The sequence below is a fragment of the Nocardioides sp. CF8 genome, assembly GCF_000389985.1.
Lineage (GTDB): Bacteria > Actinomycetota > Actinomycetes > Propionibacteriales > Nocardioidaceae > Nocardioides > Nocardioides allogilvus.
Window position 1 is genome coordinate 3142717 of the sequence record NZ_CM001852.1, and the last position, 56467, is coordinate 3199183.

At 70.9% G+C, this 56467-nt stretch carries 53 protein-coding genes and 1 tRNA gene (1 of these 54 cut by a window edge); 23 read left to right on the forward strand and 31 right to left on the reverse strand.

Features of this window, described 5'->3' with window-relative positions; all coding sequences use genetic code 11:
• On the forward strand, positions 1–595 hold a 595-nt coding region (locus tag CF8_RS22605; protein ID WP_198016855.1), incomplete at its 5' end, for a hypothetical protein.
• 16 nt (positions 596–611) lie between these two features.
• Here the strand turns inward: CF8_RS22605 and CF8_RS21110 are convergent.
• Entirely contained in the window at positions 612–1328 is a 717-nt protein-coding gene (locus CF8_RS21110; RefSeq protein WP_084622897.1) for a class I SAM-dependent DNA methyltransferase, read from the reverse strand.
• 165 nt (positions 1329–1493) lie between these two features.
• On the opposite strand from CF8_RS21110, the gene CF8_RS15365 reads away from it, so the two are divergent.
• Entirely contained in the window at positions 1494–2618 is a 1125-nt protein-coding gene (locus tag CF8_RS15365; RefSeq protein ID WP_010834026.1) for a glycosyltransferase family protein, read from the forward strand.
• 6 nt (positions 2619–2624) lie between these two features.
• Here the strand turns inward: CF8_RS15365 and pth are convergent, their stop codons facing one another.
• The 4 genes from pth to glmU form a co-directional block, all read right to left on the reverse strand.
• Positions 2625–3215 carry an aminoacyl-tRNA hydrolase gene (gene pth, locus CF8_RS15370; protein WP_036491190.1) on the reverse strand — a complete coding sequence of 197 codons (591 nt, stop codon included), beginning with the start codon at positions 3213–3215 and terminating at the stop codon, positions 2625–2627.
• A 92-nt stretch (positions 3216–3307) separates the two neighbouring features.
• Positions 3308–3979, reverse strand: coding sequence for a 50S ribosomal protein L25/general stress protein Ctc (locus tag CF8_RS15375; protein ID WP_010834028.1), 672 nt, complete (start codon positions 3977–3979; stop codon positions 3308–3310).
• A gap of 232 nt (positions 3980–4211) precedes the next feature.
• Positions 4212–5228 (reverse strand): ribose-phosphate diphosphokinase, encoded by a 1017-nt coding sequence (locus CF8_RS15380; RefSeq protein WP_010834029.1) that lies wholly within the window; start codon positions 5226–5228, stop codon positions 4212–4214.
• A 2-nt stretch (positions 5229–5230) separates the two neighbouring features.
• On the reverse strand, positions 5231–6709 hold the full coding sequence (glmU, locus tag CF8_RS15385) for a bifunctional UDP-N-acetylglucosamine diphosphorylase/glucosamine-1-phosphate N-acetyltransferase GlmU (RefSeq protein ID WP_010834030.1): 1479 nt from the start codon (positions 6707–6709) through the stop codon (positions 5231–5233).
• Between the two features lie 216 nt (positions 6710–6925).
• On the opposite strand from glmU, the gene CF8_RS15390 reads away from it, so the two are divergent.
• From CF8_RS15390 to CF8_RS15400, 3 genes are all read left to right on the forward strand, one after another.
• Positions 6926–7603: an esterase/lipase family protein gene (locus tag CF8_RS15390; RefSeq protein WP_010834031.1), complete on the forward strand. Its 678-nt coding sequence runs from the start codon at positions 6926–6928 to the stop codon at positions 7601–7603.
• A 68-nt stretch (positions 7604–7671) separates the two neighbouring features.
• Positions 7672–8940, forward strand: a complete 1269-nt coding sequence (locus CF8_RS15395) for a helix-turn-helix domain-containing protein (RefSeq protein ID WP_010834032.1) — start codon at positions 7672–7674, stop codon at positions 8938–8940.
• 78 nt (positions 8941–9018) lie between these two features.
• On the forward strand, positions 9019–11022 hold the full coding sequence (locus tag CF8_RS15400; protein ID WP_010834033.1) for a fatty acid desaturase: 2004 nt from the start codon (positions 9019–9021) through the stop codon (positions 11020–11022).
• Between the two features lie 16 nt (positions 11023–11038).
• Here CF8_RS15400 and CF8_RS15405 read toward each other — a convergent pair whose 3' ends face one another.
• From CF8_RS15405 to CF8_RS15415, 3 genes are all read right to left on the reverse strand, one after another.
• Complete coding sequence (locus tag CF8_RS15405; protein ID WP_232211523.1) at positions 11039–11725, reverse strand: potassium channel family protein; 687 nt, start codon at positions 11723–11725, stop codon at positions 11039–11041.
• A 22-nt stretch (positions 11726–11747) separates the two neighbouring features.
• Positions 11748–13115, reverse strand: a complete 1368-nt coding sequence (locus CF8_RS15410) for a TrkH family potassium uptake protein (RefSeq protein ID WP_010834035.1) — start codon at positions 13113–13115, stop codon at positions 11748–11750.
• Positions 13116–13203: 88 nt separating this feature from the next.
• Positions 13204–13282 (reverse strand) — tRNA-Gln (locus tag CF8_RS15415).
• Positions 13283–13379: 97 nt separating this feature from the next.
• Between CF8_RS15415 and CF8_RS15420 the strand changes: the two genes are divergently transcribed.
• From CF8_RS15420 to CF8_RS21115, 3 genes are read left to right on the forward strand one after another with little or no spacing between them, the layout of a single operon-like run.
• Positions 13380–14486 carry an ATP-dependent DNA ligase gene (locus tag CF8_RS15420; RefSeq protein ID WP_010834036.1) on the forward strand — a complete coding sequence of 369 codons (1107 nt, stop codon included), beginning with the start codon at positions 13380–13382 and terminating at the stop codon, positions 14484–14486.
• Entirely contained in the window at positions 14479–15039 is a 561-nt protein-coding gene (locus CF8_RS15425; protein ID WP_051204233.1) for a hypothetical protein, read from the forward strand. Before CF8_RS15420 ends, CF8_RS15425 begins: the two co-directional genes overlap by 8 nt.
• Before the next feature lie 17 nt (positions 15040–15056).
• Positions 15057–17714, forward strand: coding sequence for a stealth conserved region 3 domain-containing protein (locus tag CF8_RS21115; protein WP_010834038.1), 2658 nt, complete (start codon positions 15057–15059; stop codon positions 17712–17714).
• On the opposite strand, the gene CF8_RS15435 is transcribed toward CF8_RS21115, so the two are convergent.
• The 7 genes from CF8_RS15435 to CF8_RS15465 all read right to left on the reverse strand — a co-directional run bounded on the left by CF8_RS15435 (position 17683) and on the right by CF8_RS15465 (position 24144).
• Positions 17683–19191 carry a DUF4082 domain-containing protein gene (locus tag CF8_RS15435; protein WP_010834039.1) on the reverse strand — a complete coding sequence of 503 codons (1509 nt, stop codon included), beginning with the start codon at positions 19189–19191 and terminating at the stop codon, positions 17683–17685. The genes CF8_RS21115 and CF8_RS15435 overlap by 32 nt on opposite strands.
• A gap of 360 nt (positions 19192–19551) precedes the next feature.
• Complete coding sequence (locus CF8_RS15440; protein WP_010834040.1) at positions 19552–20568, reverse strand: sulfotransferase family protein; 1017 nt, start codon at positions 20566–20568, stop codon at positions 19552–19554.
• 10 nt (positions 20569–20578) lie between these two features.
• Entirely contained in the window at positions 20579–21118 is a 540-nt protein-coding gene (locus CF8_RS15445) for a mycothiol transferase (RefSeq protein ID WP_010834041.1), read from the reverse strand.
• A complete protein-coding gene (locus CF8_RS15450) occupies positions 21108–22190 on the reverse strand; it encodes a DNA polymerase domain-containing protein (RefSeq protein WP_010834042.1) in 1083 nt (360 codons plus the stop codon). The genes CF8_RS15445 and CF8_RS15450 overlap by 11 nt, the downstream gene beginning before the upstream one ends.
• Before the next feature lie 19 nt (positions 22191–22209).
• Positions 22210–22371: a hypothetical protein gene (locus CF8_RS15455; RefSeq protein ID WP_198016857.1), complete on the reverse strand. Its 162-nt coding sequence runs from the start codon at positions 22369–22371 to the stop codon at positions 22210–22212.
• Entirely contained in the window at positions 22368–22931 is a 564-nt protein-coding gene (locus tag CF8_RS15460; protein WP_198016858.1) for a hypothetical protein, read from the reverse strand. Before CF8_RS15460 ends, CF8_RS15455 begins: the two co-directional genes overlap by 4 nt.
• 202 nt (positions 22932–23133) lie before the next feature.
• On the reverse strand, positions 23134–24144 hold the full coding sequence (locus CF8_RS15465) for an NADP-dependent oxidoreductase (RefSeq protein WP_010834044.1): 1011 nt from the start codon (positions 24142–24144) through the stop codon (positions 23134–23136).
• Between the two features lie 49 nt (positions 24145–24193).
• On the opposite strand from CF8_RS15465, the gene msrB reads away from it, so the two are divergent.
• Positions 24194–24601 carry a peptide-methionine (R)-S-oxide reductase MsrB gene (gene msrB, locus CF8_RS15470; RefSeq protein WP_010834045.1) on the forward strand — a complete coding sequence of 136 codons (408 nt, stop codon included), beginning with the start codon at positions 24194–24196 and terminating at the stop codon, positions 24599–24601.
• On the opposite strand, the gene CF8_RS21120 is transcribed toward msrB, so the two are convergent.
• From CF8_RS21120 to hemG, 4 genes are all read right to left on the reverse strand, one after another.
• Positions 24570–25472 carry a hypothetical protein gene (locus CF8_RS21120; protein ID WP_010834046.1) on the reverse strand — a complete coding sequence of 301 codons (903 nt, stop codon included), beginning with the start codon at positions 25470–25472 and terminating at the stop codon, positions 24570–24572. The genes msrB and CF8_RS21120 overlap by 32 nt on opposite strands.
• Entirely contained in the window at positions 25472–26371 is a 900-nt protein-coding gene (locus CF8_RS21125; protein ID WP_051204234.1) for a hypothetical protein, read from the reverse strand. Before CF8_RS21125 ends, CF8_RS21120 begins: the two co-directional genes overlap by 1 nt.
• A gap of 89 nt (positions 26372–26460) precedes the next feature.
• Positions 26461–27159 (reverse strand): hydrogen peroxide-dependent heme synthase, encoded by a 699-nt coding sequence (gene hemQ / locus CF8_RS15485; RefSeq protein WP_010834048.1) that lies wholly within the window; start codon positions 27157–27159, stop codon positions 26461–26463.
• A 5-nt stretch (positions 27160–27164) separates the two neighbouring features.
• Positions 27165–28496 (reverse strand): protoporphyrinogen oxidase, encoded by a 1332-nt coding sequence (gene hemG / locus CF8_RS15490; protein WP_198016859.1) that lies wholly within the window; start codon positions 28494–28496, stop codon positions 27165–27167.
• A 180-nt stretch (positions 28497–28676) separates the two neighbouring features.
• Here hemG and CF8_RS21130 point away from each other — a divergent pair, with 180 nt between their 5' ends.
• Both CF8_RS21130 and CF8_RS15500 read left to right on the forward strand, forming a co-directional pair.
• Complete coding sequence (locus CF8_RS21130; protein ID WP_010834049.1) at positions 28677–29594, forward strand: DUF4349 domain-containing protein; 918 nt, start codon at positions 28677–28679, stop codon at positions 29592–29594.
• A 58-nt stretch (positions 29595–29652) separates the two neighbouring features.
• Positions 29653–30606, forward strand: coding sequence for an NYN domain-containing protein (locus CF8_RS15500; protein WP_010834050.1), 954 nt, complete (start codon positions 29653–29655; stop codon positions 30604–30606).
• Between the two features lie 5 nt (positions 30607–30611).
• Here CF8_RS15500 and CF8_RS15505 read toward each other — a convergent pair whose 3' ends face one another.
• Positions 30612–31211 (reverse strand): TetR/AcrR family transcriptional regulator, encoded by a 600-nt coding sequence (locus CF8_RS15505; protein ID WP_010834051.1) that lies wholly within the window; start codon positions 31209–31211, stop codon positions 30612–30614.
• A gap of 133 nt (positions 31212–31344) precedes the next feature.
• Between CF8_RS15505 and CF8_RS15510 the strand changes: the two genes are divergently transcribed.
• Positions 31345–32145: an ABC transporter ATP-binding protein gene (locus tag CF8_RS15510; RefSeq protein WP_036491204.1), complete on the forward strand. Its 801-nt coding sequence runs from the start codon at positions 31345–31347 to the stop codon at positions 32143–32145.
• Positions 32142–32900, forward strand: a complete 759-nt coding sequence (locus CF8_RS15515) for an ABC transporter permease (RefSeq protein ID WP_010834053.1) — start codon at positions 32142–32144, stop codon at positions 32898–32900. Before CF8_RS15510 ends, CF8_RS15515 begins: the two co-directional genes overlap by 4 nt.
• A gap of 3 nt (positions 32901–32903) precedes the next feature.
• On the opposite strand, the gene hemE is transcribed toward CF8_RS15515, so the two are convergent.
• Positions 32904–33959, reverse strand: a complete 1056-nt coding sequence (hemE, locus tag CF8_RS15520; RefSeq protein WP_051204236.1) for a uroporphyrinogen decarboxylase — start codon at positions 33957–33959, stop codon at positions 32904–32906.
• 71 nt (positions 33960–34030) lie between these two features.
• On the opposite strand from hemE, the gene CF8_RS15525 reads away from it, so the two are divergent.
• Positions 34031–34648 carry a DUF3000 domain-containing protein gene (locus CF8_RS15525; RefSeq protein ID WP_036491206.1) on the forward strand — a complete coding sequence of 206 codons (618 nt, stop codon included), beginning with the start codon at positions 34031–34033 and terminating at the stop codon, positions 34646–34648.
• 2 nt (positions 34649–34650) lie between these two features.
• Entirely contained in the window at positions 34651–35946 is a 1296-nt protein-coding gene (locus tag CF8_RS15530; protein WP_010834056.1) for an HRDC domain-containing protein, read from the forward strand.
• Positions 35947–35949: 3 nt separating this feature from the next.
• Here CF8_RS15530 and CF8_RS15535 read toward each other — a convergent pair whose 3' ends face one another.
• Positions 35950–37326, reverse strand: a complete 1377-nt coding sequence (locus CF8_RS15535) for an ABC transporter substrate-binding protein (protein WP_010834057.1) — start codon at positions 37324–37326, stop codon at positions 35950–35952.
• 56 nt (positions 37327–37382) lie between these two features.
• Positions 37383–37766, reverse strand: a complete 384-nt coding sequence (locus CF8_RS15540) for a type II toxin-antitoxin system PemK/MazF family toxin (RefSeq protein WP_198016860.1) — start codon at positions 37764–37766, stop codon at positions 37383–37385.
• Between the two features lie 36 nt (positions 37767–37802).
• On the opposite strand from CF8_RS15540, the gene CF8_RS15545 reads away from it, so the two are divergent.
• The gene (locus CF8_RS15545) at positions 37803–38405 is read left to right on the forward strand and encodes a hypothetical protein (RefSeq protein ID WP_010834059.1); all 603 of its coding nucleotides are present in this window, start codon (positions 37803–37805) and stop codon (positions 38403–38405) included.
• A 119-nt stretch (positions 38406–38524) separates the two neighbouring features.
• Here the strand turns inward: CF8_RS15545 and hrpA are convergent, their stop codons facing one another.
• Both hrpA and CF8_RS15555 read right to left on the reverse strand, forming a co-directional pair.
• The gene (gene hrpA / locus CF8_RS15550; RefSeq protein WP_010834060.1) at positions 38525–42325 is read right to left on the reverse strand and encodes an ATP-dependent RNA helicase HrpA; all 3801 of its coding nucleotides are present in this window, start codon (positions 42323–42325) and stop codon (positions 38525–38527) included.
• Between the two features lie 69 nt (positions 42326–42394).
• Positions 42395–42988 (reverse strand): TetR/AcrR family transcriptional regulator, encoded by a 594-nt coding sequence (locus tag CF8_RS15555; protein ID WP_010834061.1) that lies wholly within the window; start codon positions 42986–42988, stop codon positions 42395–42397.
• Between the two features lie 49 nt (positions 42989–43037).
• Between CF8_RS15555 and CF8_RS15560 the strand changes: the two genes are divergently transcribed.
• Positions 43038–44570, forward strand: a complete 1533-nt coding sequence (locus CF8_RS15560; RefSeq protein ID WP_010834062.1) for a flavin-containing monooxygenase — start codon at positions 43038–43040, stop codon at positions 44568–44570.
• Positions 44567–45394, forward strand: coding sequence for an SDR family NAD(P)-dependent oxidoreductase (locus CF8_RS15565; protein ID WP_010834063.1), 828 nt, complete (start codon positions 44567–44569; stop codon positions 45392–45394). Before CF8_RS15560 ends, CF8_RS15565 begins: the two co-directional genes overlap by 4 nt.
• Before the next feature lie 6 nt (positions 45395–45400).
• Here the strand turns inward: CF8_RS15565 and CF8_RS15570 are convergent, their stop codons facing one another.
• Positions 45401–46330: a trypsin-like serine peptidase gene (locus tag CF8_RS15570; protein WP_198016861.1), complete on the reverse strand. Its 930-nt coding sequence runs from the start codon at positions 46328–46330 to the stop codon at positions 45401–45403.
• Between the two features lie 157 nt (positions 46331–46487).
• Between CF8_RS15570 and CF8_RS22610 the strand changes: the two genes are divergently transcribed.
• The gene (locus CF8_RS22610; protein ID WP_010834065.1) at positions 46488–47060 is read left to right on the forward strand and encodes a DUF402 domain-containing protein; all 573 of its coding nucleotides are present in this window, start codon (positions 46488–46490) and stop codon (positions 47058–47060) included.
• 3 nt (positions 47061–47063) lie between these two features.
• On the opposite strand, the gene CF8_RS15580 is transcribed toward CF8_RS22610, so the two are convergent.
• Complete coding sequence (locus tag CF8_RS15580) at positions 47064–48413, reverse strand: threonine/serine ThrE exporter family protein (RefSeq protein WP_051204237.1); 1350 nt, start codon at positions 48411–48413, stop codon at positions 47064–47066.
• A gap of 34 nt (positions 48414–48447) precedes the next feature.
• Positions 48448–48810 (reverse strand): YciI family protein, encoded by a 363-nt coding sequence (locus CF8_RS15585; RefSeq protein ID WP_010834067.1) that lies wholly within the window; start codon positions 48808–48810, stop codon positions 48448–48450.
• Between the two features lie 160 nt (positions 48811–48970).
• Here CF8_RS15585 and CF8_RS15590 point away from each other — a divergent pair, with 160 nt between their 5' ends.
• Entirely contained in the window at positions 48971–50110 is a 1140-nt protein-coding gene (locus tag CF8_RS15590) for a glutamate--cysteine ligase (RefSeq protein WP_010834068.1), read from the forward strand.
• Positions 50111–50126: 16 nt separating this feature from the next.
• Here the strand turns inward: CF8_RS15590 and CF8_RS15595 are convergent, their stop codons facing one another.
• Positions 50127–51236 (reverse strand): FUSC family protein, encoded by a 1110-nt coding sequence (locus tag CF8_RS15595; RefSeq protein ID WP_010834069.1) that lies wholly within the window; start codon positions 51234–51236, stop codon positions 50127–50129.
• A 105-nt stretch (positions 51237–51341) separates the two neighbouring features.
• Here CF8_RS15595 and CF8_RS15600 point away from each other — a divergent pair, with 105 nt between their 5' ends.
• The gene (locus CF8_RS15600) at positions 51342–52751 is read left to right on the forward strand and encodes a WS/DGAT/MGAT family O-acyltransferase (protein WP_010834070.1); all 1410 of its coding nucleotides are present in this window, start codon (positions 51342–51344) and stop codon (positions 52749–52751) included.
• Here CF8_RS15600 and CF8_RS15605 read toward each other — a convergent pair.
• A complete protein-coding gene (locus CF8_RS15605) occupies positions 52748–53908 on the reverse strand; it encodes a site-specific DNA-methyltransferase (protein WP_010834071.1) in 1161 nt (386 codons plus the stop codon). The genes CF8_RS15600 and CF8_RS15605 overlap by 4 nt on opposite strands.
• Before the next feature lie 134 nt (positions 53909–54042).
• Between CF8_RS15605 and CF8_RS15610 the strand changes: the two genes are divergently transcribed.
• On the forward strand, positions 54043–55437 hold the full coding sequence (locus CF8_RS15610) for a phosphodiester glycosidase family protein (protein ID WP_198016862.1): 1395 nt from the start codon (positions 54043–54045) through the stop codon (positions 55435–55437).
• A 13-nt stretch (positions 55438–55450) separates the two neighbouring features.
• Here CF8_RS15610 and CF8_RS15615 read toward each other — a convergent pair whose 3' ends face one another.
• Complete coding sequence (locus CF8_RS15615; protein WP_156887242.1) at positions 55451–55984, reverse strand: hypothetical protein; 534 nt, start codon at positions 55982–55984, stop codon at positions 55451–55453.
• Positions 55985–56052: 68 nt separating this feature from the next.
• On the opposite strand from CF8_RS15615, the gene CF8_RS15620 reads away from it, so the two are divergent.
• On the forward strand, positions 56053–56467 hold the 5' portion of the coding sequence (locus CF8_RS15620; RefSeq protein ID WP_010834074.1) for a mismatch-specific DNA-glycosylase. Its footprint extends 155 nt past the window's final position; the window shows 415 of its 570 coding nt (coding positions 1–415); its start codon is at positions 56053–56055; its stop codon lies off the right edge, out of view.

Sequence of the window (56467 nt, forward strand, 5' to 3'; positions counted from 1 at the left end):
CACGGACCCCGAGCTCGGTGAGGTGTTCCGCTGCCAGGCGACGGAGGCGACGGGCGCCACGACGCCGCTGCCGGAGAAGGCGATCGGGCAGTACGTCCGCGAGGTCCGCGTCGGCAACATCGGAGTCCCGGAGCTCGTGCGGGTGGGCTCGAGCGCCTTGGTCACCAAGCTGGCCAGGAAGGCGGGGCTGCGCCCCTACCTGCCCCTCGAGGTCGCGGGCGACCAGCGCGTCGATGGCGAGAAGCTCGGCCTCCAGCCCGGTGAATGGGTGCGGGTGCGCACGAAGGAGGAGATCGGCAGGACCCTCAACGCGGGTGCCGCCCACCGGGGGCTGATGTTCACCCACGAGATGGCGCAGTACTGCGGCCAGTCCTTCCGGGTCCGCAGCCGGGTCGAGCGACTGCTCAACGAGACCACGGGCCAGATGCTGCACATGAAGCAGGAGTGCATCGCGCTCGAGGACGTGATCTGCAAGGGGCACTTCACGTCCGGGGCCTGGTTCTGCGCCCGCGAGCACCTGCCGCTGTGGCGCGAGGACTGGCTCGAGCGGGCGGAGGCCCCTGCGGGCACGGTCTGCCCGGGCTCACCCCTCTGACGCGGTTCCGGACGGCTCAGGCCTTCTCGAAGCGGTCGACCCGATAGGTCCGTCCCGCCCCGAACTCCGTCCGCTCGGCGAGCACGTGCGTGAGCGTGGTGTGGGCGACGAGGACGTCGTGGGCCTCGTCGCCGTTGAGGACGCTGCCCATGCGCGGGACGTAGTGGACCGCGACGAACGCGCCGCCGGCGGCGAGGCAGGCCTCGATCCGGGTGACGCAGCGCTTCAGCTCCTCGACCGACAGGTAGTACAAGACGTCGGAGGCGACGACGAGGTCGAACGTCTCGTCGGGGAACTCGGCCGGGATCGTCATCGCCGCGGCACGGACGTTCGGCTGGTCCTGCAGCCGCCGGGCGACCTGGTCGACGGCCGCCTGCGACACATCGAGGGCGAGCACGTCGCTCGCGCGCGTTGCCAGGACCTCGGTGAAGGACCCCACCGCGCAGCCGAGCTCGAGGACGCGTCCCAGCGGGCCGTCGCCGCAGACCGCGAGCGTCCTGTCGAACTTCAGCCGTTCCTCCGGGTTGCGGTCGAAGCCGAAGGGATCGCCCTCGTCGAAGAAGTGGTCGAAGAAGCCGGGCCGCATCTCGGGCGGCACCAGTCGTGCCGGCAGGGCGGCCGCCACCCGGTCGCGCCACCTGTCGGGTACGGCGAAGATCATCGCCTCACGCCCGCTGATCAGCGCCTGTCGTGACCGGCGGGCAGCAACCCGGGCCGGGGGAAATCGGTCCATCTCGACTCCTCTGCTCCTTCGCACCCTCGTCCGCGATGTTCCCGAGCACCGTCATGATCGATCGTCGCGGCGATGAGGTCGCGCTGCTCACGCCGCTTTCACCAGTCTTGGGAATGCCTGGCGCATCCGGCTCCCCCGGTCGCGGGCCGGTCCTAGGCTGCGCGGATGGACGGATCTGCGCGTGTCGTCGTCGCTTCCCGACGCTCTGTCGAGCAGCAGGTCTGGCACGCGTCCACCTATGAGTTCGAGGACGTCATCGCCGATGTCGACGACGTCGACTGGTGCCTGCCGGGCCCGGGACGAGGCGGCCCGGCGGGCCGGCTCACCCGCGGCGTCCTCAACCGCGCGGGTCGTGTGGTCGGACGCGACCGCCGGGCTGTGATGTCTGGCCCGACGGGCCCGCCCCGCGAGGCCGAGCTGTTCTTCGCCGTCTTCGCCGACGCCAACGAGATCGGGATGCTGCCGCACCTCGCGCCGCAGGTGCAGGCTTCCTCGAAGCGGGTGGCATGGATCGTCGAGCTCTGGAGCACCCAGGTGCCGGGCGTCGCCGACTACCTCCGCCAGCTGCGCGGCTTCGACCACGTGATCGTGTCGAACCAGGGCGTCGTGGACGCCGTCGCCGACCTCACGGGCGTGCCGTGCTCCTACCTCCCGACTGCCGTCGACATGCTGCGCTATGCGCCGCCCGGGCCCGCCGAGCCGAGCCGCAGCGTCGACGTCGTCAGCTACGGCAGGCGCCTGACCGGCACCCACGCCCCGCTCCTCCAAGCCCTGCGCGAGGGCTCGCTGTTCTACCACTACGACACCGTCCGCGGCCAGTGGGAGGTCACCGGCCACGCCGAGCACCGGACGGCCCAGGCGGCGCTGCTGCAGCGGGCCCGGTTCTCGGTCGTCTACAAGATCAACGACGAGCCGGGTCGGCTGGCCCGGACCGGGGGCGAGGAGTCCCTCACCACCCGCTACTTCGAGGCACAGGGCGCGGGCGCCCTCATCCTCGGCACCGCGCCCGACAGCCCGGAGTGGGTCGACGCCTTCCCCTGGACCGACGCGATCTTCCCCGTCCCGGCCCCGGCCCCCCAGGTCGTGGACGTGATCGAGGAGCTCGACCGCGACCCCGAGCGGCTGGCGCGTGCGCGGCACGCCGCCGTCACCACGTCCCTGCGTCGACACGACTGGGCCCACCGGTGGCGGGCCGTCCTGGACGCGGTCGGCCTTGCTCCGGGTCCTCGCCTCGCCGAGCGGATCGCGGAGCTCGAGGCGCGGGCCCGGGCCTGGGACGGGCAGGCCTGAGCCCGGTCAGGAGTTGAAGCGCTGCTGCGTCTTCTCCAGGCCCTCGGTCATCAGCGACTCGACGGCGTCGGCCGCATCCATGACCTGGAAGGGCAGCTCCTTCTTCTCGACCGTGCTGTAGTTGGACAGCACGAAGTCGGCGACGTCCTGGCGACCGGGCGGCCGGCCGATGCCGGCCCGCACCCGGTAGAAGTCACCGGTGCCGAGGCTGCCGCGCATCGAGCGCAGCCCGTTGTGGCCGTTGTCGCCGCCCCCGAGCTTGACCCGCAGCGTGTTGAAGGCGATGTCGAGCTCGTCGTGGATGGCGATGATGCGCTCCGGCGGCACCTTGTAGAACGTCGCGAGCGCCTTCACCGGGCCGCCGGACTCGTTCATGTAGCCGCGCGGGCGCGCCAGCACGACCCGCGGACCGGGCGTGCCGGGCGGGGCCAAGCGTCCCTCGACCACGTCGGCGCGACCCGTCTTGTGGGCGCGCCACCCGCTGCCCATCCGGGCGGCCAGCTCGTCGGTCACGAGGTAGCCCACGTTGTGGCGGTGTCCGGCATAGGCCGGCCCGGGGTTGCCCAGGCCGACGACCAGCCACACGTCATCACTCATGTGCTCATCCTTCCAGCCCGGAACGCTCCGGCTGAAATGCGACCGCGCCGCACCGGGAGACCCGATGCGGCGCAGCCAGTTGAACAGGTGGATCACTCCGAAGCGTCGCCCTCGGCGGCAGCCTCGCCGGCGTCCTCGCCGGTCTCGGACTCGGGAGCGTCGTGCTCGATGCCGGCCTCGGCCTCGGCCTCGGCGAGCTCGGCCTCGAGGGCCTCGGCGGAGATCTGTCCGGTGACGTTGACGAGCAGGAGGTCCTCGTCGGCGGCCAGCGTCGTGCCCGCGGGCAGGACGAGGTCCTTCGCGTGGATCTGCGTGCCGGCCGGGGCCTTGTGGATCGAGACCTCGAAGAACTCGGGGATGTGCGTGGCCTCGGCCTCGACCTGGATCGTGTTGTTCTCGGTGACGACCAGGGTGTCGGGGGCGGGGTCGCCGACGACGTGGATGGCGACGTCGACCACGACGCGCTCGCCACGGATGACGGTGACGAAGTCGATGTGCTCGATGAGGCGGCGCAGCGGGTCGACCTGGACCTGCTTGGTCAGGGCGAGGTGCTCGGTGCCGTCGAAGTCGAGGGCGAGCAGCGCGTTGGCGCCACCGTTCTTGAGCGCCATCATCGTCTGGTGACCCGGCAGGGTGACGTGGAGGGGCTCGGCGCCGTGGCCGTAGATGACCCCGGGGATCTTGTTGTCGCGACGGATGCGGCGGGCAGCGCCCTTGCCGAACTCGGTGCGGGTCTCCGCGGTGATCTTCTCGGTCTCAGACATGTGGGTCTCCTTGATTTCGTACGACGTGTGGTGGGCCTGCGCCGGAAACGTCAAACGCCACGCTCCGGATCGTGAGCGCGGCGTTGTTCAAGGGCCGGCCCTGTCGATCACGGAGTCCCTGGGTCTGACGGGCTCCCTCGCCGAGGCAACCTGAGAAGACTACCTGCGTTCTCGGGCGTGGCGCGAATCCGCGGAGGACGACGCAGCCAGGGCGCGTCCGTGGCCGCGATGGTCAGGCGTGACCGTCGAACATGCTCGTGACCGAACCATCCTCGAACACCTCGCGGATCGCGCGGGCGATCAGAGGGGCGATCGAGAGCGTGGTGAGCTTGTCGAACTGCTTGTCCTCGGGCACCGGCAGGGTGTTGGTGATGACCACTTCCACGGCCGAGGAGTTCTTGAGGCGATCGACGGCCGGATCGCTGAGGATCGGGTGGGTCGCAGCGATGACCACCCCGGCGGCACCGGCGGCGACGCACGCGTCGGCGGCCTTCACGATCGTGCCACCGGTGTCGATCATGTCGTCGGTGAGGACGCAGATCTTGCCGTTCACGTCACCGACGACGCGGTTGGCCACGACCTCGTTGGCGACGTCGGTCCGGCGGGTCTTGTGGATGAAGGCCAGCGGCACGCCACCGAGTCGGGCCGACCAGCGCTCGGCGACCTTGATCCGGCCGGCGTCCGGCGAGACGACGGCGAGCTCCTGGTCGCCGTACTTCTCGCGCACGTAGTCAGCAAGGATCGGCAGCGCCATCAGGTGGTCGACGGGACCGTCGAAGAAGCCCTGGATCTGGTCGGCGTGCAGGTCGACCGTGATCAGCCGGTCGGCACCGGCGGTCTTGAAGAGGTCGGCGACGAGACGGGCCGAGATCGGCTCGCGGCCGCGGTGCTTCTTGTCCTGGCGGGCATAGCCGTAGAACGGCATGACGACGGTGATCCGCTTGGCCGAGGCCCGCTTCAGCGCGTCGACCATGAGCAGGTGCTCCATGATCCACTCGTTGATCGGCGACGTGTGGCTCTGGATGACGAAGGCGTCACACCCGCGGACGGACTCCTCGTAGCGGACGTAGATCTCGCCGTTGGCGAACTCGTAGGCCGACTGCGGCACCAGCGGTTGGCCGAGCAGGACGGAGACCTCGTCGGCGAGCTGGGGGTGAGCCCGGCCGCTGAAGATCATGAGGTTCTTCTCGGTGGTCTTCTTCAAACCGCTCACGCGCTGCGACTCCTCGATCGGGGGGTGGAGTGCCATCGTCAGGATTCTGGACTACCGGAGCCCTCGATCCCAACCGAGGACCCGGTGACGTGAGACACCTGCTGTTCACGTGCGCGTTCGGCCGCGTCTGCCTGGGCCGTGCCGGGCCGCCTGGCCTGCGCCCAGTCCTCCAGGTTGCGCTGCGGACCGCTGCTGACGGCGAGCGCCCCGGGGGGTACGTCGCGGCGGACCGTCGTGCCGCCCGCGGTGCCCGCGCCGTCGCCGATCGTGACCGGCGCGACGAAGGTGTTGTTCGAGCCCGTACGCGCGTGCTTGCCCACGACCGTGCGGTGCTTGGCGACACCGTCGTAGTTGGCGAAGATCGTGCCGGCACCGATGTTGGTGCCCTCGCCGATCTCGGCGTCGCCGACGTAGGACAGGTGCGGCACCTTCGCGCCGTCGCCGATGTGGGAGTTCTTCGTCTCGACGAAGGCGCCGATCTTGCCCTTCACCCCCAGTTGGGAGCCGGGGCGGAGGTAGGAGAACGGCCCGACGACCGCCTGGTCGCCGATGACCGAGAGCTCGGCGTGGGTGCGCACGACCCGGGCGCCGGCGCCGATCTCGCAGTCCTTCAGCGTCGTGTCCGGCCCGATCACCGCGTCCTCGGCCACGACCGTCGCGCCCAGCAGCTGGGTGCCGGGCAGGATCGTGACGTCCTGGGCGAGCTGCACGTCGGCGTCGATCCACGTCGTTGCCGGGTCCATCACCGTCACGCCGTCGCGCATCCACTGCGTGACGATCCGATCGTTGAGCAGGCGGCCGAGCTCGGCGAGCTGGACGCGGTCGTTGGCGCCCTCGGTCTGCATGACGTCGTCGATGGGGTGGGCGCCGACGGTGAGGCCGGCGTCGCGGGCGAGCTGGACGGTGTCGGTGAGGTAGTACTCGCCCTTGTTGTTGTCGTTCTTGATCCGCGGCAGCGCGTCCAGCAGGAACTCCGCGTCGAAGGCCAGGATCCCCGAGTTGATCTCCGCGATCCGGCGCTGCTCGTCCGTGGCGTCCTTCTCCTCGACGATCGCCTCGACGTCACCTTCGGCGTTGCGGATGATCCGGCCGTAGCCGAACGGGTTGGCGACGATGCCGGACAGGATGCTGACCGCTCGCTGGGCCGCCTCGTGCTCAGCGGCGAACTCCCGCAGCGACTCCCCCCGCAGCAGCGGGGTGTCGCCGGCGGCGACGATCACGGTGCCACTCGTCGTACCGCAGGCCTCGATCGCGACCCGCACCGCGTGACCGGTGCCGTCCTGCGTCTCCTGCACGGCGAGCACGGCCCCCGGCACGAGCGACTGGATGTGCGGCCCGACCTGGTCGCGCTGGTGACCGACCACGGCCACGATGCGCTGCGGCTCCATCGCCTGCACGGCACTCAGCACGTGCCCGATCATCGAGCGCCCACCGATCGGGTGCAGCACCTTCATCGTCTTGGACTTCATGCGGGTGCCGCCGCCGGCGGCGAGCACGATCACGGTGAGGTTGTCCATGAGCGCAGTCTGCCAGCGTCCCGCGACCCGGCGTCGGCGCGGGCGTCGCCCGATGGCTACGGAACCGTAGGAACCCATTGACGGGCCCCTCCCCCGCCGATACGTTTCCGCAGCACAGAGGTGCGGTGGTCGGCGTCGGGGGACTGGGCAGGTTCGTCGGTGTCGCGCCCGCCTGCGGCGGAATCGCCGCCGCGGGAGTTCTGGGAGGAACAACCCGTGCGCACCAAGCGTCCACTCATCACCACCGTGCTGCTCGCAGCACTGACCACCCTCGCCACCGTGCTCGTGCCGACGCAGTCGGTCCAGGCAGCAGAGCGTCAGCCCATCGTGTTCGTGCACGGCTACATGGGCAGCGCCGGCAACTGGGACACCATGGTCAGCCGGTTCAAGGCTGACGGCTATGCCAGCTCCGAGCTGTTCGCGTGGCAGTACAACACCGGTCAGTCCAACGTCACGACCGCCAAGCAGCTGGCGACCTACATCGACTCTGTGCGCCAGCAGACCGGCTCGGCGACGGTCGACGTGGTCACCCACTCCATGGGTGGACTGTCCTCGCGCTACTACCTGAAGAACCTCGGCGGCCAGCCGAAGGTCGACGACTGGGTGAGCCTGGGCGGCCCCAACCACGGCACCGACAGCGCCAACTGGTGCTTCAACACCTCGTGCGGCGAGATGCGGATCGGCTCGAGCTTCCTGACGTCGCTCAACTCCGGCGACGAGACGCCCGGCCCGGTCGCCTACGGCACCTTCTGGTCGTCGTGCGACGAGACGATCAACCCCGACAGCTCCGTCACGCTCTCGGGCGCGACCAACAAGCACGTCGGCTGCGTCGGCCACCTCGCACTGCTCTCGGACCTGGGGACCTACCAGGGAGTGCGCGCCTTCGTCGCGTGAGCCTCGCGGGCCCGACTCCGACCGATCGCGGTCGGGGTCGGGCCCGCCAACCTCGCTAGTCTCCGGTCATGGGTGCACGAGCTGGTGAGTCGGCGGGCCTGCCCGAGCCCGTGCTGAGCGAGCTGCGCCGCACGGCCGCCGGACTGCTGGCGGACGTGTCGTCGTACGCCGACGACATGCTCGAGCACATCCTCGACCGCATCCCCGAGGCCGGCGCCGACGACGACCTCCGAGGCCTCACGCTCGGGTCGTGCTCGTCCAACCTCGAGGCAGCGCTGTCGATGATCCGCCACGGCATCGTCGCGAGTGCCGCGACGGCCCCGGTCACCGCCCTCGAGCACGCGCGCGCCATGGCGGCCCGCGGCTACAGCGTCGACGTCATGCTGCGCTTCTACCGGATCGGCCACGCCTACTTCACCGAGCGCATCCTGACCGGGGTCACCAGCTTCGTGCCCGACCCGGCGCTCGCCCTGGCCGTGGTGGCCGACCTGCAGCGCTTCGCCTTCGCCTACACCGACCGCATCTCCAGCGAGGTCGCCTCCGAGTACGTCGCCGAGCTGGACCGCATCCAGAACCGCGCCCGCGCCGCCCGCACCGACGCGGTCCGCGCCCTGATCGCCGGCGACCGGACGGACCTCGGCCAGGCCGAGCGCGTCCTGTCCCACCGGCTCACCGGCTGGCAGACCGGCTTCGTCTGCTGGACCGAGCGCGACGACACCGATCTCGCGCGCGTCGGCACAGCGGTCGGGGTCCACTTCGGAGCGCCACACCCCCTGCTCGTCCCGGACGGCGTCCAGGCACTGTGGGGCTGGGTGTCGACCACACGGGCTCCCGACCTGTCGCGGGCGGGCGTCGCGCCGCTGGCCGACCGACTCCCTCCGACGGTGCGGGTCTGCCTCGGCACCCCGGCGCAAGGTCCCGGCGGGTTCCGCGACTCCCACGCGCAGGCGCTGCGCGGGCAGCGCATTGTCGAGCTCGCCGACCTCGCAGCCCCCGTGACGCCGTACGCCGAGATCGCCCTCGTGGACACGATGAGCGGCGACCTCGACCTCGCTCGCGACTTCGTCGCATCCGAGCTCGGTGCGCTCGCGGCCCAGGGGCGCCGGGAGCAGGAGGAACGGCGGGCCGTGCTGGCCGTGCTGGACGCCCAGGGTGGGCTGGCCGCCGCGGCCGAGGCGCTGGGCGTGCACCGCAACACCGTCCTGCAGCGCCTGCGCCGGGCCGAGGAACGTCGGGGACGGCCCGCGACCGAGCGCATCGCGGAGCTCCATGCCGCGCTGGCGATGGCCGAGGTGCTCGGCCCGGTGGTGCTCGCTCCGGCATCCGCCCACCACTGACCGGCATGTGCGGCCCGCACACGCGGATGGGCCCGGCACCTCTGGCGGGAGCCGTTCGCGGTTCCTAGGTTGCGGAGCATGTCAGCAACCACAGCCCGACCCACGGCCCCGCGGCACGCGCTTCCCGATCCCGGCGAGCGGGTCCCGTCGATCTCCTTGCCCATCGTCGCCATCTTCACCGGTGCCCTCACGGTCTTCACGCTGTCCACGTGGGCGGCACTGACCGACCGGCTCCCCACCTTGGCGACGGTCCTGCTCAGCGCGACCGCAATCTTCGTGCTCTTCACCGTGCTGCACGACGCTGCGCACTACTCCGTGAGCACCCGCCGCTGGGTCAACGTGGCGTTCGGCCGGGTTGCGATGTTCTTCGTCTCGCCGCTGATCTCGTTCAAGTCGTTCGCGTTCATCCACATCGAGCACCACCGCAACACCAACGACGAGGACAACGACCCCGACCACTTCGTCAGCGGAGCCCCGCTGTGGCAGGTCCCCGTCCGGTTCGCCCTGATGCACGTCCCCTATCTGGCGTTCCTGGTGCGCAACGTGCGCCGTCGGCCGCGGGCCGAGGTGCTGGAGACCGCGGCCCTGCTGGTTCTCAGCGGTGTCGTGATCGTCGCCTGCGCCCTGACCGGACACCTGTGGACGCTGGCCGTGGTCTACCTGATCCCTGAGCGGGTCGCCATGTTCGTCCTGGCCTGGTGGTTCGACTGGCTGCCGCACCACGACCTCGAGGACACCCAGCAGGAGAACCGCTACCGCGCCACCCGCAACCGGGTCGGGTCCGAGTGGATCCTCACGCCCCTGCTCCTCTCCCAGAACTACCACCTCGTCCACCACCTGCACCCCTCGATCCCGTTCCACCGCTACGTCGCGGCCTGGCGGCGCAACGAGGAGGCCTACCTCGAGCGGGACGCCGCGATCGGCACCGTGTTCGGCCAGCAGCTCGACGCGGACGAGTACCGCGACTGGAAGCGACTCAACGGCAAGCTGGCCCGGCTCCTCCCGGTCCGCATGCCGAAGCGCTCGTCGGCCCACGCCGCGAAGCTGCACCCGGTCCGGGTCGCCGGCGTCGACCGGCTGACCGACGACAGCGTGCTGATCCGCTTCGACGTGCCCGGCGAGCTGAGCGAGCAGTTCTCCTTCGAGCCCGGCCAGCACATCAGCGTCCGCACCGATCTCGGTGGCGAGGACGTCCGCCGCAACTACTCCATCTGCTCATCGGCCACCTCCGGCACGCTGGCGATCGCCGTCAAGCACATCCCCGGCGGCGCCTTCTCCACCTTCGCGATGGAGCAGCTCCGACCCGGCGACAGCCTCGACCTGATGACGCCCACCGGTTCGTTCGGTACGGCGCTCGACCCCCTCGCCACGAAGAGTTACGTCGCCGTCGTCGCGGGCAGCGGCATCACCCCGGTGCTGTCGATCCTGCAGACCACCCTCGCCGTCGAGACCGAGAGCCGCTTCACGCTGGTCTACGGCAACCGGGACGCCGACAGCACGATGTTCCGCGCGGAGCTGGACGACCTGGAAGCGCGCTATGCCGACCGGTTGCGGATCATCCACGTGCGTTCGCGCGACCCGCGGCACCCGGCAGACCTCCGTGGCCGGGTCGACCGCCCGAGGCTGGAGACGTGGCTCGCCGCCGACCTCGCCGTGGCCGACGTCGACGAGTGGTTCCTGTGCGGCCCCGTCGAGATGGTGGGTGACCTGCATGGCCTCCTCCTCGAGCACGGCGCCGAGCCAGACCGCGTGCACGTGGAGCTCTTCCACGGCTACCAGACGGCGTCGGTGACCGACGGCTTCGAGCCGGCCACGGTCGCGATCAGCCTGCGCGGAAGCCAGCACGAGGTCGACCTCGATGCCGGGGACACCGTGCTCGAGTCGGCTCTGAAGGCCGGGTTGGATGCGCCGTACGCCTGCCTGGGCGGAGCCTGCGGCACCTGCCGCGCGAAGGTCGTGCTGGGCTCGGTCGCGATGGAACAGAACTTCGCGCTGTCACCCGCCGTCGTGGAGGAGGGCTACGTGCTGCCCTGCCAGTCCCGCCCGACCACACCGACGGTCCGCGTCGACTACGACGCCTGAGACCTTGCGCCCCGGATCACCAGGCTGAACCCGGGTTCCTGCGTTCGATCCGGGGCCCGTGGCCCCCCTCGTCACCGAGTGCGCTGAACTTCTCCACCTTGTCCTTCGGGCCGGAGACGATGATCTCGGCTCCTTCCTGGAGCACGGTGCTCTGGGTGGCGTAGGTGAAGTCCTCGCCGTACGCCTTCACTCCGACGACCGTGATGCCGTACTCCTGCCTGACCCCGAAGCCCCCGAGGCTGCGGCCGATCAGGGCGCGGGGCGGCTTGGTCTTGGCGAAGGCATAGCCGTCGTCGAACTCGATGTACTCGATCATCCGGCCGGTCACCAGGTGGGCGACGCGCTTGCCCATGTCGTGCTCAGGGCGGGTGATGTGGTGCACGCCGATCTGGTCGAGGATGCGCGCGTGCGACTGGCTGATCGCCTTGGCCCAGACGTTGTGGACACCCAGCTCCAGCACCACCGAGGCCGACAGGATGCTGGCTTCGAGGTTGGTGCCGACGCCCACGACGGCACGGTCGAACTCGGCGACACCGAGCTCGCGCATGGCCTCCAGGTCGGTCGAGTCGGCCTCCACGACATGGGTCAGTCGACCCGCGAGCGAACGCACCACTCGAGGATCGGAGTCGACGCCGAGGACCTCGACCCCTTCCTTGGTGAGCTCCAGGGCCAACGAGCGGCCGAAGCGACCCAGGCCGACCACGACCACGCCTTGAGAACTGTTCCTAGCCAATGAGAGGCCTACCTTCCGGGAGACGGTGAAGGTGCGAGTGCTCCCGCATGGCGAGCGCAGACACCAGTGTGATGGGACCCAGCCGCCCGACGAACATCAGCAGCACCAGGACCAGATGGGCAGAGGGCGGAAGACCTGCGGTGATGCCGGTCGAGAGCCCCACCGTGGCGAAGGCAGAGGTCACCTCGAACAGGGCGTCCTCGGTGGCCACGTCGCTCAGCTGCAAGATGACCAGGGTCGAGGCCACCACGGCCCCCAGGGCCAGCAGCGCCACGGTCAGCGCCTGGCGGATGGCGCGAGGATCGATCCGCCGACCGAAGGCTGTCACGTCGCTCTCGCCGCGCACCTCGGCGAAGATCACGAAGAACAACAAGATGAACGTGGTCACCTTGATGCCGCCAGCCGTGCCCGCCGACCCGCCTCCGATGAACATGAGGATCTCCGTCCCCAGCAGCGTGCCGTCGCGCATCTGGCCGTAGTCGAGGCTGTTGAAGCCGGCCGTTCGCGGCATCACGGCCTGGAAGAAGCCCGCCAGGAGACGGTCCGGGGCACCGAGCGCGCCCAGGGTGGCGGGGTTGTTCCACTCGCTGGCCGTCACGAAGACGGTGCCGATGAGCAGCAGGACGCCGGTGAAGATGAGCGTCATCCTGGTGTGCATGCTCCACGCCCACGTGGGGTGGAAACGGCGGTACAGCTCGAGCCACACAGGGAACCCCAGCCCGCCGGCGATCACCGCGAAGGCGATGGGCAGGCAGATCCAGGGGTCCGACACGAACCCCATCAAGCTGTCGGAGTACAGGGCGAAGCCGGCGTTGTTGAAGGCCGAGACCGCGTGGAACACCCCGAGGTAGGCGGCATGGCCCCACTCCTCGTCGTACCCCCAGGCAAAGCGCAGCGTGAGCAACGTCGCCGTGACCGTCTCGAAGAGCAGGCTGATCGCCACGACCCCCTTCACCACCGTCTGGACCTCGCCCAACCCGGTCGCCTTGGTCTCGGTCGCGGCGGTGAGTCGTGAGCGCAGCCCCAGCCGGCGGAAGATCAACAACCCCAGCAGCGAAGCCAGCGTCATGATGCCGAACCCGCCGATCTGGATCAGCCCGAGGATCACGACCTCACCGAAGGTCGACCAGTACGACGGTGTGTCGACGACGACCAACCCGGTGACGCACACCGCGCTGGTGGAGGTGAACAGGGCGACGATAAACGGTGCGCTCGCCGCGTCGGTCCGGGCCACGGGGAGCATCAGCAGGGCCGCACCCACAAGGATGGTCACCGCGAAGGCGACGACCACGACCTGCGCGGGGTGCCTCAGCCACGGACGATCACCTCGCCGAAGGACCCGCGATATCGATGCCGCCACGCAACGAGGCTAGGGCACCCGCTGCGACGTCTGCGATTGCGTCAGCCTGGTGGGCAGCCGCCTGCAGGCGCGCGGCCGCAAGAACTTGCTCCCCGGGTAGGAGTCGAACCTACGTCGCTAGTCCTGATTCAAAGTCAGGCGGGCCCTGCCGGCAGACCAACCGGGGAATGTGCGGACAAGCCTAGGGCCCGCCCGGCGGTACGACTCCTCGACCCGGCCGCGCGGACGTCCCGGCCACGCGTCGACGGGACTAGGGTCGAGCACGTGGACCTGCCCGTGATGCCACCCGTCCAGCCGATGCTCGCCAAGTCCGTCAAGGGCGTGCCCACCTCCGGCGACTACTCCTTCGAGCCGAAGTGGGACGGCTTCCGCTGCCTGGTCTTCCGCGACGGCGACGAGGTCGAGCTCACCAGCCGCAACACCAAGCCGCTGACGCGCTACTTCCCCGAGGTCGTGGCCGCGATCAAGGAGCAGCTCCCCGAGCGGATCGTGCTCGACGGCGAGCTCTTCGTCGCGATCGATGACCGCCTCGAGTTCGAGGTGCTGCAGGAGCGCATCCACCCGGCCAAGAGCCGCGTCGACATGCTCGCGGAGAAGACGCCCGCGGGCTTCGTCGCCTTCGACCTGCTCGCACTCGGCGACCAGTCCTTCCTCGACCGGCCCTTCGAGGAGCGGCGACAGGCGATGACCGAGGCGCTGCACGGACTGACCGGCCCGTGCTTCCTGACCCGGACGACCCGCGATCCGCAGGAGGCCGAGCAGTGGTTCGAGGACTTCGAGGGCGCCGGGCTCGACGGTGTCATGGCGAAGCCCCTGCGGGCGCCGTACGAACCGAATGCCCGCACGATGTTGAAGATCAAGCACGAGCGCACCGCCGATGTCGTCGTCGCGGGCTACCGCGAGCACAAGACCTCCACGCCCGAGAAGCCCCTGCTCGGCAGCCTCCTCCTCGGGTTGTACGCCGATGGCGAGCTGCAGCACATCGGCGTCAGCGCGAGCTTCACGGCGGCCCGGCGGGCCGAGCTGATCGAGGAGCTGCAGCCGCTGGTGTGCCCGATCGAGGAGCACCCGTGGGGCAGGTGGAGCGAGTTCCTCACCGCCAATCCCGACCGCGTCCCGGGCACCCAGAGCCGCTGGAGCGCGGGCAAGGACCTCGGCTTCACGCCGCTGCGCCCCGAGCGCGTGCTGGAGGTGAAGTACGACCACATGGAGGGCCGGCGCTTCCGCCACACCGCCCAGTTCAAGCGCTGGCGCGACGACCGCGACCCGGAGTCGTGCGGCTACGAACAGCTCGAGGAGCCGGTGAGCTATGACCTCGCTAGAGTCTTGAGTGGGGCCGACAATGGAGCAAGGGGCGATGACAATGAGTGACAACATCAACGATGGCGTCGGCACCTACGACGTGGTCCTGCTGGTCGAGGCAGCCATGTCCGCGGGTGACGCGACGCAGGTGCGTTCGCTGCACAGCGACATCGAGGACCAGGTCGTCTACCACGTCCTCCTCCCCCTCGAGGACGCGTCGGCGCGGATCGAGGCCTCGCTCGGCACGCTCGGCGCGGGCGACGTGATGGCCGCGCCGGCGATGGTGATGAGCGACGTCGATCTCGAGGCGGTGCGCGAGGAGTGTCGCGACCGCTCCGCGAAGGACCTCGCCACCACCCTCAAGTCGATCGAGACCGCAGGGGGCCGGGCCACCGGCGCCGTGACCTCCGAGCCGCCGGTCGACGCGCTGGTCGCCAAGGTGAGCGAGGTCGACGCCCGTGAGGTGATCGTGCTGACGCGACCCCACCTCGTCGCCGAGTTCTTCCACGTCGACTGGACCTCCCGCGCGCGCCGCAAGCTCGGCGTCCCTGTGCTGCACCTGCTCGAGCAGGAGAACTTCGACGAGCAGGCCGGCGGCGGCGAGGGCGTCTCCGGATTCTGACGCCCTAGGGTTGCGGCGTGAAGTTCGCCCTGCGCCGCTCCAGCCGCCTGTCGGTGGCGTTCCTCGTGTTCAACCTGGACGGCATGGGCGGTACGTCGAGGTCGGCCATCACGCAGGCCAACGCGCTCGCGCGACGGGGGAACGTCGACGTACGCCTCGTCTCCGTCACCCGCAGCGCCGACTCCCCGCACTACCCGGTCGACCCCGCGGTCGGGGTCGACCACCTGGTCGACGCCCGGGGTGACGACCCCCGCGCCAAGCGCCCCTCGCGCCTGGTCCCGAAGCGGTGGGACGGGCAGTTCTCCGAGCTGACCGACCACGCGATGGCCGCGCTGGCCGACCTGGACGTCGACCTCGTCGTCACCGTCACGCCGGCCCTGATGGCCGCGGCCGTCCAGCTCCTGCCGGCCGGCACGAAGGTGCTCCACCAGGAGCACCGCTCCTCGGCCGACCGCGTCGGCGGCATGGAGCCGCTGCTCGCCTTCGCGCCCCGCGTCGCCGCGGTCGCACTGCTCACGCGCTCGGCCGCCGACTGGTTGGGCGCCGAGCTCGGCACCGTCGCCCCCGAGCTCGTCGTCATGCCCAACCCGCTGCCCGTGGCCACGCAGCCCCGCTCCGACCTGACGTCGCGGACGATCGTCACGGCCGGCCGGATCGTGCCGGAGAAGCAGTTCATCCACCTGCTGCGTGCCTTCGAGCAGGTCGCGGGCGATCTCCCCGGCTGGCGGCTGCGCATCCTCGGCGACGGACCGCTGCGACCCGAGCTCATCGCACACGCCGCCAAGGCCGGCCTCGCCGACCGGGTCGAGCTCCCCGGCGCCGTCGCGGACATGGCACCCGAATGGGCGCAGGCAGCGATCTGCGCGATGTCGTCGAAGACCGAGGGCTTCCCGCTCGTCGCCCAGGAGGCGATGTCGGCGGGCGTCCCCGTCGTCACCTACGACTGCCCCTCCGGCCCGCGCGAGCTCGTCGAGCACGACGTGAGCGGGCTCCTCGTCGGCGCCGGCGCCAAGGCCGGGCTCGCTGCCGCGCTGCACTCCCTGGCCAGCGACCCCGCTCTGCTGGCACGCCTCGGCGAGGGCGCGCTCGCGGCCTCCCGGCGCTACGACGCCGAGGCGATCGCCGCGCAGTGGGAGACGCTGTTCACCCGACTCGTCGGGGCCGAGGTCGCCGCACCCACCCCCGCGGCCCCGTTCACGCGCGAGGGGGTGCCGGTCAAGGTGCCGGCGATCACCCCGATCGAGGCCCGCGCGGAGGCGCTCCGCCTGGCGATCGGCGCCGCGGAGGGCGCCGGCGAGGGCTGGTTCGTCATCCCGACCCACGACCGCCCCGCGCCGACCGTCGTCGTCCCGGCGCCCCACCGGTCCGCGGTCCTGGCCGCGCTCGCCGAGGTGCCCGACCACTTCTCGCTGCTCGACCCCGGCGATCGCGGCTGGCCCGTGCGCCGCCTGCCTGCTCGTGACCTCGTCGCCGTACTCCACAACGCGGCGCCCAACCGGCTCGTGCTCGAGCCCTGGCCGCGCAGCGAGGGCCGGCGCTCCTTCCTCGGCGAGGACGCCGGGGTCGAGATCGAGTTCTGGGACCGGCTCCCCGACGGCACCCTCGTCGCCCCGCGGCCCAACCGCTGGACACAGCAGGTCCCGCCGGGCACGCCCACCACGCAGGTCGCCGTCGCGGGTGTCACCGTGCCGACGCTGCAGCTGATGGCGGCGCCGACCCCCTTCGACGTGGCCTTCCCGATCGACGCGGTCTACACCTGGGTCGACGGCGACGACCCCGAGTGGAACGCAGCTCGCGTCGCCCGCGAGTGCGCCGATGCCCGCAAGGAGTCCGCCGGACAGGCGAGGTTCCGCAGTCGCGACGAGCTGCGCTACTCGCTGCGCAGCCTCCACCTCTTCGCACCGTGGGTGCGCCAGGTCTTCGTGGTCACCGCCGGCCAGCGCCCGGGTTGGTTGAAGGACGACCCGCGCATCACGCTGGTCGACCACCGCGACATCCTCCCGGCCGACGCATTGCCTACCTTCAACTCGCAGGCGATCGAGACCTCGCTGCACAAGATCGCCGGCCTGGCCGAGCACTTCGTCTACGTCAACGACGACGTCTTCCTCGGGCGACCGACGCGACCCGAGCAGTTCTTCTCCCCCGGCGGTGCGGCCGCGGCCTTCGTCGGCACCACCCCGATCGGGCTCCCGGGAGCCGCCGACAAGCCGTTCCTGACCGCCGCCGCCAACAACCGGGCCCTCCTCGAGGAGGCGTTCGGCGTCGAGATCACCCAGGTCATGGCGCACTCGCCCCACCCCCAGCGGGTCTCGGTGCTCACCGAGATCGAGGAGCGCTTCCCCGAGGCGTTGGCGCGTACGGCGCGCGCCCCCTTCCGCAGTCGCAGCGACGTCTCACTGCTGTCCAGCTTGGCGCAGCACTACGGCCTGCTCACCGGTCGCGCCTTCGCAGCCACCGCCGGGCACGCCTTCGTCGACCTCAGCAACGCGCGCGTCGAGCGGCAGCTCAAGCAGCTGCGGGCCCGCGACCACGACTTCTTCTGCGTCGGTGACCACCACGACTTCGCGGTCGACGCGGAGGCGGTCGACGCGATGCTCGCGGACTTCCTCGAGGACTACTTCCCGCTCGCCGCCCCCTGGGAGCTCACGGGCACGGGACGACCGGGTCGCCGTTGAGGTAGGTGTTGCCGGTCTGCACCGCGGGCTTCGCGTCGGCGGCCTCGGCCATGCACAGGCCCCACCGGAACGCCCCGCCCACGCGGTTGTCGGTGAGCACGACGCCGTCGTCGTTCGCGTCGCCGAGCATGATGTTGAAGGCGCCCCCGAGGAGCCAGTTGTCCACGACGCGGCTGTTGGCATAGCCGCCGTTGTCGTTCTCGAAGAACACCGGGGCGTTGTAGCCCTCCTGGTAGGCACCGAGGTCGAAGTTGTTGCACTCGATCAGCACACCGGTGGCGCCGCGGACCTGGATGCCGTCGTAGTGCGCGCCCTGCGGCACGGTCACGTCATGGATCCAGTTGCCCCGCATCGTGAACCCCTGGATGTAGGAGCCGTTGTCGCTGGTGACGTGAAAGGTGTCGCCCTCGAAGCCACCACCCAGGTCGGTCCGCTCGACGAGCATGCCCGAGCCGGAGGACGACCAGATGTGCGGAATCGTGGAGTCCGCGATCCGGGTGTTGTCGGCGTAGGTGCCGACGGACCCGGTGGCGTGGACGTTGCGGACGGTGACGTTGTCCGCGTTGATGACGAGTGGACCGTTGATCATCACGTTCTCGATCACCGCGCCGGGCGTGCTGACCCAGGTGGGACCGTTGTAGGCCGCGAGCGTGCCCGTGTGGCCGGTGTTGCCGGCGTCGGGCCGCACGCACTGGGCCGTGGAGGTCTGCGGCTGGCTCGGTGTCGCGGTCGCGGTCGGTGACGTCGTCGCAGTGGGGCTTGACGGCGCCGTGGGTGACGAGGTCGTGGTCGGGGTGGGCGTCGAGGTCGCCGTGGGCGACGTCGTGGCGGTGGGCGCGGGGGTCGGCGTCGAGGTCTTCGTGGTCGCCTTGCGCGGCCTGAAGACGACGTCCACGAAGTAGTTCGACTCGTTCACCGTGCGCGTGGGACGGCCGGTGCCGGCGAGGTAGGTGCCGCGGAAGGCCGTGAGGTCCTTGGTGGAGACGGTCCTGCCGCCGCCCAGGCTGTCCCGGTCGATCGCGTGGCGACCGTTCGGGGCCCGGTAGGAGGCGATGTAGCGGACGCCGGGGCGGATCTTCACGGGCTTGGTGAACCGCGCGGTCCGCCAGCCACGGGTCGTGGTGTGGGTGAACTTCACCGAGGCGAGCAGGCCGCCCCGGGGTCCCCAGAGCTGACCGAGGTGCTGGCCGGAGTTGGCCGCCGTGCCGTAGTACTGGATCGCGTTGACCACGCCGCCGGTGTCGCTGGCGAACTCGACACCGAGCGTCACGCTCGAGGGGTCATCCACGGCGGGCACCGGGGGCTCGACCGAGTCGGACCAGATGCCATAGTTGCTCGTGGCCGAGACGGGCGCCAGCGAGCCGGCGCCTCCCAGGACGAGCGGCAGGCCGGCGACGACGCTGAAGGCGAGGGCGCCGACGAGGACCTTGAGCAGGTGTGGGCGCAGGACTTTTCGATGGGTTGCGAGGGGTGACATGGAAGCTCCAGATTCCCGAGGAGTACGTGCGGGAGGCTTGTCGCACACAGGCCCCCCGGCCGTTCACTTCTCACGCCACTCGGGCGCTCGACCCACGTCCTCGCCGACCACGGTTCCCCATCGGGATCCCTGGCCGGACGCCGCCAACCTCCCAGTCCGACGGCACCGCAGAACGAGTGCAGTCCGGGGAGGCTAACAAGCCGGCACAGGGGTCCTCAATCCGTGCTACTCCGGGGACACCACGAAGCGGACCTGCTGTCTCGGATCCAAGCCTCAACGACCCCAGTCGTCGACAGCGACACCACCGGCCACGCCCGCCACCGGAAAATCGTGACCGGAGTCACGCACATCTGGGGGACGTCAGCGACGCCAGAACGGCTTGCGCTCGCTGGTCTCGGCCCTCGCCGCCGCCAGCTCGAGTCGCAGCTCGTCGAGCTGCGCATCCTTCTTGCGGCGTACGTCGCGGCGCCCCGCGGCCACGCGCGCGGTGGTCGCGTCCATCGCGATCGCCTGGGCGAAGTCGAACAGCTCGACGTACTCCTCCTGCAGCCCGGTCAGGTCGGCGATCGCCGCCTCGTCGTGAGGTGACTCGACCAGGGTGTTCATCGCCTGCCAGGTGCGCTCGGCGAGGTCGCGCAGCTGGGCGGGCACCGCGATGTCGTCCCAGGAGATGGCCGACCGGTTGAGCTTGGCATCGATGAAGTCGTCGACCTCGTGCGGCGCCTCGGTCCGCAGGTCGGCGTTGTAGGTCAGCCCCGCCTGCGTCCCGGCGCGGTGCAGGGCCGTGCGCCAGTCGGCCAGCAGGTCGGCGTACCGCACGAAGGCGCGGTCGAGCGAGCGCGTCGAGCGCTCGGTCTCGAAGGCGGCGTTGACCCAGGCGGCGATGTTGGCGGTCTCGCGCTGGCGGCGGAAGGTCGGTGTCTGCTCGGTGAGGTAGGCGGAGTCGCGCGAGCGCACCACCTCGGTGGGGTGCCGCAGCATCGTCAGCGTGCTCACGGAGGCGCCGAGCTCGGCGGCGACGCGGGTCCACACGGGCAGGATCCAGAAGGCACGCGGGTCCTTGACCAGGATCTGCTCGGCGTCGAGCTGGCCGCCCAGCCACTCGCGCAGCTCGGCCTCGACCTCGGGGCGGCTGCCCGCCTCGGCGGCGATCGCACCGGCGGTGGGGCGGGTGTCGATGGTGCGCACCGGCACCGGGTTGAGCACGCGCTTGTGGAACTCCGTCACCCACTCGGGCTCGTAGTAGCCGCGCGGGTTCTTCTCGTCCGCGGGCACCTCCGGCTGGGGGACGTGCAGGCCCAGGCGCTTGAGCGCGCCCGCGACGCTGGACGTGCCGGACCGGCCGGAACCGGTGACGAGGAGAAGGTGGGGACTCACGCAGGCGAGGCTAGTCGCCCGCGAGCTCCGCGACGATGTCGAGGTGCCCGGCGTGGCGGGCGTACTCCGCCAGCACGTGGAAGCAGATCCACTCGAGCGTCGGCGGGTCGTCGTCGAAGCGCCCCCCGGGCGCGGCGATCGCGTCCAGCGGGACGTCGCGGAGGGTGCCGCGAGTGCGCTCGGCGACCACGTCGAGCCGGGCCGCCAGCGACTCGGCGGTCTCGTCGTCGGCCACGGCCCACCGGGCGGTCGACACCGTGGTCGGGTCGTCGGCGTCCCAGTCGCCCCACGGCTCGTCGACCTGCTCGCCCAGGTAGCCCCAGACGAACCAGCGCTGCTCCATGTGCAGCACGTGGCTCAGCAGCTCCAGCGGTGTCCACGCCGAGGGCACCTGCGAGGTCCGCTGGTCGGCGTACGACATCGACAGGACCTTGTCCACGAGGTCGCCGCGCGCCCAGTCGAGGTAGCCGATCCAGCGCTCCGCCCCGGCCGGCCCGTCCTTCGGGGGCTCGCCGGCGAAGCGCGCGACGCGGTTGTCGTCAGTCGGCAATGCGGTTGCCGTCCTCGTCCCAGTGGGCGGCGACCTTCTTCGACGGCTGGACGCGCGGCGGCTCGCCGGGCATCTTCGGGTGGTCGGGCGGGTAGTTCAGCTCGACCGGGTTGGCGTCCCACAGGTCCAGCAACGGCTGGAGCGAGAAGTGCTCGTCGTCGATCGTCTCCCACGGGTCGCCGTCGTTGGCGAGCCGCGACGGGACAGTGAAGAGGTTGAGCCCGCTCGGCGAGGTCAGCGTCGCCAGCTCGTCCCACGACACCGGCGTCGAGACCGGCGCGCCCGGCAGCGGCCGCAGGGAGTAGGCCGAGGCGATGGTCCGGTCGCGGGTGTTCTGGTTGAAGTCGACGAAGATCCGCTCCCCGCGCTCCTCCTTCCACCATGCCGTCGTCACGCCGGAGTCGCGCTTCTCCAGCTCGCGGCCGAAGGCGATCGCCGCGTGGCGTACGGCGCTGAACTCCCAGCGAGGCTCGATCCGGACATAGACGTGGATGCCCCGGTTGCCCGACGTCTTCGCATAGCCGGTCATCCCGAGGTCGGCCAGCAGCTCGCGCGCGGCACCGGCCACGCGGACCGCGTCGGCGAAGTCGGTCCCGGGCTGCGGGTCGAGGTCGATCCGCAGTTCGTCGGGGTGGTCGACGTCGTCGCGGCGAACCGGCCAGGGGTGGAAGGTGAGGGTGCCCATGTGGGCACACCAGACCGGCACCGCGATCTCCGTCGGGCAGATCTCCTCCGCCGTACGCCCCGAGGGGAAGGTGATCTCCACCGACTCGAGATAGTCGGGAGCACCCTTCGGCACGCGCTTCTGGTAGAACGCGTCGGCGTCCTTGTCCATCGGCCCGGTGGCCAGCTTCATCCCCGGGCGCACGCCGGAAGTCCACCGCTCCAGCGCCGTCGGCCGGTCCCGCAGCGCGCGCATGAGCCCCTCCTGCACGGACGTGAAGTACTCCGCCACCATCACCTTGGTGACCTCGGGAGTCATGTCGGTCGCCTCGTAGATCACGCGGTCGGGCGACGAGACGCGGACCTCACGGTCGCCGGCCTGCACCATCACCGGCTTCGCTGCTGCCATGTCGGTCAGGCTAGCGGGCTCAGTCGACCGGTTGCAGGATCGAGGTAACCTCGACCACGCCCTCGCCGTACTCCGCGTCCACCCAGCGCTGGTAGCGCCCGTCGTCGTGGAAGACCGTCAGCTCCACCTGGTTGTCGGGGTTGCCGGAACCGACCTGGAGCATCCCCGGCAGGCCGATCAACGACTGCTGGATGCGCTCGAGGTCGGCGTGCGAGTGCTCGACCTCAGTGACGCAGAGCATCCCGCCCCACACCTCGCGCAGTGCGCGCTCGGCACCCGCCGGGTCGCCAGCGACGTAGACGTCACCACGGTCTCGGCCGGGTCCCGCGGCCCCGGGGCACCCTCCACCGTGCTGACGGCGGTCAGCGCATGGTCGGGCAGGTCCTCGGCCACACTCGACAAGCTCGTCAGCTGCTCCCGGGTCGCGCGGGCCGGGTCCTCGACCTGCCAGCCTCCTGCCGGCTCGGGGCACGGGATCGAGAAGTCCGGCGTGTACGGCGACGACGACGGCGGGTCGACATCGGTCGGCTCGAACGACTCACCGTCGAACGTGCCCGTCAGCAGGAACGAGCCCCAGCGCACACCGTTCGACTCCTCGAAGGCGCCCGCGTGCTCGGTCCAGTCCCAGCCCGGCACGGCAGCGTCCGAGCAGTCAGGCGGGCCACCGAAGGAATAGGAGCCGAAACAGAGCTGTGGACCCGACCCGTCGTCACTGACCACGACCGGCTGCCGGGTGGTCACGATGCCAGCCGCCCCCGGCACAGCCGTCGGCCGCTCCACCGGGCCCGCGTCCGCCACTGACCGCTGGTCACCACAGCCGACGGCCGCGAACAGCACCGCAATCCAGCACGTCGTCGCCGCGAGTCGTCGGACCATCCGCTGATCGTGCCCGCTCGCGGCCGGAAGACCGAGCGCCGTGGCCGAACCGTGACCTGGCGGCGCCTCAGACCTTGATCACGAGCTTGCCGAAGTTCTCGCCGCGCAGCATCCCGGCGAAGGCGGCGGGCGCGTTCTCCAGCCCCTCGACGACGTCCTCGCGGTAGCGCACCCGGCCGCTGCCGACCCACTCCCCCATGTCGCGGACGAAGTCGCGGCCGTGGCTGCGGGTGAACTCGGACTGGATGAAGCCGCGGATCGTCAGGCTCCGGGTGAGGACCTGCCCCATGAGGCCGGCCAGCTGGTCCGGCCCCTCCGGCGGTGCCGTCAGGTTGTAGTTGGCGACCAGCCCGCAGACCGGGATCCGTGCGTAGGTGTTGAGGCGTCGCCGTACGGCGTCGAAGACCCTGCCGCCGACGTTCTCGAAGTAGACGTCGATGCCGTCTGGGGTCGCTGCCTTCAACTGGTCGACGAAGTCGGGGGCACGGTGATCGAGCGCCGCGTCGAAGCCGAACTCGTCGGTGAGGGCGCGCACCTTGTCCGGCCCGCCGGCGATGCCCACCGCCCGGGCCCCCTTGATGCGGGCGATCTGGCCGACTGCGCTGCCGACCGGTCCGGTGGCCGCGGCCACGACGACGGTCTCACCCTCCTGCGGGCGGCCGATCTCGAGGAGACCGGCGTAGGCGGTGAAGCCCGGCATGCCCAGCACACCCAGGGCGGTCGTGACGGGGGCGACCGACGGGTCGAGCTTGCGGACCTGGTTGCCCTCGGCGATCGCGGCCGTCTGCCAGCCGGAATAGGACAGCACGACGTCACCCGGCGACAGGCCCTCGAAGCGGGACTCGACCACCTCACCGACGGTCCCACCCACCATGACGTCACCGATCTCGACCGGATCAGCGTAGGACTTCGCGGTGCTCAGGCGACCGCGCATGTAGGGATCGAGCGAGAGGTAGCGGATCGCGAGCGCCACCTGGCCGTCCTGCAGGTCGGGCAGGGCCTCGGTGACCGTGCTGAAGGTGCTGGCGTCGGGTTCACCGACGGGCCGCTGGGCCAGGCGGATCTGGGTGGTGTCCATCCCGACAGCGTGCCAGCCGGCCCATGGACAGGGGAGTAACTTGGTCTGCATGGCCTACGAGGTGGAGAAGACCGACGAGCAGTGGCGAGCCGAGCTCAGCCCCGAGGAATACGCCGTGCTGCGGCAGGCCGGCACGGAAGCCGCCTTCAAGGGCACCTACACGGACACCGAGACCGAGGGCACCTACTCGTGCAAGGCCTGCGGCCACGAGCTCTTCACGAGCACCACGAAGTTCCACTCCGGCTGCGGCTGGCCGAGCTTCTACCAGCCGCTGAGCGACACGATCGAGTACATCAAGGACACCTCCCACGGCATGGACCGGGTCGAGGTGCGCTGCGCCAACTGCGGCTCACACCTGGGGCACGTCTTCCCCGACGGCTACGGCACGCCCACCGGCGACCGCTACTGCATCAACTCGATCTCGCTCAACCTGAAACCTGCCGCAGAGCAGAGCTGATCTCGACCACGCCGGAGCCGAACTCCCGGTCGACCCAGGCCTGGATCGAACCGTCGTCGTAGATCACCATCTGCTCGACCTTGTTGTTGACCGATCCATAGCCCCCGTCGAGGAAGCCCGGCAGGTCCCTCAGGTCCTCGGCGGCACGGCGGAGCTCGGCCTCGGTGTTCGCCACCTGGTAGACGCACAGCGGCCCACCCCAGACAGGGCGCAGCTCGGCCTCGGCCGCCGCGACGTCGCCGGTCACGCCCACATTGACGATGGTGAAGGCCGGGTCGTTCATGGCCTGCTCGATCTCGAGCGAGGCCTCGCCGTCGAGGAAGTCCTGCCAGCGCGGATTGATCGACTGGTCCACCCACACCAGTCCGTGATCGGGGCGGACGGCCGCAGCCCGCATCAGCTTGCCGCGCGCCGTGTCCGAGGTCGTGGCGTGGTCGAGGACGGTCCAGCCGCCGGCGGGTTCGGAGCACGGCGTCCTCTCAGGCATCTGCATCTCGGGCACCTCGCCGCCGGCGACCACCTCCGTGGGCGTGAACGCCGTGCCGTCCCAGTCGCCGACGAGGGTGAACTCGCCCCACCGCACGCCGTCGGCTTCCTCGTAGGCACCCGCGTGATCAGCCCAGGTCCAGTCGAGCACCGGCGGTCCGCTGCACTGGGGCGGCAGTGACTCCGCCACCCCACCGAGGCAGAGCTCGGGGCCGTCACCGTCATCGAGGACGGTCGTGCGCCAGGTCGTCACCGGCCCGGTCGCGGCCAGCACCTCGGTCGGTCGCACCGGCGGGGAGGCGACAGGAGCAACCTTGTCGCCGCACCCGGCCACCAGCGCGGCCATGACGCACACGAGCACCGTCCCCCGCACGGTGCTGGCCATCAGCTGGCCGGGAGCAGGGACGAGCTGATCTCGACCCGGCCCTCGCCGTACGTCGAGTCGGCCCACTCCTGGAGCGAGCCGTCGTCGAAGAGCACGCCGATCTGCACGACGTCGTCGGCGGCCGAGGACGAGATGACGCCGGGCAGCTTCTGCAGCTCCATCGCCAGCTCGTTGAGCTCGGTCTCCGTGTACGCCGCCTCGCTGACGCACAGGGCGCCACCCCACGTCTCACGGAGCTTGGCGTCGGCGCCCGCGACGTCCTCGGTGACGGCGACGTTGATGATCACCTTGCTCAGGTCCATGACGCCGTTCTCGACGCCGGGGTCGAGGGGCTGGTCGATCCAGGATCCGGCGTAGCCGGGCAGCGCGGACGCCGCGGCGAAGGTCGCGTCCATCGCCTCCTGGCTGGTCTTCGCCGGGTCCACGACGCCCCAGCCCTCGGCGGGCGCCGGGCACGGTGTGTCGAGCTCCGGCTCGGGCGCCTGGCTCATCGGGTCGTAGAGCGCTGCGGGCGTCGCCTCGGTGACCGCGAACGTGGTGCCGTCGAAGGTTCCGGTGAGGGCGAAGGAGCCCCACTTCGTCCCGGCCTGGTCCTCGTGCTCGGGGTGGGCGGCCCAGTCCCAGCCGGCGATCGGGGGGCCCGAGCACTGCGGCGGCAGCGACTCGGCCACGGCCGTGCAGAGCTCGGGACCGTCGCCGTCGTCGAGCACGGTGACGAGGCCGTCGGTGCTGACGGTGCCGCTCGCGGCCGGCACGGCGGTCGGGAACTCACCCGGCTCAGCGGCCGCAGCGGTGTCGGAACCGGCGGCGGGGTCGACGCCCCGCATCTCGTCCTCGGTGCTGCAGGCGGCCGTGGACAGGGCGAGCAGCGCGGCGAGCGCGACGACGGTGCGTGTCATGGGAGTACGACGATCGGTGCGCATCGCTGGTTCCTTCGTGCCGAGGGACGTGACGCGTCCACTATGCCGGGTCCCCGGCCGACCGTGCGTCAGGGCAGACGGGCGACCAGCTCCGCGGGCGAGACCCGCGAGCCGGTGTAGAACGGCACCTCGTCGCGCACGTGGCGACGGGTCTCGGAGCCGCGCAGGTGGCGCATCAGGTCGACGATCCGGTACAGCTCGTCGGCCTCGAAGGCCAGCATCCACTCGTAGTCACCGAGCGCGAAGGACGCGACCGTGTTGGCGCGGACGTCGGGGTAGTCGCGGGCCATCTTGCCGTGCTCGGCGAGCATCGCGCGGCGCTCGCCGTCGTCGAGGAGGTACCACTCGTAGGAGCGCACGAAGGGATAGACGCAGACGTGCGCCTTCGTCTCCTCGTCGGCCAGGAAGGCGGGGATGTGCGACTTGTTGAACTCCGCGGGACGGTGCAGCGCCATCTGCGACCAGACGGGCTCCAGCCGCGCGCCGAAGGTCGTGCGGCGGAACGTGTTGTAGGCCGACTGCAGCATCTCGCTGTCCTCGGCGTGCCACCAGACCATCAGGTCGGCGTCGGCGCGCAGGCCGCTGACGTCGTAGAGCCCGCGCACCACGATGTCCTCCTCGGCCTGCGACGCGAAGAGCGCCTCCACCTCGGACGCCTCGGTGTCGCGGTCGGCGGCGCCGAGCACGTCGCGCAGCTTGAAGACCGACCACATCGTGTAGCGGATGGTGTCGTTGAGCTCTCGTGCCTTCGCTGCCTTCGTCGCCATACGGCTCATTCTGCCCGGGCGACCTCGGCGGCCGCACGATGGGCTGACCCGATCACCGCGGGGATGCCCACTCCGTCACACCAGGCGCCGCAGACGGCCAGGCCGGGCGGCAGCGAGGAGCGCACGCGCGCGACCAGGTCGAGGTGGCCGACGGCGTACTGCGGCAGGCCTCCGCCCCACCGCTGCACGTGCGTGTCGATGGGTACGGCGACGACGCCGGCCAGCTCCGCGAGCTCGGCCAGCGAGCGCGCGACCAGCTCGTCGTCGGTCGCCTGCAGGGTCGTCTCCTCCCCCACGCGACCCAGTGAGGTCCGCAGGATCGCGACCTCGCCGCCGGCCTCGTGCACCCAGTCCCACTTGGCGAAGGAGAAGGTGCTGGCCTTGATCCCGCGCTGCTCGACCGGCGGCACCAGGAAGCCCGACCGGTCACCAAGGTGCGTGACGGCCTCGCACGGGAGGGCGAGCGTCACGACAGCCACGCTGGCGGACTCGATGCGCGCGACGCCGACGGCGGCCTCGGGCGCGACCCCGGCCAGCAGCCTGGCCGTGGATGCAGCCGGTGTCGCCAGCACGACGTGCCGCGCGAGCACGGTCTCGGGTGCGTGCGTCGAGCCGACGGTCAGGGCCCAGCCGTCGCCGGCGCGGCGCAGCTCACGCACGGTGGAGTCGAGGCGGACGTCGAGACCGGCGGCGACCGCGGCCGGGAGCAGACCCATCCCGCCCGGCAGCCCGGCGAAGACGGGGACGTCGCTGCGCGGGAACCCGGCTGCCTGGTCCAGCAGCGAGCCACGCCGAGCCATCGCCAGCAGCTGTGGGACCGCTGCCGCGGCCGAGATGCGGTGGGCCCGTCCGGCATAGACACCGCCCAGCAGCGGCTCGACGAGGCGGTCGACGACCTCGTCACCGAGCCTGGTCGCCACGAGCTCGCCGACGCTGACGTCGTCGTCGAAGGCCACCGCGGTCTCGGCGCGCACGCGGGCCAGGCCGGACCCGGACAGCACCCCTGACGCCGCCAGCTCGTCGAGGTCGAAGGGCACGCCCATCAGCGATCGCGGCATCGGCCGCAGCTCGCCGCGCGAGTAGATCCGCGAGGTCGCGGTCGTCGGGTGCACCACGTCGAGGCCGAGGTCGCGCGCCAGTGCCACGCCCTCGGGCCGGCGGTTGAGCATCGCCTCGGCGCCGACGTCGACGAGGACCCCGGCCACCGACTCGCGTCGCAGCTTGCCGCCGATCCGGGGCGAGCCCTCGAGCACCAGCACTTCGTGGGTGGCCGCGAGATCGCGGGCCGCGGTCAGGCCGGCGATGCCCGCTCCGACCACCACGACGTCATGCCTCACGCGGGCAACTCTGGCACGACCGGGTCCGCCGCCCCCGTCACGGTTCGGTCACGGCAGTCCTCCGCAGGGAACCGGCTGCCCGATCGACGGCGTCCGACGCTCATGACAACACTCACGCGGAACCAGCCGCGCTCCCCGCGCAACCGGCGCCGGAAGGCCGGGCTCATCGCAGCAGTCACCATGACGGCGACCCTCATGACCGGCCTCGCCGCCTGCTCGTCCGGCGGCCAGAGCGACGCCGGCTACGCGGACCGCGAGTCGACCTCCGCCGCGGGCGCGGGCTCCGACGGTGCGGGCAGCGACAGCCGGGCCGCCGAGCTCGACAGGCAGTACTCCGGCGACGCTGCCACCGGCGACGCCGTCACCGGCACCTCGGCCAGCAAGGCGCGACAGCCCGCGATCGAGCGCCACGTCATCTCGAACGGCACCGTGTCGCTGGTGAGCGCCGACGTGGCGAAGGCCCGCCGCGACGTCCAGCGCATCGTGGACGCCCAGCAAGGAACGGTCTCCGAGGAGAACACCCAGACCGACGACGAGGGCACGGCGACGTACGCACGACTCGTCATCCGGGTGCCGTCGAGCTCCTTCGCGGCGACGATGCTGGAGCTGGAGAAGGCGGCCGAGCTGCGCCAGTCGCAGCTCTCGAGCGAGGACGTCACGACCCAGGTCATCGACACCGACGTGCGGGTGCGCGCCCAGGAGAGCAGCCTGCGGCGGGGCGAGCAGCTGCTCGCACGGGCCAGCTCGCTCAAGGACATCATCTGGATCGAGTCGCAGCTGACGCGTCGTCAGGCCGAGCTCGACTCGCTGAAGTCGCAGCAGGCCTGGCTCTCCGACCAGACCAGCGACTCGACGATCACCATCGACATCGAGCGCAAGCACGCCGCCGAGGAGGAGAAGGAGGACGGCGACGCCGGCTTCCTCACCGGGCTCAGGAGCGGCATGTCGGCGCTCGGCGAGTTCGCGACGGCGATGGCCACCATCACCGGCGCCCTGCTGCCGTTCGCGATCGTGCTGGCGATCTTCGGGCTGCCCGTGTGGTTGTTCGTACGCCGCAGCGCCCGCCGTCGTACGGCGAAGGAACCCGCCACGCCGTGACGCCCCCGACGACGTGGCTGCGTCCTCGACGACCGAGCGGCGCGGCTATGGTCGATGCATGGAAGCCGACCTCCACGGAGGCACCCGGATCGCCGTCCTCATCGACGCCGACAACACGTCCCCCAAGTACGCCGAGGCGCTGCTGGAGGAGGTCGCGAAATATGGCACGCCCACGATCAAGCGGGCGTACGGCGACTTCTCCCACCAACGACTGGCCGGCTGGTCCCGCGAGCTCAACGCCCGCGCGATCCGCTCGATGCACCAGATCGCCTTCACCACCGGCAAGAACTCCACCGACTCGGCGCTGATCATCGACGCGATGGACCTGCTCTACGCCGACAACGTCGAGGCGTTCGCCATCGTCAGCAGCGACAGCGACTTCACCAGCCTGGCGCTGCGGCTGCGCGAGTCCGGCAAGAAGGTCTACGGCCTCGGCCGCAAGACCACGCCGTCGTCGCTGCAGAACGCCTGCGACCGGTTCATCGCGCTCGAGGTGCTGATGACGGAGTCCCAGCCGGACGAGGAGGCCGAAGAGCCCGAGGAGAAGGGCCGGTCCGGCGACGAGAAGTCGGGCGACGAGTCGCCGTCGCTCAACCTCCAGAGCGCGCTGACCAAGGCGATCAACGCGATGGCCGACGAGGACGGCTGGGTGACGGTGTCGCAGATCGGCAACCACCTCACCCGCACCCACGCGTCCTTCGACCCGCGCAACTTCGGGCACAGCAAGCTGACCGCCCTCGTGCAGGCGCAGCCCTACCTCGAGACCCGCGGCGACGCGAAGCGCCTCGAGGTGCGGCTCAAGGCACCGCGCAAGGCCGCCGCCGAGCCGAAGAAGGCGACCAGGGCGCCGAGGAAGGCCGCCGCGAAGGCACCCGAGAAGACGCCGGCCAAGACGTCCGCGAAGACCCCGGCCGTCGAGGCGACGCCTGAGGTCGAGCCGCCGGCGAAGCCCACGGTGAAGGTGACCACCCGGACCCGCACCGCGCGCAAGACGACGACCCCGAAGGGCTGAGCCCCTCAGTCCTTCGTGGGCCGGGTGACGGCTGCGACCAGGTCGGCGACGACGACGCGGGCCTGGTCGTCGATCGTCTCCCGCGGCAGGGCGCGCAACGGGCCGCGCGAGGTCAGCGTCGCGAAGCCGTGCACCCCCGACCAGCAGGTCATGGCGGCGTCACCGACCCGGTCGGCGGCGAGCCTCCCCTCGGCCACGAGCGCCTCGAGCGACTCCTCCAGCAGGGTGTACGGCGACTGCCCGCCCGCCTGCACCTTCTCCCCCATCGCGAAGAAGGCGACGTCGAACCAGCCCGGCTCGTCGAGGGCGAACGCGATGTAGCCCTCGCCCACCGCCGTCAGCAGCGCCGTCCCGTCGTCCGCGTCCGCCTGCCGGGCCGCGATGGTGGCGGCCATCTCGTCGAGCACCGAGACCGCGACCGCTGACACGAACGCGTCCCGGTCGGCGAAGTGCCGGTAGGCCGCCCGCGCCGTGACGCCCACCTGCCTGGTCGCCTCGCGGATGCCGATCGCGTCGGCCCCGTCGACGCGCGCCAGCTCGCGGGCGACCCGCACCAGCTCCTCGCGCAGGTTGCCGTGGTGATAGCTCGCTCTTGCCGTGGTCATGGCCGAAGTCTACACTGACGACATTGATGTACTCGGTGTGGACATGCCGGGTGCGACAGCGGACAGGAACTGTCCTGCATCGCCGAGACACTCGAGACATCGAACAGTCACCACAGACCAGAAGGAGACACCCATGACACTCGCTGTCGAGGCCATCGCCCTCGCCAAGCGCTACCGCGGCAAGGGTGGTGAGGTCGACGCCGTGCGCGGCATCGACCTGGCCATCCCGACCGGTTCGGTGTTCGGCTTCCTCGGGCCCAACGGCGCCGGGAAGTCCACCACCGTGCGGATGCTGACCACGCTGATGACCATCAGCGCGGGCTCCGCGCGGGTGGCCGGCATCGACGTCGCGGCGGATCCCGACGCCGTACGCCGCCGTATCGGTGTCGCACTCCAGGAGGCCGGGCTCGACCCGCGCCAGACCGGCCGCGAGCTGCTTCGGCTGCAGTGCCGGCTCTACGGCATGTCGCAGGCCGAGGCCGCGGAGCGGACCGAGGAGCTGCTGCGCCTCGTCGAGCTCGAGGACTCGGCCGATCGCAACGTCAAGGGCTACTCCGGCGGCATGAAGCGGCGCCTCGACCTCGCGTCGGCGCTCGTGCACCGACCGGAGGTGCTCTTCCTCGACGAGCCGACGACCGGCCTCGACCCGGCCAGCCGGCTGACGATCTGGGAGGAGGTGCGGCGCATCAACGAGCAGGGCACGACCGTCTTCCTCACCACGCAGTACCTCGAGGAGGCCGACCAGCTCTGCGACGAGGTCGCGATCATCGACGACGGCCTCATCGTGCGGCAGGGCTCCCCCGCCGCGCTCAAGGACGAGCTGGCACGCCGTCGCGGTGACGGTTCCGTGCCCACGCTCGACGACGTGTTCCTGGACGCCACCGGTCGCAGCCGGGCCCGGGTGGCAGGCGACGTACAGGAGGTCCAGGCATGAGTGACACCACCGTTCTCGGCGGGCGGGCCGTGCGCGAGTCGCTGCGCACCCCCGACGCCCTGATCCCGACCATCTTCATCCCGCTGTTCTTCCTGGTGGTCAACACCGGGCAGGTCTCGAAGATCTTCCAGGCCGACACCACGGCCTTCCTGCAGGGGCAGGGCTATGCCGCGTTCCAGCTGCCGACGTCCCTGCTGCTGGCCGCGTCGTTCGGCAGCTCCGCGCTGTTCCTGGTCGAGGAGATCGAGGGCGGCTACTTCGACAAGCTGCGCGCGGCCCCGATCTCGCGGGTCTCGATCGTCTTCGGCCGGCTCTGGTCCGAGGGCATCAAGAGCCTCGCACTGACGGCGCTGATGGTGCTCGTGGCGCTGCCGTTCGGCGTCCGGGTCGCGAGCGGCGTCGCCGGCTTCGCGGTCCTGCTGGTGCTGATCGCACTGTGGGCGGTGGTCTTCAGCGGCTTCATGCAGCTGATCGCGCTCAAGAGCCGCAGCGCGGCCGCGACCCAGGCCGGCGGCATGGCGTTCTTCCCGCTGCTGTTCATCACGCCCAACTTCGTGCCCCGCGACCAGCTCAGCCGGCTGATGGAGATCGCGGCGTCGTTCAACCCGGTCACCTACCTCATGGAGGCGGCCCGGTCGCTGGTGCTCGACCCGACGTTCCAGTGGGCCGTGCTCGGCAAGGGGTTCGTGGTCGTCGCGCTGGCCATGGCCGTGATGGTGGCGCTGACCGTGCGGGCGATCAACGACTACGAGTGAGGCTCAGACCGGGTAGGCCTGCACGAACTCCGTGAGTGCCTTGAGCTGACCCGGATCGGTCGACGGGATGACCCCGTGACCCAGATTGAAGATGTGACCCTTGGCGGCCCGGCCCGCGTCGATGATCTCGGCGGCCCGGGCCGTCATCACGTCGGTCGGTGCGAAGACCAGCGTCGGGTCGAGGTTGCCCTGCACGGCGCGGTCACCCACACGGGCAATGCCGTCCGCCAGCGGTGTGCGCCAGTCGATGCCGACGACGTCGGCGCCCGCCTCGGCCATCAGCCCCAGCAGGTTGGTGGTGCCGACCCCGAAGTGGATGCGGGGCACGCCGAGCTCGCCGGCCGCGGCCAGCACGCGCGCGGAGTGCGGCATGACGTGCTCGGAGTAGTCGCCGGGGGTGAGCGCACCGGCCCACGAGTCGAAGAGCTGTACGGCGCTGGCGCCGGCCTGGACCTGGATGCGGAGGTAGTCCGCGGCGATGCCGGCGATCTTGCGCATCAGCGCGTCCCAGACGTCGGGGGCGCCGAACATCAGCGCCTTGGTCTTCGCGTGCTCCTTCGAGGGCCCGCCCTCGACGAGGTAGGACGCGACCGTGAACGGCGCGCCCGCGAAGCCGATCAGCGGCGTGCTGCCGAGCTCGGCGACGAGCTGCTGCACGGCCTGGGTGATGAAGGGGACGTGGTCGGGCGTGAGGTCGGGAATCGCCTCGACGTCGGCCAGGGTGCGCACCGGGGAGGCCACGACGGGGCCGATCCCGGGCTTGATGTCGAGGTCGACGCCCACCGCCTTGAGCGGCAGCACGATGTCGGAGAAGAAGATGGCCGCGTCGACGCCGTAGCGGCGGACCGGCTGCAGGGTGATCTCGGTGACGAGGTCGGCGTCCATGCAGGACTCCAGCATCCCGACGCCCTCGCGGATCTTCAGGTATTCGGGCAGCGACCGGCCTGCCTGCCGCATGAACCACACGGGCGTGTGGCTCGGGGTCTCGCCACGGGCCGCGGCCAGGAAGGCGCTGCCGGCGAGCCCGCCGTCTGACTGGGTGTCGGTGGAGGCTGTCACGGAGGAATCTTCGCAGGTCAGGCGGCGTGGCGGCACATCGCCACCGGCCGCCACTGACCTACTGTGGAGCCATGGTGGCGCGTCAAGAGACGCACTCGGAGTCGAGTGCTGGGCCTGCGGAGTTCCGCGCGGCGGTCGCCAGCATGCGCGCAGCAGCCCTGCGGCCCGAGGTTTTCTGCGAGGAGATGCCGGCCCCGCAGCGCATCGCGCCCTATTCCTCCGCCCTGTCCGCCGACGTCACGCTCGACGACGTCGACCTCGGCACCGGCCGGATCATCCTGCTCCACGACCCCGCCGGCAACGAGGCCTGGAACGGCACCTTCCGGTGCGTGGTCTATGCCCGCGCCGAGATCGACCCCGACCTGATCTCCGACCCGATGCTGGCGGCGGTGGGCTGGTCGTGGCTGAGCGAGGCGCTCGAGGCCCATGGCGCGGTCTACGCCGAGATGTCCGGGACGGTCACGAGCGTGGCCACCGAGAGCTTCGGCGGCATGGCCGACGAGGAGGGCACCGCCCAGATCGAGGTCCGCGCCTCCTGGACCCCCGTGGCCACCGACGAGGACAAGCCGCTCGACCTCGGCCCCCACGTCGAGGCGTGGGCCGAGCTGTTGTGCACCTCGGCCGGGCTCCCGCCCGTCCCCGAGGGCGTCACGGCGATCCCGAGCCGGCGCGGTCAGCGCGGCTCGTGACGATGGACGAAGCACCCACGACAGAGGCGGCGGTCGACGAGCCACCCCTCGCACCCCTGCTCACTCTGCGCGACGGCCTGCCCCACGTGGTGGAGACCGACGAGGCCCTCGCCGAGGCGTGCGCCGCTCTGGGCGCGGCCAGCGGGCCGGTCGCGATCGACGCCGAGCGCGCCTCCGGCTACCGCTACTCCTCCCGCGCCTATCTCATCCAGCTCCGGCGCGAGGGCGCCGGCACCTGGCTGGTCGACCCGATCGCCTTCGACGACTTGCGCCCGCTCCAGGAGGCGCTGGCCGGGACCGAGTGGATCCTGCACGCCGCGACCCAGGACCTGCCGTGCCTACGCGAGGTCGGCCTCGAGCCGGCGTCGATCTTCGACAGCGAGCTGGCCGGTCGCCTGCTCGGCTATCCCCGCGTCGGGCTGGCCACGCTCGTCGAGACGCTGCTGGGCCAGCGCATGCGCAAGGAGCACTCCGCTGCCGACTGGTCGACCCGGCCGCTGCCGAAGGCGTGGCTCGACTACGCCGCGCTCGACGTCGAGGTCCTGCTCGAGCTGCGCGAGCTGATGGTCGACGCGCTCGAGGAGGCCGGCAAGACCGAGTGGGCCCGCCAGGAGTTCGACCACCTCCTCGGTTTCGAGCCGACCGTCCGCCAGGACGCCTGGCGACGCACCTCCGGCGTCCACCGCCTGCGTGGTCGGCGATCGCTCGCCGCCGCGAAAGCGCTGTGGGAGGCCCGCGACGAGATCGCCGAGCGTCGTGACGTGACGCCCGGGCGGATCATCCCCGACGCTGCGATCGTGGCGGCGGCCACCGCACTCCCCGCGGACCGTGCAGCCCTGCTGGGCACCCCCGGCTTCCACGGCCGTGGCGCCGAGCGCTACTCCCGCACCTGGGTCGAGGTGCTGGCAGGAGTCCGCGAGCTGCCCGAGGACGAGCTGCCCACCCGCACTCCGCGCGTGGACGGCCCGCCGCACCCCCGCATGTGGGCCGACCGCGACATCGTCGCCGACCGCCGCTTCAAGGCGGCGCGGGCCTCGATGCTCACGCTGGCCGAGGAGCACAACCTGCCGGTGGAAAACCTCCTCACCCCCGACTTCGTACGCCGCGCCATGTGGTCGCCGCCGACCACCCGTGAGCCGGCCGAGCTCGCCGACGCGCTGCGCGAGCAGCTCACCGGCTACGGCGCCCGCCCCTGGCAGGTCACCCTGGTCACCGGCGCCCTCACCGGGGCCGTGCTCGCCGGGGACGTCGAGCCCTCACCGCCCGAGCCCGACGCCGTGGCCGAGCCCGACGCCTGAGCGCTAGTCGGTCGGGGACTCCGACGGCGCCGGCGACTCGGTGAACGACTCGGGGTCGAGCACCGAGCGGGAGACATTGTCGATCTCCTCGGTGGCGAGCTCGAGGTCGAGGACACCGGGGCTGGTGACGAGGTCGTCCAGGAGCGGGGAGACGGCCGTCTCCAGCTCGGGCCCGGTGGCCAGCAGCGGCGGGATGATCATGCCGCGGATCGCGGAGTTGAAGACCGACGCGTGGGCCGGCTGGCGGTCCGGCCACAAGAAGGCGTCGGAGCCGGCGACCTCGGTGTTGGCCGGGACGATGTAGCCGGTGCGGGTCACGATCTCGAGCGCGGCGTCGGAGACGGCGTAGGCGAGGAAGTCGGCGGCGTCGTTGACCCGCTCGGAGTCGGCGGAGATGCACAGCCCGTCGATGTCGCCCACGGTCGCGGGTGAGTCGATGACCGGCATCGAGATGGTGTCGAAGGACAGCGAGTCGACCGCGCGCAGCTCGGGGACGAGGTCGCGGAAGCCGGCGATCATGGCGAGCTTGCCGCGCTTGAACAGCTGCAGGGCGGTCGCCTTGCGCAGCTCGTCGGCGCTCGGCGTCAACGTCGTGTCGCGCAGGATCGCCAGCGTCTGGTCGAGGGCCGAGCGGGTGCCGTCGTCGGAGAAGGCGAGCGAGGTGGGGTCGTCGTCCTCGTCGAAGACCTGGCCGCCGCCGGAGTAGATGAAGGGTGCGAGCCCGCGCAGCGTGGGCTCGATCCAGACGCCGTCGACCTTGCCGCGGCGCGTCGCGAACTGGGCGGCGGCGGCGAACTCCGCGAGCGACCAGCGGTCGCTGCGCACGTCGTTCTTCACGGACGGTACGTCGAGCCCCCGGCGCTCCATCTTGTCGAAGTCGATGAGGTCGTCGTTGTAGTAGATGACCATCGGCGAGACCGAGTAGGCCATGCACTGCAGCTCGTCCTCGTAGGCGAACGCGTCGACGGCGTCGCGCGAGAAGCGGTCACCGAAGTCGACGCCACGCTCGTCGAGCAGCAGGCCGACCGGCCGCGTCGCGTCGGCGTCGGCGATCTGTCGCAGGTCGCGGCGACTGGTCAGGAAGACGTCGGGCGCGTCGCCCTCGAGGACCGACTCGAGCGCCTGCTCGTGGTTGGCCCAGGTGACGAGCTTGACCTCGCGCGTCTGGGAGGTCGCGTTGAACGAGTCGACGACGCGCTGGAAGGCCTTGAGCTCGGTGGGGTGGCCGAAGGCGCCGAAGGTCAGCGTCCGCGGCTCCTCGGCGGTGCCCGCGCTCGGCTTGGGCGTGGGCTCGGGTGCGGGCTGCTGCTCCTCGGAGCAGGCCGCGAGCCCGAGACTGAGCACCAGCGCAGCCGTCATCGCCATCAGCCGCCGCGTCATCCGTGCCCTGCTTCCCGTTGCCTTGTCCTGCCTCGGCAACCCTAATGGGCCGCCGGTCACTGCGCCGCGTGGTGTCCGGCTGCCTCGAGCACCTGGGCGAACAGCACCGGGTCGAGGGCGGCTCCCTCGCGCCGTACGCCATCACGCGTCAGCGGGACCAGCCGGTCGAGCCGCACCTCGCTGGGGCGGCCCTCGGAGTCCCAGCCACCGGGGCCGACGTCCATCCAGAAGCGACCGTGGGCCGCCTCGTCGGCGGCGTCGCGGTCGTGGTCCTGGCTGGAGAGATAGAGCCCGACCCAGCCGTCGCCCTCGACACGCAGCACCAGCACCGGCCGGTCCTTGCCCTGCGACGGATCGTCCTCGTAGGCCACCCACGCCCAGACGACCTCGCCGGGATCTGGCTCGCCGTCGATCTCGGGGGCGTAGGTCTCGCTCGACATGGCCATGAGCATAGGGGCGGCTCCTAGAGTGGATGGATGCCCGACTCCGACTCCCCCCGACACCACCGACCGTCCGTTCCGGGCGCGACGTTCTTCGAGGAGATCAGCGACGGCGCCGACCCGGCCGCGATCCGCGAGGCCGGCGACCTGGCCGCCACGCTGCTGGTGCGCGGGGCCCAGGGAGCCGACGACCACGACCTGGTCGAGCGGGTTCTGCACCTCGCCGACACCGAGGGTCTCGAGACCCTCGCCGAGGTGTGGTCGGGCGCCCCGGCCGACACGCTGGCGGGCTGCCTGTGGCGGCTCTACGTCCTCCGCGCGTGGGTGCACCGCTCACCGTCGGCCGTCGCTGCGGAGTACGACGCAGGGCTGGCCGGCGCCCAGGTCGCGCGCGTGGTCGCCGGGGTGGCCGACCCGCCCGGTCCCGACGAGGTCAAGTCGATGATCGACGAGGTGCTGCGCGGCATCGTCGGCGACTTCGCCGTGACGCTGCTCCGCGCCGCTGCGTTCGCCCGCGTCGTGGCCACCGGCCGCGCCACCGTCGCGGGCTCCGTGCACGCCGACACCGTGAGGATGCTCACGCTCGCCGAGCAGCTCGAGGCGGCGGGCCACCTCGAGCTCCGCGGTGCGCTGGCCTGAGCGAGATCGCGACGTAGACTCTCCCCCGGAGCACGCCGGATCGCGGCAGCCCCGGGTCCCACAATAAGCCGCTACGAGCGGCCACGCGCCGTGAGGCGCTCCCGGTCCGGCGTGCGCCACTAACCCGCGGCGAGTGCCTTGCGGATCCGCTGGTCGCTGACCGAGCCCTTCGTGCCGAGGTGCTGCGCCCACAGCGACACGCGGTACTCCTCCAGCAGCCAGCGCACGGCGCGCTGTCCGGCGCTCGGCGGTCGACCGGGCGGCAGCGCGGCGACCTGGTGCAGCCAGGCGTCCTGCAGGTCGGCCATCTGGTCCATCAGCTGCCGGTCGCGCGCGACCTGCTCGTCCAGCTTGGCGCGGCGGTGCTGCACCGCTGCGAGGTAGCGCGGGAGCTCGCGCAGCTGGGCGGCTCCCGCCTCGCCGATGAAGCCGCGCGACATCAGTCGCTGGACCTGCGTCTTCATGTCCGTCAGCGCCGGCAGCGTCAGCAGCTCGGCCCGCCCGGACAGCTCCTTGTCGCACGCACGCCACGCGCCCAGCACCCGGATCACGTCGTGGACGCAGGCGGTCACCGCCGCCGTGTGGTCGCGCCGGGCGACGGCCAGCAGGGCGTCGTACGCCGCCTCGTCCCGCACCTCCGGACGCGCGTCGACGAGGTCGCCGACGACGGCCGCGCGGACGTCGTCCACGAGCTCGCCGACCGTGGGGTACGGCGATGCGACCAGCGCCAGCATGCTGAATTGATCAAGCCCGAGCTGGTCGACGGTGGGTGACCCGCCGAGGGCGAGCAGGAGCAGGCGGCGTACACCCAGGCGGTGGCGCGAGGCGGCTTCGACAGCGGACGCGCAGACCTGGACGCCGACGGTGCTGCCCTCGTCGACCAGGGCCGGGAAGCCGCGGACCTCGTGGCCGGCGCGGAGCTGCGTGAAGGACTCCTCGAGGGTGCCGAACGTCCAGCTCGTCTGGCCGGTCGCGGAGACGCCCGAGTCGGCGGCGACGTCGGCGATCGCCTGCTCGAGGCTGGGTCGCAGCGGCTCCTTCAGCGATTCGAGGTCCTTGCCGCGGGCGGCCTCGCCACCGTCCTCGTCGACGACCCGGAAGGTCGGTTGGAGGTGACCGGGGATCTTGGACCAGTCCCAGGCCTCGCGGGGGACGACGATGCCGGTGCCGGCCACGAGATAACGCTCGAGGGCGTCGAGCAGCGGCTCGGCGCCGGCGGGCACGGCCGCGAGGAACTCGCGCGCCTTGTTGGGGGCCGGGACGAAGTTGACCCGGAGGTTCTTGGGCAGGCTGCGGATGAGCTCGGTGACCAGCTCCTCGCGCAGGCCCGGCACCAGCCAGGAGAAGTCGGCCGCCTCGACCCGGTTGAGGGTGGCGACCGGCACCTCGATCGTGATGCCGTCGTCGGCCGCGCCCGGCTCGAAGTGATAGCTGATGGGGAAGGTCAGCCCGACCTCGTCGGAGTCGTGCCAGCTGGTCGGGAAGTCGGTCGCGCGGACCTCGTCGGCGCCGGCGTGGGTGAGCATCTCCGGATCGAAGGTGAGCAGGTCGGGCTGCGTCCGGCGCTCGCACTTCCACCACTGGTCGAAGTGGGCGCCGCTGACGACCTCGGGGCCGACGCGGGCGTCGTAGAAGTCGAAGAGCGTCTCCTCGTCGACCACGATGTCGCGCCGACGGGCGCGGTGCTCGAGCTCCTCGGCCTCGTCGAGGAGCTGTCGGTTGGTGTGGAAGAAGGCGTGCTGCGTGCGCCACTCCCCCTGCACCAGCGCATGCCGGATGAAGAGCTCGCGTGACAGCGCCGGGTCGACCTTGCCGAAGGTGATCAGCCGGTCGGCGACGAGGGGGACGCCGTAGAGCGTGACCTTCTCGTGGGCCATCACCGACGCCCGCTTCGCCGACCAGTGCGGCTCGGAGTAGGTGCGCTTGACCAGGTGGGCGGCCAGTGTCTCGGCCCACTCCGGCTTGATCGCGGCGTTCTGGCGACCCCACAGCCGGCTCGTCTCGACCAGCTCGCCGGCCATCACGAAGGCCGGGTTGCGGCCCTTGAGCACGCTGCCCGGGAAGATCGCGAAGCGCGCGCCGCGCGCCCCGACGTACTCCCGCATCGCCTTGCGCTCGCCCGGTCTCGGCTGCGCCCGCTCCTCGAGGGCGCCGATGTGGCTGAGGAGCCCCGACAGCAGCGCCTGGTGGATGCCGTCGGCGTCGGGCAGGTCAGCCGGCTGCCCGAGGTCAATCTTCATCTCCTTGCAGACCTGGCGCAGCTGCGACTCGAAGTCCTGCCACTCGCGCACGCGCAGGTAGTTGAGGAACTCGCGCTTGCACATCCGGCGGAAGGCGCTCGAGCTGAGCTCGCGCTGCTGCTCCTTGATGTGGCGCCAGAGGTTGAGCCAGGTGAGGAAGTCGGAGGTCTCGTCCTTGAAGCGGGCGTGCTGCTGGTCGGACTGCGCCTGCATCTCCGCCGGGCGCTCGCGCGGGTCCTGGAGGCTGAGCGCCGCGGCGATCACGATGACCTCGCGGACGCAGCCGAGGCGCTCGGCCTCGAGGATCATCCGGCCGAGTCGCGGGTCGATCGGCAGCCGGGCAAGGCGTCGGCCGAGCTTGGTGAGGGTGGGGCCGGCAGGGGGCGGACCTGGCTTCGACACGCTCGCCGGCGATCGGCGCTCCACCAGCGTCGAGAGGGCGCCGAGCTCCTCCAGCAGCTCGATGCCGGCCTTGATGTTGCGGTTGTCCGGCGGCTCGACGAACGGGAAGCGGCCGACGTCGCCGAGCCCGAGCGAGGTCATCTGGAGGATGACGCTGGCGAGGTTGGTGCGCAGGATCTCCGGGTCGGTGAACTCGGCGCGGCCCTCGAAGTCCTCCTCGGAGTAGAGCCGGATCGCGATGCCGGCCTCGACACGGCCGCAGCGACCGGAGCGCTGGTTGGCGCTGGCCTGGCTGATCGGCTCGATCGGCAGTCGCTGCACCTTCGTCCGCAGCGAGTAGCGCGAGATCCGCGCGACGCCGGTGTCGATGACGTAGCGGATGCCCGGCACGGTCAGCGAGGTCTCGGCCACGTTGGTGGCGAGCACGATGCGCCGTACGGACATGTTGTGGCTGGAGAAGACGCGGTGCTGCTCGGCCGCGGACAGCCGGGAGTAGAGCGGCACGACCTCGAGCCGGTCGCTCTTGAGCGCGTCGAGGGCGTCAGCGGTGTCACGGATCTCGCGCTCGCCCGGCAGGAAGACCAGGACGTCGCCCGGACCCTCGGCCGACAGCTCGCGGACCGCCGCGAGGATCGCTTCGGTCTGGTCGCGCTGGACCGGCTCGCCCTCGGCGTCGGCCTCGGGCAGCTCGAGGAGCGGGCGGTAGCGGATCTCGACCGGGAACGTCCGGCCCGTCACCTCGACGACGGGTGCGTCGAAGTGCTGGGCGAAGCGCTCGACGTCGATGGTCGCGCTGGTGATGATCAGCTTGAGGTCGGGCCGGCGCGGCAGCAGCCGCTTGAGGTAGCCGAGCAGGAAGTCGATGTTGAGGGAGCGCTCGTGCGCCTCGTCGATGATGATCGTGTCGTACTTGCGCAGCTGGCGGTCGCGCTGCAGCTCCGCGAGCAGGATGCCGTCGGTCATCAGCTTGATCCGCGACTGGCGCGAGGTGCGGTCGGTGAAGCGCACCTGGTAGCCGACCACGTCACCCAGCTCGGTGCCGAGCTCCTCCGCGATCCGCTCGGCCACGGAGCGGGCCGCGATCCGGCGCGGCTGGGTGTGCCCGATCAGCTTGCCGTCGGCGGCCCGGCCCAGCTCGAGGCAGATCTTGGGGAGCTGCGTCGTCTTCCCGGACCCCGTCTCGCCCGCGATGATGACGACCTGGTGGTCGCGAATGGCAGCCGCGATGTCGTCACGGCGCGCGGAGACCGGCAGGGCCGGCGGGTAGGAGATCTGCACAACCGGATCATTCTCCCGCACCCCGCAACCGAGTTCGGTCCGGGTGGCGTACGGCGATCGCCGTACGCCTCAGGTGAGGTCGACCAGTCCCGGCAGCGACAGGGCGAGCACCTCGAGCAGCTGGTCGCGGGTGATCGTGGTCGGGTCCTCCGCCCAGGTGAGCACCATCTCCTCGGTCATCGCGGACCAGCCGCGCACGACCAGCCGCGACTGCGGGGTGTCCGTCAGGATCTGCCCGAGCGAGTCCTCGCGGAAGATCCGGTCGGTGAGCGCGAAGCGACCCTTCTCGTAGACCGCGCGGACCTCGTCGGTGCCACCGGCCGCAGCCCGCACCAAGGAGCGGTAGAGCGTCAGGTTGTCGAGCACGTAGTCGACGTAGACACCCAGGGACGTGAGGAGCCGTTCGAGCGGCTCCCCCTCGGCCGGGGGGGCGGTCTTCTCCACGAGGTCCTCGACGGCGTGCCGGATGACGGCCAGGCGGAAGTCCTGCTTGGAACCGAAGTAGTGGTAGAGCAGGCCGCGCGAGACACCGGCCTCCTCGGCGAGCACGTCGATGGAGATCTCGTCGACCGACCGGGTCGCGAACAGCTGCGCGCCGAGCTCGAGGAGCTGCGCGCGCCGCGCGTCGGGCGAGAGTCGGGTCCGCGCCGGAGAAGTGGTCATGCACACATCCTATTGACGGATATTCAATAACGCCAATAGTCTCCTCCCCATGACCCAGCGCACTGCTCCCCTGCCCGCAGCCGTCGACCACCTCGTGATCGGTGCCGGCTTCGCCGGGCTCGGCGCGGCGATCAAGCTCGCCGAAGCCGGCGAGGACGACTTCCTCGTCATCGAGAAGGACGGTGGCATCGGCGGCACCTGGCGAGCCAACACCTATCCCGGTGCGGCGTGCGACGTCCCCAGCCAGCTCTACTCGTACTCCTTCGCACCCAACCCCGACTGGTCGATGTCGTTCTCCCCGCAGCCGGAGATCGAGGCCTACCTGCGCGACGTGGCGGAGAAGTCGGGCACGCTCGACCGGTTCTCCTTCGACACCGAGCTGACCGACGCGCGGTGGGACGAGAGCGACCAGCGCTGGCACGTCACCACGTCGCGCGGCGAGGTCGTGGCCAAGGCCCTCATCTCGGGCTCCGGCGGACTGTCCGTGCCGAAGATGCCCGAGATCGACGGCATCGAGACCTTCCAGGGCGAGGTCTTCCACTCCGCCCGCTGGGACCACGACGTCGACCTCGCCGGCAAGCGCGTCGCGATCATCGGCACTGGTGCGTCCAGCATCCAGATCGTCCCCGCGATCCAGCCCGACGTCGCCCAGCTCGACGTCTACCAACGCACCGCGCCCTATGTCCTGCCGCGCAACGACCGCCGCTACACCCGCCTCGAGAGGCTGCTCTTCAAGCACGTCCCCGTCGTGCAGAAGGCCTACCGCACCGGGATCTACTGGGCGCGTGAGCTCTACGTCCCGGGCTTCGTGTGGAACCCCGCACTGGCCACACCCGCCAAGAAGCTCGCGCTCGCCAACCTCGCGAAGGGCATCCAGGACCCCGAGCTGCGCGCCAAGGTCACCCCGACCTACCAGGTCGGCTGCAAGCGCATCCTGATCTCCAACACCTACTACCCCGCGCTCGCGGCCGACAACGTCGACCTGGTCACCGACCCGATCGCCAAGGTCACCGGCAACGCGATCGTCACCGCCGACGGTGTCGAGCGACCCATCGACGTACTCATCGTGGCGACCGGCTTCCAGACCACCGAGCAGCCGATCGCCGAGCTCATCCACGGCCGTGACGGCGCGTCGCTCTCCGACGTGTGGGCCGAGCACGGGATGGCGTCCTACAAGGGCACCGCGACCCGGGGCTTCCCCAACCTCTTCCAGGTCGTCGGCGCCAACACCGGTCTGGGACACACCTCGATGGTCTTCATGATCGAGTCGCAGCTCGCCTACATCGTTGACGCGCTGACCACCATGCGGCAGCGGGGCGTGGCAGCGGTCGAGCCGCAGCAGGCCGTCCAGGACGAGTGGAACGACGACATCCAGCGGCGCATGAAGCGCACGGTGTGGAGCACCGGCGGCTGCTCGAGCTGGTATCTCGACGCCCACGGCAAGAACACCACCCTGTGGCCGCGCGCGACCTTCACCTTCCGCAAGCTGATGTCGCGCTTCGACGCGGAGAGCTACGACCTCGCGCCCGCGAAGGCCACCTCACAGCACGCCACCACGCAGACCGAAGGAGCCAGCGCATGAGCCTCAAGACACTGCAGGACAAGGTCGTCGTCATCACCGGCGCCGGCTCCGGGATCGGGCGCGAGCTCGCCCGGCAGTCCGCCCAGCAAGGTGCGCTGCTCGCCATCTCCGACTGGAACCCCGACGGCCTCGCCGAGACCGTCGAGATCGTCAAGGCGCTCGGCGCCGAGGTCCGCAGCGACGTCGTCGACGTCTCCGACCGGGCCGCGATGGCGCAGTGGGCGACCGACGTGGTCGGCCAGTTCGGCCGGGTCAACCTGGTCGTCAACAACGCCGGCGTCACGATGAGCGGCGACTTCGAGGACATGACCTACGAGGAGTTCGACTGGATCGTCGGAGTCAACCTCGACGGTGTCGTCAACGGCACCAAGGAGTTCCTCCCCCACCTGATCGCCTCCGGCAACGGCGCGCTGGTCAATCTCTCGTCGCTGTTCGGGCTGGTCTCGATGCCCGGGCAGAGCGCCTACAACGCCACGAAGTTCGCGGTCCGCGGTTTCACCGAGGCACTGCGCGAGGAGATGCTGATCAACGGCCACCCGGTGACCGTCACCAGCGTCCACCCCGGCGGGATCAAGACCGGCATCGCGCGCAACGGCCGCACCACGGCAGGCGAGGACCACGAGCAGCTCTCGGACCTGTTCGAGAAGAAGCTCGCGCGGATGCCCGCCGACAAGGCGGCGCGCATCATCCTCAAGGGCGCGCTCTCCGGCAAGGCGCGCGTGCTCGTCGGCGTCGACGCCCACGTGCTGCACCACTTCGCCAAGCTCGTGGGCTCGCGCTACCAGGACGTCATCGCCCGGGTGGCGCCGCGCCTGATGCCCTGACCCCGCTCACAGCCCCCGGGCGAGCCTGACGAGCCGGACGATGTCGGAGCCTCCGGAGCAGTAGTTCTCCCGGTCCTCGACGTCGTGGGCGGAGACGACGGAGACGGCGTACGGACCGTCGGACCACCAGGCGAACATCGGGCCACCGGAGTTCCCGGGGTTGATGTCCGCGTCGGTGTCCATCGCACGGCCGGAGCCGAAGTCCCACGCGTGCTCGTTGAGCCACTTGCTGCGCTGCCAGGTCGGCCAGGCCGCGCCGCCGACGTCGCCGGGGTAGCCGACGTTGTACCAGTAGGCGTCGCCGTCCCAGCTGCTCGAATAGGTGCGGCAGCCGAGCCAGCCGAACCTGTCCCCGATCGGGTCCGCGACCTCGAGGACGGCATAGTCCTCGTCCAGCTCCGTCCAGCCCACGGTCCCGGTGACCTGGGTGTAGGCGAAGACGCGCCGGATGGGCGACACCGCCGACACGGTGGCGCCGGCGCGGTGCACCTCGACGGTGCCGTTGACCCCACCCGGGACCGACCAGTTCACGACGTGGCTGGCGGTGAGGACGTGGCGCGGGCCGATGATCACCCCGGAGCCGGAGCCCACGCTGGTGATCACCTTGCACACGCACCCCCACGGGTAGGAGCGGTCGCTGTAGGTCCGCCGCTCGTCGCTGCCCAGGACGACGGCGGGCTGGAGCTCCTTGCCCCGGAACCGGATGCGCGGGCGGTAGCCCTCCTGGCGCAGCGCGGCGACCGGTCGCGACCGGATGTCGGACCAGTCCGGCACCGAGAACTCGACCGGTTCGTCCGAGACGTCGGCCAGCATCTTCGCGTCGACCCGCACGACCTCGAAGGCCTCGAGGTCGGCCAGCGCGTCGAGGGACCTGAACACCTCCGGCACCTTCCCCGACCCCTCGCGGTCCACGTCCTCGCAGCGGACGTTGTCCACCGGACGATCCGGGTCGCACCGGTTCGACGACCGGTCGGTCTCACGCTTGTTCGTAGCCATGGTGCTCACTCCCCCTGTCAGGCCCCGCCCGATGCCGGGCCTCACCAGAGAGGAACGCGCAGGACTGCGTCAGATACGACCGCCTAGATTCCTTCCCATGACTCGTGCTCCCGGCGACCCGGTCCGCGTCGAGGTGATCAAGTGGGGCGATCGGCCCCACTGGCGCTTCGCCGGCGTCTGGCTCGGCTCTGATGCGTACGGCGAGTGGCTCGGCTTCCCCGCGGGCACCCACAACTCCCGGCCGGGGTTCGCCTTCGACTCCGAGGTCGACGCGGTCACCCTCGTGCCGCACGAGGGTCACTGGCTCGCCACCTTCCACGCTCCGGGGATCTGGTGCGACCTCTACATCGACGTCAGCACGCCGGCCACCTGGGACGGAGACGTCCTGCGCACCGTGGACCTCGACCTCGACGTGATCCGGATGGCCCCCGAGGACCCGGGCCTCTCGTTCACCGCTCCGCAGAACCAGCGCGCGGGGTGGGGCGAGGTCTTCATCGACGACGAGGACGAGTTCCTCGAGCACCAGGTCGCCTACGGCTACCCGCCCGAGGTGGTCGCCGCCGCTCGCGCCAGCGCGGACGGGCTGCACGCCGCGGTGGTGGCCGGCGCGGCGCCGTACGACAAGGTGGCGCACCTGCCCTGGCTGGCGTTGCTCGACCAGCGGGCCTGACGTTCAGACGATCCGGTCGGCCCGGGTCTCGCCGCGCTTCGTCGCCCGGAAGGGCCCCACGAGCCGCGGGCCGGAGAGCCGCGCCTCCATCCGGCGGGTCTCGCGCTTCAGGGGCTGGGCGAGGTACTCCCCCAGGATCACCCCGGACGCCAGCGCGACCGCGACCGAGGCCGCGGTCATCATCGCGACGATCCCCTCGGAGGTGCCGGAGCCGTCGGTGGCGAGCAGCGAGAGCCCGCGGTAGATCGAGAGGCCGGGCAGCAGCGGCACGATGGCGGACACCGCGACGACGAGAGGCGGCACCCGGAAGCGGCCGGCGACGCCGTAGGCGACCACGCCGATGATGAAGGCGCCGACGGCCGCCGCCCAGGTGCGACCGAAGCCGGTCTCGCTGACGACGGCGTTGAGCAGGGTCGCGACGCCGGAGGTGAGGGCGATCGGGAGCAGCGCGCGGCGGGGTGCGTAGCAGGCGAAGGCGAAGGCGGCGGCCGACACCGCGGCACCGACGACGGCGATGAGCACGTGGTTGCCGAGCGAGCGGCCCGGCACGAGCTGGCCGAGGTTGACCCCCAGCACGTCGGCCACCGAGAGGCCGCCGCTGACCCCCGCGATGATCCCGGCCGTGGCCAGCAGCGCCTCGATCACCCGCGCGCCACTGGTGACGTAGAACCCGGTCAGCGCGTCCTGGATCGCACCCATGAAGCCGATGCCGGCGAGCAGCATGACGATGTTGGCGGTGACCACGAGCGAGAAGTCGGCCGTGAGCGGGGTGGCCGCCAACCCGACCGCGAACAGGGTCGCGACCATCCCGCCCGCGACCTGGAGGTAGAACGTGGGCAGCCGGCGTCGGGCGAGCACGAGCTGCAGGCGGTCGATCGTCATGGCCGCGGCCGACGCGATCAGCGCGATCAGCCAGTCGCCGCCCAGGAAGACCGCGACGCTCGCGCACATCACGCCCCAGGCGAGCGTCACCGACCAGCGCGGCCAGGGATGCCCGGTCGAGAGGATCGTGGCCATGCGGGTGCGGGCGAGGTAGAGGTCGAGCTCGCCGGCGAGCACCTCGTGCACGAGGTGGTCGACCTGCGTCAGGTCGGCGTAGTCGATGTCGCGGTGCTTGACGTTGCGGATCATCAGCACCGGCGGGTCCTCGGGCGAGAGCTGGTAGCTCATGGACAGCGACGTGAAGGTCACGTCGATCTCCGGGTGCCGCAGGCCGAGGTGGAGGGCGACCGACTGCATGGTCGCGGTGACGTCGGCCGCGCCGGCGCCCGACGACAACAGCACCTCACCGATGCGCAGGCACAGGTCGATGGTCAGGTTGAGCTCGCGCGGATCGTCCACCACGGGGCCCATGGTTGCACCGGTCGCCGGGCGCGGGCAGGCGGGCTCAGGCGAGGCCGTCGAAGGGGCGCACCTCGACCTTGCCGCGGCACGCCGCGGACGCCTCGGCCGCGAGCGCGAGCGCGACGTCGAGGTCGGGTGCGTCGATGACCCAGAAGCCCGCGATGAGCTCCTTGGTCTCGAGGTAGGGGCCGTCGGTCATCACCGGCGTCTTCCCCTGGCCGTCGACGACGGTCGCGCTCGACGCCGACTGCAGGCCACCGGCGAAGACCCAGTAGCCGTCGGCCTTGAGCTTGTCGTTGAAGGCGCCGGTCTCGGCGAACGCCTCCTCCATCTCCTCCTTGGAGCCGTAGCTGCCGAACTCGTCCAGCTCGGCGGGCCCGTGCACGGTCATCAGGTAGTGCGTCATCTCGTTCCTCCTCGGTCCGGGCGGTCCGGTGACCGCCTCTCATTCACTCCACGAACGACGTCGGGCGCATACGACAAACGTGGCACAGAAATTGTTCGTCGTGACCTGGGGCCAGCCTCAGGGGTGACGCGGCGACGCGTCACATCCCTACGATGGCTGGGTGCGCATCGACTTCCCCATCGCCTTCCAGGCTTCGTCCGCGCCGACGATCGGGGTCGAGTGGGAGTTCGCGCTCGTCGACCGTGAGACCCGCGACCTCTCCAACACCGCGGCCGACCTGTTCGCCGCGGTCACGCCGGAGCTGGTCGACCCCTCTCGGCTGCACAAGGAGCTGCTGCGCAACACCGTCGAGGTCGTGACCGGCATCTGTACGTCGGTGGGCGAGGCCGTCGCCGACCTGCGCACCACCCTCGGGGTGGTCGTGCCCGCGGCGGACCGGCTCGGCGTCGACCTGCTCGGATCGGGCACGCACCCCTTCGCGAAGTGGTCGGCACAGCAGCTGACCGAGGGCCCCCGCTACGAGGAGCTGATCAACCGCACGCAGTGGTGGGGCCGGCAGATGCTGATCTGGGGCGTGCACGTGCACGTCGGGTTGCCGTCGCAGGACCGGGTGATGCCGATCATGTCATCGTTGCTCAACACCTATCCCCACCTCCTGGCCCTCTCCGCGAGCTCGCCGGTCTGGGCCGGCCTCGACACCGGTTATGCCTCCAACCGGTCGCAGATGTTCCAGCAGCTGCCGACCGCCGGGCTGCCCTTCACGTTCGACACGTGGGAGGAGTTCGAGGCGTGCATCGGTGACCAGGCCACGACCGGCGTCATCGACTCGATGTCCGACGTGCGCTGGGACATCCGGCCGGCGCCCCATCTGGGCACGATCGAGAACCGGGTCTGCGACGGCATGTCCGACATCACCGAGCTCGCTGCCCTGACCGCGCTGATCCACTGCCTGGTCGTCGACCTCGACACCCGCCTGGCGGCCGGGGAGACCCTGCCGACGATGCCGCCCTGGCACGTGCAGGAGAACAAGTGGCGAGCAGCGCGCTACGGCCTCGACGCGATCGTGATCCTGGACGCCACGTCGCGCGAGCGGCTGGTCACCGACGACCTCGACGACCTGCTCGAGCGCCTCACGCCGCTGTCGAAGCGGCTCGACTGCCAGGACGAGCTGCGCTCGGTCGCCGACATCCCCCGCAAGGGCGCCTCCTACCAGCGCCAGCGCAAGGTCGCCGCCGACACCAACGGCGACCTGGTCGCCGTCGTCGACTCGGTCGTCGCCGAGCTGCGGGCCTCCCTCTGACCCCGGCCCTGCGGCCTCAGCTGCGCGGCCGCGGGATCGCGTCGGTCGACTCCAGCTGGCCCATGCCCGTCAGCATCAGCAGGTCGGTGACGACCGCGCGCAGCTGCGCCAGCATCACCTCGACCGACAACGCGTCCTCGCGCGGCAGCTCGGAGGTCGCGATCCCGACGGCGATCAGCGCCGGCTGCGCCGCCACCGCCACCCGGTCGGCCTGAAGCTCGTCGGCGACGAGGTCGATCGCGGCCGCGAGGTCGCGCGCGACCAGCGGATAGGCCGACGGCACCGGCCGTCTCCTGTACGCCGCCAGCGCGACGTACCTCATCAGGACCCTCGTGCTGCGCAGCGACCTGTCCAGCGGCTCGACGAGCTCGGCCATCCGCCGGACGCCGGGCTTGTGCCGCACCCGGAACGGCGAGGAGGCCACCACCGCCAGGCCCTCGTCGGCGGCGCTGCGCAGCTCGGCGATGAGGTAGTCGGTGGAGCGGGCGTCGGCGAGCAGGTCGAGCGCGCGCTCCAGCTCGCCGTCGACCATCACGTCGGCGGCGGCCCGCAGCATCTCGGCCTCCTTGCGCAGCACGCGGGCAGCCTGTTCGCGCGGTCTGCGCAGGGCGGCGGCCGGCACGACCGTCGCGGCCACGAGCGCGACGGCACCACCGATCAGCGCGTCGGTCCAGCGGGTGAGGGCTCCGCCCGGGCTGACGATCAGCGTCGTGATGACGATCGACTGCACCGCGGCCTGGGTGACCATCAGCTGCCCGCCGTCGAGGAGGAAGGCCACCGACATCGCCAGCGCCACCACGATCGCGATCTGCCACCAGCCGGACCCGAGCCAGACCACCAGCAGGTCGCCGAGCAGCACGCCCAGGGCGACCCCGACCGTCACCTCCGCGACCCGGCGCAGCCGCTGTCCGTAGGACGTGCCGAGGCTGACGACCGCCGCGATCGGGGCGAAGAACGGGGTGTCGTGACCGAGCAGGTCCTTGGCGATCAGCCAGGCCACGCCAGCTGCGACGGCGCACTGGGCGATCGCGAAGGACTTCGAGCGCAGCCTCTCGACGCGGGTGCCCATCGACGTACGACCCCGCGACCAGGCCCGGTCGAGCCGATCGAGCGGGGTGGCCTCCATGGGCAGATCCTGCCAGAGCGTGACGGCTCGCCGGGATGGTCGTTTCCCTTGTGGCCCGACTCACATGGCGCGAGGATCGGGCTTGCGTCCAAGGAGGGACCCAGCATGGTGACACCGATCGACCCGACGTCCGTGGCTTTCCTGTATGCCGAGAGCCGCAAGCAACCGATGCACGTCGGGGGGCTCCAGCTGTTCGAGAAGCCCGCGGGTGCCGGTGACAACTACGCCCGGGAGATCTACGAGGCGAGCACCACGAGCGAGGCGGAGATCGCACCACTCTTCCTCAAGCGCCCCAAGCGCTCCCTGACGACCGCCGGGCAGTTCGTCTGGGAGCACGACACCCAGTTCGACATCGAGCACCACGTGCGCCACAGCGCCCTCCCCCAGCCGGGACGCGTCCGTGAGCTGCTCGACCTGTGCTCGCGCCTGCACTCCCAGCGGCTGGGCCGCGAGCGGCCGCTGTGGGAGAGCCACATCATCGAAGGACTCAACGACGGCCGGATCGCCGTCTACACCAAGATGCACCACGGGCTCGTCGACGGCATCTCCGCGATGCGGCTGATGGCGAACAGCATGTCGTCCGATCCCGACGAACGCGACATGCCGCCGCTGTGGGCAGCGCGACCTGCGCGGGCGAAGGTGGAGAAGGCCCGCGCGACCACCCAGCAGTCCCTGTCCGAGGTGCCGCTCTCGGCGCTGCGCTCGGCGCTGGCAGTCAGCGCCGACGCGGCCGGGATGCCCGGGGCGCTGGTCAAGACGCTCAACAAGAGCCTGCGCAACGAGACGTCGGCGCTGTCGCTGTATGCCCCTCGCACGATGTTCAACCAGCCGATCACCGGCTCGCGGCGCTTCGCGGGCCAGCAGTGGGAGATCGCGAGGATGACGAGCATCGGCAAGGCCACCGGCACGACGATCAACGACGTCGTGCTGGCGATGTGCAGCGGCGCACTGCGGCAGTACCTCCTCGACTTCGACGCGCTGCCCGACGCCTCGATGGTCTCCATGGTGCCGGTCGGTCTCCACGCCAAGGCGCCGAGCAACGCCTCCGCCGACGGTGGCAACGCGGTCGGCTCCGTGATGGTCCAGCTCGGCACCGACCTGGCCGACCCGGGCGACCGGCTCGCGAACATCCACCGTTCGATGAAGGCGGGCAAGGCCGCGCTCGCCTCGATGACACCGACCCAGATCATGGCGATGAGCGCGCTCGGCATGACTCCGTCGTTCCTGATCCCGATGCTGCGGCTGCAGGGGGTCGTGCGTCCACCGTTCAACGTCGCGATCAGCAACGTGCCCGGTTCACGCACCACGCAGTACTTCAACGGTGCCAAGCAGGTCGGCCAGTACCCGCTCTCCATCCCGATCAACGGCGTGGCGCTCAACATCACCTGCGTGTCCTACGACGGCAACATGGGCTTCGGCCTCACCGGCTGCCGTCGGACGGTGCCCCACCTGCAGCGGCTGCTGACCTACCTCGACGACGAGCTCGCCGCGCTCGAGAAGGCCGCTGGTCTCTAGCTCCCGCCGTGCCGCTCGAGGACAGCGGCGAGCCGGGCGCGGGTGATGTCGGCGACCGTGGCGAAGCCCGCGTTGGCGGCGTTCGAGCCCGGCCGGGTGGGCTCGCCGGAGTTGATGCTGATGCAGCGACGCGTGCCTGCGTCGGCGGCGTTGGCGAGCGCGACGGCGTGACCGGTGGTGCCGCTGCCGGCGAAGGGGTCGAGCACCACCGCGTCGGGCGGCATCGTGGCCAGGATGCGCCGGACCAGCCCGGTCGGCTTGGGCGACTCGAAGACGTGCCCGATCAGCCCCTTCAGCTCCGCGACCGCCGTGTCGGTGGAGCCGATCTCCTCGGAGAGCCAGATCGTGGTGAGCTTCTTGCGACGGCCCCCGTCGCGGTGCAGCCAGTCGCGCTGGAAGACATCGACCCGGGCCCCGTTGCGGCCGTTGATCTCGCGGCACACCAGGTCGTCGGGCCGCTCGTCGATGCGCGGGCGCGACCAGCGCCACACCGCGGGCCGACCGTCGCCGAAGACCGGCCACACCTCCTGGGCGCCGTCGAAGCAGGTCGTCGCGACGGCGCCGGTCAGCGGGTCGCCGTACACGGGGAAGTGGAGGGTGGGCGAGGTGACCGGGTTGAACTTCTTGTTGGTGTTGCGCAGCGGTAGGTGGCGGAAGGCGCGGCCGTCGTCGGTGAGGAGGGGAAAGTCGTCGGCGTTGACCGTGTCGGGGCTGCTGGCGTCGAGCACGCACTGCTTGGCGTCGCGGGCGTAGGCGAAGAGGTATTCGTGACTGGTCGCGAAGCCCCCGCCGAGCTGGCGGCCCTTCGGATTGAGGTTGACGACGACCTGGGCGAGGAAGTTGGCCTCGCCGAAGACCTCGTCGAGCAGTAGTCGGAGGTACGCCGCCTCGTTGTCGTCGATGCTGATGAAGAGTGCGCCCGTGTCGGCCAGGACGTCGCGCATCGCCACCAGGCGCGGGCGCATCATCGCCACCCAGGCCTCGTGCCGGCTCGCGCGGCCGCCGCCGTCGGAGCGGAACGAATCGGCGTAGGCGAAGTCGTTGCCGGTGTTGTAGGGCGGGTCGGTGTAGATCAGGTCGACGCTGCCCGGCTCGAGGGTGGGGAGCACCTCGAGGTTGTCCCCCTCGATGAAGACGTTGTCCTCGCGCGCAGCCACGCCGGGCAGCCTAGTGGCGACAACCTTCCCCGCGGTGGGTTCGTCTTCCACTGGTGATGACGCCCCGACCGCCCAGCACCGACACGCCACCGACCTCGTCCGGCAGGCTTCGCCGCGCCTTTACTCTGGAGCGCGTGCCTTCCTCCACACGCGTGACCTCTGCCCTGCTCGCCGGCGCCCTCGGCTGCTCGATGCTCGCCGTCGCCGCACCTGCCCTCTCCTCGCCCGAGAGCGTCCGTCCCACCTCGTCCGCCCAGGGCGACGGTGACGGCCTCGGGCCGCTCCAGCGGCGTGCGCTCCGCGAGCCCGGGACGGTGATGGGCAGGCCGGGACAGACATCCGACGGGGTGCGCGCACGGATCGCGCGCCAGCTGCCCCGGGGGACCCGCGACGAGCCGGCCACGGTGACCAGCGACGTGACCTACGAGATCGCCCCCGGCATGACCATCCGCGAGTGGGACCAGACCGACTACCGCGGCCCGATCCGCGCCAACCTGCTCACCGTCGACCTCAACGCCCCGAACATCTCCTTGGACTACCTCGGCGCCAAGTACGCCGTCCGCACCAAGACCGTCAGCAAGCTGGGTGCCGCGGAAGGTGTCATCGGGGCGGTGAACGGCGACTTCTTCGACATCTCCGACACCGGCGCTGCCCTCGGCGTCGGCATCGACCGCCAGCGCGGCCTGGTCCAGGGGTCGGCCAGCGGCTGGATCCCCGAGAACGCCTCGTTCTACCTCGACTCCGCCGGCCAGCCGCAGGTCGGCGCCATGGTGACGCGGACCAAGCTCCGCCAGCGCCCGCGCTGGCCCGTCAGCGGCCTGAATGCCCCCACCATCGCCCCGGACTCGATCGGTGTCTACACGAGCGACTGGGGCTGGACCAAGGGCTACTCCGTCACCGACGGGGACAAGAAGGCCCGCGAGGTCGTCGTCGTCAACGGCAAGATCGTCTCCAACAAGGGCACGTTGTCCAAGGGCCGCAAGGTCAAGGGACAGGTCATGGTCGGGCGCGGTTCGGCCGCCAAGCTGCTGCGGGACCTCAAGGTCGGGCGCAAGGCGACCTTCAAGTTCAAGGCCAAGCCCGGGGCCACCGTCGCCGTGTCCGGCGACCGTCCCCTGCTGCTCAACGGGGTGCAGACGGTCATCAACGACCGCCTCATGCATCCGCGTACGGCGGTGGGCATCGACGTCGACGGCCGGAAGCTGTTGTTCCTGGTGATCGACGGCCGCTCGGCCGTGAGCCGCGGCTACACCATGGTGGAGCTCGCGACCATGATGCGCGCGCTCGGCGCGGAGAGCGCGCTCAACTTCGACGGCGGCGGCTCCTCGACGCTCTACTCGCGCAAGGTGACCGGCGAGATGGGCGTCATCAACGAGCCGTCCTCGGGCGGCGTCGAGCGCAAGGTGGCCAACGGGGTCGGCATCTACTACAACGGCACGTTCCCGCCGATCCTGCCGCCCGTGCCGCCGACACCGGCGCCGACCCCCACCCCGACGCCGACTCCGACCCCCACTGCCGCCGGGCGCTGACGACCCGGCCGGATCAGTTGGGCACGAGGAACAACGCCACCGAGGTGACCGGCACCAGGCACTGCACCTTCGACTTGGGCAGCACCGGCGCCACCTCGATGCCCTCGAACGTCGTGGACCAGGTGATGCCGGTCGGGGTGTGACAGCCCACCGAGACCACGGCACCGAAGAGCGTGCTGTCGTCGGGGACCTGCACCTCCTCGATGGCGGTGCGCACGTCGGCGGCCAGGCGGGCGTCGGTCGCGGACACGAAGGACTCGACCGACTTCTTGTCGACCAGCGCGCTGGCGCGCTCGGCGGTCTCGCCGTCCACGTTGGACGCGCTCACGATCACGGCCTGTCCGGGCTCGACGCTCTCACCGACCACGAAGTGGCCACCCGCGCCGGTCGAGGTGTCGGAGCCCGGCGAGCCGGACTCGGACGGAGCCGGCTCGGTCGTCGAGGTGTCGGTCGCGTTCCCATCACCTGAGTCGCTCCCGCAGCCCAGGACGCTCACGAGCACGAAGACGCAGCACGCGGCGCTGGAACGCAAAGTTCTTTGGCTCATGGCACTAGGACGATAGCCCGCGCGACCGGGTTCCGCCCGTCCAGCGCCCAGTGCCTAGGCTCGAGGCCATGGCCCTGTTCACCCGCGCCGAGCTCGAGTCGTTCCGTGACACGGAGGTCCCCGACCTCGTCGGACCGGACGTGCGGCTGCTCTTCGTCGGCATCAACCCCGGGCTGTGGACCGCCGCGACCCAGACCCACTTCGCGCACCCGGTGAACCGCTTCTACCCCGCGCTGCTGCAGGCCGGGATCATCGATCGCCCCATCGATGCCGCTGCGGGCATGGACGAGGAGGACCGCGCCTACTTCCGCTCGCGCGGTCTCGGCATCACCAACCTCGTCCCACGGGCCACCGTGCGCGCCGACGAGCTCACGACCGACGAGCTGCGAGCCGGCGGCGCTCGACTGCTCGAGCTCGTCACCACGCTCCGACCGCGCGTCGTCGCGGTCGCCGGCATCACCGCCTACCGCCTGGCGTTCGCGG

Bases quoted from the DNA above. Each gene is read 5' to 3' on its own strand.
- CF8_RS15615 (WP_156887242.1), bottom strand. From the start codon at position 55,984: ATGAGCCAAAGAACTTTGCGTTCCAGCGCCGCGTGCTGCGTCTTCGTG.
- glmU (WP_010834030.1), bottom strand. From the start codon at position 6,709: ATGGACAACCTCACCGTGATCGTGCTCGCCGCCGGCGGCGGCACCCGC.
- CF8_RS15545 (WP_010834059.1), top strand. From the start codon at position 37,803: ATGCCCGACTCCGACTCCCCCCGACACCACCGACCGTCCGTTCCGGGC.
- CF8_RS21110 (WP_084622897.1), bottom strand. From the start codon at position 1,328: ATGGACCGATTTCCCCCGGCCCGGGTTGCTGCCCGCCGGTCACGACAG.
- CF8_RS15510 (WP_036491204.1), top strand. From the start codon at position 31,345: ATGACACTCGCTGTCGAGGCCATCGCCCTCGCCAAGCGCTACCGCGGC.
- CF8_RS15505 (WP_010834051.1), bottom strand. From the start codon at position 31,211: ATGACCACGGCAAGAGCGAGCTATCACCACGGCAACCTGCGCGAGGAG.
- CF8_RS15560 (WP_010834062.1), top strand. From the start codon at position 43,038: ATGACCCAGCGCACTGCTCCCCTGCCCGCAGCCGTCGACCACCTCGTG.
- CF8_RS21125 (WP_051204234.1), bottom strand. From the start codon at position 26,371: ATGACACGCACCGTCGTCGCGCTCGCCGCGCTGCTCGCCCTGTCCACG.
- CF8_RS15375 (WP_010834028.1), bottom strand. From the start codon at position 3,979: ATGTCTGAGACCGAGAAGATCACCGCGGAGACCCGCACCGAGTTCGGC.
- CF8_RS15500 (WP_010834050.1), top strand. From the start codon at position 29,653: ATGGAAGCCGACCTCCACGGAGGCACCCGGATCGCCGTCCTCATCGAC.
- CF8_RS15380 (WP_010834029.1), bottom strand. From the start codon at position 5,228: ATGGCACTCCACCCCCCGATCGAGGAGTCGCAGCGCGTGAGCGGTTTG.
- CF8_RS15525 (WP_036491206.1), top strand. From the start codon at position 34,031: ATGGTGGCGCGTCAAGAGACGCACTCGGAGTCGAGTGCTGGGCCTGCG.
- CF8_RS15555 (WP_010834061.1), bottom strand. From the start codon at position 42,988: ATGACCACTTCTCCGGCGCGGACCCGACTCTCGCCCGACGCGCGGCGC.
- CF8_RS15540 (WP_198016860.1), bottom strand. From the start codon at position 37,766: ATGTCGAGCGAGACCTACGCCCCCGAGATCGACGGCGAGCCAGATCCC.
- CF8_RS15595 (WP_010834069.1), bottom strand. From the start codon at position 51,236: ATGGAGGCCACCCCGCTCGATCGGCTCGACCGGGCCTGGTCGCGGGGT.
- CF8_RS15515 (WP_010834053.1), top strand. From the start codon at position 32,142: ATGAGTGACACCACCGTTCTCGGCGGGCGGGCCGTGCGCGAGTCGCTG.
- CF8_RS15395 (WP_010834032.1), top strand. From the start codon at position 7,672: ATGGGTGCACGAGCTGGTGAGTCGGCGGGCCTGCCCGAGCCCGTGCTG.
- CF8_RS15400 (WP_010834033.1), top strand. From the start codon at position 9,019: ATGTCAGCAACCACAGCCCGACCCACGGCCCCGCGGCACGCGCTTCCC.
- CF8_RS15585 (WP_010834067.1), bottom strand. From the start codon at position 48,810: ATGACGCACTACCTGATGACCGTGCACGGGCCCGCCGAGCTGGACGAG.
- pth (WP_036491190.1), bottom strand. From the start codon at position 3,215: ATGAGTGATGACGTGTGGCTGGTCGTCGGCCTGGGCAACCCCGGGCCG.
- CF8_RS15565 (WP_010834063.1), top strand. From the start codon at position 44,567: ATGAGCCTCAAGACACTGCAGGACAAGGTCGTCGTCATCACCGGCGCC.
- CF8_RS21130 (WP_010834049.1), top strand. From the start codon at position 28,677: ATGACGGCGACCCTCATGACCGGCCTCGCCGCCTGCTCGTCCGGCGGC.
- msrB (WP_010834045.1), top strand. From the start codon at position 24,194: ATGGCCTACGAGGTGGAGAAGACCGACGAGCAGTGGCGAGCCGAGCTC.
- CF8_RS15435 (WP_010834039.1), bottom strand. From the start codon at position 19,191: ATGTCACCCCTCGCAACCCATCGAAAAGTCCTGCGCCCACACCTGCTC.
- CF8_RS22610 (WP_010834065.1), top strand. From the start codon at position 46,488: ATGACTCGTGCTCCCGGCGACCCGGTCCGCGTCGAGGTGATCAAGTGG.
- CF8_RS21120 (WP_010834046.1), bottom strand. From the start codon at position 25,472: ATGGCCAGCACCGTGCGGGGGACGGTGCTCGTGTGCGTCATGGCCGCG.
- CF8_RS15530 (WP_010834056.1), top strand. From the start codon at position 34,651: ATGGACGAAGCACCCACGACAGAGGCGGCGGTCGACGAGCCACCCCTC.
- CF8_RS15450 (WP_010834042.1), bottom strand. From the start codon at position 22,190: ATGGCAGCAGCGAAGCCGGTGATGGTGCAGGCCGGCGACCGTGAGGTC.
- CF8_RS15600 (WP_010834070.1), top strand. From the start codon at position 51,342: ATGGTGACACCGATCGACCCGACGTCCGTGGCTTTCCTGTATGCCGAG.
- hemQ (WP_010834048.1), bottom strand. From the start codon at position 27,159: ATGGCGACGAAGGCAGCGAAGGCACGAGAGCTCAACGACACCATCCGC.
- CF8_RS15425 (WP_051204233.1), top strand. From the start codon at position 14,479: ATGAGTGACAACATCAACGATGGCGTCGGCACCTACGACGTGGTCCTG.
- CF8_RS15535 (WP_010834057.1), bottom strand. From the start codon at position 37,326: ATGACGCGGCGGCTGATGGCGATGACGGCTGCGCTGGTGCTCAGTCTC.
- CF8_RS15465 (WP_010834044.1), bottom strand. From the start codon at position 24,144: ATGGACACCACCCAGATCCGCCTGGCCCAGCGGCCCGTCGGTGAACCC.
- CF8_RS15580 (WP_051204237.1), bottom strand. From the start codon at position 48,413: ATGGGCCCCGTGGTGGACGATCCGCGCGAGCTCAACCTGACCATCGAC.
- CF8_RS15365 (WP_010834026.1), top strand. From the start codon at position 1,494: ATGGACGGATCTGCGCGTGTCGTCGTCGCTTCCCGACGCTCTGTCGAG.